The organism is Methylobacterium sp. P5_C11 (assembly GCF_054049775.1).
In genome coordinates this window covers 1-48,046 of record NZ_JBFULS010000045.1, presented here as the reverse complement: position 1 = coordinate 48,046, position 48,046 = coordinate 1, and the positions used below count along the sequence as shown (strand labels likewise).

Genomic DNA, 48,046 nt, shown 5'->3' with positions numbered 1-48,046 from the left:
TGCGGCCCGCCACCAAGGACCAAGATCCTCCGGAATGGCCCGCCATTTCGCCCCGTTCTGATGCCGCCAGAGAATGGCCGAGAGTGTGCGTTGCAGGTCCTGCGGTGGCGTCTTGGCCTTCGGACGGCACGCCTCGACCAGCGGCTCCAGCTCAGACCATTGCGCGTCGCTCAGCATCATCCCTCCTGCCTTGGAGAGACGAAAACGCAAGCCCCGCCAGTCCGTTCAGGCGACGACAGGCCCTAGTCCGAGTACGTCCGCATGGAGTTCACTGCCCTGCGGAGCCAGGCCAAGGAACTCGTCAAGGCGGCCCCGTCTGCCAAGGCGGCCTAATCAGATCTGTCACCTCCACCCTCTGCGCCTCGGACTGAGGCGCAGAGGATTTCTGTGACATGGGCAGTAGCGCAGTGGCGCGTCGGCGTGGTGCCCAGACTTGGGCGCCGATGAAGGAAGCTGCCCCTGGCGCTGCGCAGCCGAGCGAGAACATTGCCGTTCTCATGTCGTCCGGCGCACCTGAGATGCTGCCGATCGACAGAGACGCGCAGGGGCACCCACCCGACGCTCCAGTCTTGGTGGAGGCCTTGGCCTCCATCCACGACAAAGCCTCGGTCGATGTGGCGACTGAACTGATGCGGTGGATGCCCCCCACCGACCGGCATCTCGTATGCCTGACGGTTGTATCGGAACCGATCATAGGGGTCATCGATGACGACGATCAGCATGTTGGCAGTCGATCTGTCGAAGGGCAGCTTTCAGGTCTGCGCCGTAGGTCCGGACGGGACGGTTCTCTATAACCACGCGCTGTCGCGCTCTCGATTTGCCGCACTTCTTGCCGATCAACCGGCCTGCGTCGTGGCGATGGAAGCTTGTGCGACGTCGCATCACTGGGGTCGTGTGGCCCAGAAGAGCGGTCACGAGGTCCGGCTGGTGCCGGCGGTCTACGTGAAGCCGTTCGTCAAACGCCAGAAGAACGATCGTGCAGACGCGGAGGCGATCGCCGAGGCGGCCGCGCGCCCGAGGATGCGCTTCGTGGCGGTGAAGAGCGCCGAGACGCAGGGCCGCGCGGTGGCGTTCCGGACTCATCAGTGTCTGGTCCGTCAGCGCACGCAGCTGATCAACGCGCTACGCGGCCATCTGGCCGAGTTCGGCGTCGTCGCTCCGAAGGGGCCGGCAACCCTCAAGGTGCTGGAAGAGGCTCTAGCCGACAAGGGCGCCGATCTGCCCGTCGCGGTGCGAGCGATGGGGACTATCTATCTCGACCAGATCGCGGGGCTGACGCAGGTGATCGAGCGGCTGGCCGACGAGCTGGAGACGGCCTCGCGGACGGACACTGATCTGCGACGCCTATGCACGATCCCGGGGATTGGCCCGGTAACCGCAGGGGCCGTCGCCGCCTTCGCTCCCTATCTCGACACGTTCGACAGCGGACGCAACTTCGCCGCCTTGCTCGGTCTCGTGCCGCGGCAGCGATCCACGGGCGGCAAGGCCAAGCTCGGTTCCGTCAGCAAGATGGGCCAGACCGATATCCGACGGCTGCTCATCATCGGGGCCATGAGCGTGATCCGCTGGGTGTTTCGCAAGGGCGGGAGCGCGAACCGCTGGCTCGCGACCCTCGTCACGCGCAAACCGAAGATGGTCGCGGCGGTCGCGCTCGCCAACAAGTTGGCGCGGATGATCTGGGCCGTGACGACGAAGCAGGAAGATTACCGGATGGCGTGACCGGAGCCCCGAGCGGGCGAAGGCACGTCGTGGCCGCGAGGCCGGGGCAAGCGATCGACGAGGAGTAGGCGACACGGACTTCGAAGTTCAAGGCCGGGACATTCAGACCCGGGGCTCGAGCGCATGCAGCTATCTGAACCGATGTGAACCCAGCCTTCCGAACAGCATACCGGCCCGTGGAGTCATCGAAGGCCACATCGTGAGGCCTGACACACGTCCGATCGAAGACCCCGCCGAAACCTCAAAGATCATGCTTGCCAAACAGGGGGCATCCACACACGCCTCGGGTTTTCCGGAGGCGATTTGGTTTGGATAATGCAGCCAAGGCTTGCACCTCGATTTGGGCATAGTAGCGCGCTTCGGCTTCAGCGGGAGGCACGTTGCCGATCGGTTCGAGCAGCCGACGGTGATTGAACCAATCCACCCATGCGAGGGTGGCGAACTCGACGGCTTCGAACGACCGCCACGGGTCATGCCGATGGATGACCTCGGTCCCGCGGTGATCGTCGATAAAGGCGATCATCGCTTGAACGTGCGGTCGAGCTCTGCCTGGGCAAAATACACCGATGATTTTCTCAGGATCTCGTTGGCTTGCCGGAGTTCACGGTTCTCCCGCTCTAGCGCCTTGATCCGCTCGCGCTCGTCCGTCGTCGGGCCCGCTCGTTGGCCCTGGTCCCGCTCGGCCTGGCGTACCCAATTCCGCAGCGTCTCGCCCGAGCAGCCGATCTTGGCAGCAATCGAGCGGATCGCCCCCTACTGGGAATCATGCTCGCCCTGGTGTTCCAACACCATCCGCACAGCGCGTTCACGAACCTCAGGGGAAAAGGGTGGGGTTCGCTTCGTCATGGCTCCATCCTCGCAAGAGTCGGGGCCTCCGGAAAACCCGGCACGGTTCAAGTCGGCAATGGTCTTGAAGTCGGGGGCGAGGCGGCCGGTCAGCCACATCAGCTCGACGTTGCGGCCGGCCTCACGCTCCAGACGGCGGCTGGAGGCGCCTTGGTTGAGGTAGCCGTAGAGGTAGAGCTTCAGCAGTGTCGCGGGATGATAGCCGGGCCGACCCGTCGCGGCCGGCATCACACCGGCAAAACCAAGGGCCGCGAGATCGAGTTCGTCCACGAATAGGTCGACGACACGAACCGGATTGTCTTCGGATACGAAGTCGTCCAGGCGATCCGGTAGCAGCGTGACTTGATGAAGATCCGTACCTCTAACGAACCGCGTCATACAAGCCTCCACCGTTACGCAGAGACTACCAGAACCACAGCGTTTTCACACAGCCTCGGTGGCGAACGGAAGTTGGATCAGCGCCTGGAGACAGACCTTCGGCTTAGCGCCCAACCCAGCCATTCAGCTGGCTGTCACGACGTCCCATTAGCGGACGCTGCCAACTGTGATCGGCCATTTGAATATAGGTGGCATACGGAATGTCGCGCAGTGTTGCCGCTGGGGGCAATCGGCGGCGCTGGTCCCCGTTGCAAAGCTCTCGATACAACTTTGCGCGATGGCGTCCGGAACCTTGGCTTTAAGGACCGATTATATCGACGCGGCCACACTTGGTGTTTCAGTCGGAGACGAACGATGCACGTTGACAAGCTGCTGATTGCATCGTGCATGCTCACGACAGCTGGCGCGAACCTGGCCTCCGCCCAGTTCGTCGATCCCTTCAAGGTTTTGGAAGAGGCGAAACGTGATCGCCTGGAGCTGGATAAGCGGCTTGCACGTGAAGCGGCGGAACGGCGGCAAAAGGACCAGGCAGAGCAAGCCGCGAAGCTGAACGCGCAGCGCAAGCTCGATTAATAAAAATCTGCGGCGTTGAGTACTGCTCCTGCATTCGCGTCAATAGAACAGGCTTCGGCTTCCCAGAATCCTGCACTTAGCCCCGAACTGTGCAACCCGCCCGCTGCATCCGGCAATGTTGTAGGTGGAACCTTCGAAGCTAGCCAGACGAGGATCCCGGCGGCTCCCGAGATTGTGGCAGTTGTAGCTGCCCCGCCGGAGCCGGCGGATAGCACTACCCACAGTACACTCATCCCAAATCCGAGCACTCGTCCTCCGAGCACAACTGACGGACCGGAGGTGCCAATCTCGGCAATCCTGGCTCCCGATCCTCTGAACGCCCCCCTGGTGCCTCCGGACCCCGCCCGGAACACCGCCCGCTGGCGAGGTCACGAGGCCCGCTGTTGCAGCTCCGGCACGCGTAATGATCACGGTCGACAAGGCCGCTCAGCGCATGCGGGTGACGGTTGACGGAAAGGTCCGGTACTCCTGGGCGGTCTCAACGGCACGAGCGCCGTACAGGACGCCGGCAGGCACGTTCCGCCCCCTGTGGTTGGCAAAGGTGCACTACTCCAAGGAGTGGGATGACGCCCTGATGCCCTACTCCATCTTCTTCACAGCTGCTGGGCACGCCATCCACAGCAGCCGCGCGATACGACAGCTCGGGCGACCAGCGTCGCACGGATGCGTCCGACTTGCGCCGTCCCATGCTGCCGCGCTGTTCACGCTTGTGCGCGCTGAGGGGGCGGGCACGACCAAGGTCGTGGTCACCAATGGCGAGGTGGCAGGAAGAGCAGCACGGGGCCGCACAGCCGACGTGCGTGCTCATCATAGGCCGCGCTCATCGTCTGATATTTAGCCAGGTTGGACCCGGTGGTGGCCTGACCAAGTAGTAGGGCGGCTCTGTGCATGCCCGCGCGGCCATAGAGCACGTCAACGCGCAACGGAGCTCAATTCCCGTGGGACGCGTTACAGCCGCGTCCTGATCATGCCGAAGCTGCTCCTCACACCAGCGGTCGCGCTCAGCGCCGTCGTTCTCGCGACGCCTACCTGCGCTGGGCCTTCTGAGAGCTCGAGCGAGACCGTGGAGCAGGCGCTCTGCCGCCTCATCGAGGACTCCGCTAAGACCCGCGGCCTGCCGGTGCCGTTTCTAACTCGGCTGATCTGGCGCGAGAGCAGCTTCCGCGTCGGCGTCGTGAGCCCAACTGGGGCGCAGGGGGTGGCGCAGTTCATGCCAGGGACCGCGCTGGAGCGTGGCCTGCTCGACCCGTTCGACCCTGAACAGGCGATCCCGCACGCAGCGCATCTTCTAGTCGACCTCAAGCGCCACTTCGGCAATCTTGGGCTCGCAGCTGCGGCCTACAACGGTGGGGCGCAGCGTGTAACGAACTGGCTATCGGGCAGCGGCGACCTGCCGGCTGAGACCCGCGCCTCCGTGCACTGGATCACCGGCAGCCCGGCCGAGGAGTGGCGCGGCGGCACGGGCAACGAGGCTGGCCCACCGGAGGCCAAGCGTACGGGTGAACAGAACAAGCTCAGCAAGTCCGCCGAAGAGTCGCAAAAGGCCAGTCCGCCTGAGGTAGCTGCCGCCAAATCGAACGATCAAGAGCGCAAGGTCAGCGCCGCGGGGAAACCGAGAGCCGCGCGTCAGGAGCCGCCGCAAACCTGCTTGCAAGTGACCGCAGCTCTTCGGATCCCGTCCCGGGCTGACCGCTTCGCCGAGCGCCCCCCCTCGGGCAACGACCGGTATGCCCGCGGTCACGGTACCAGCCCTGTCGAGAAGCCAGTCCCGCCGCCTTGGGGACCCTGGGGCATTCAGCTGGCGGCCAACTTCTCCAAGGCGCTTGCCTTGCGGACCTTCTCACAAGCGCAGGCGACATACGCCAACGTTATTGGTCAGACGCGCCCGATGGTCATCGGCACGCGACTGCGCAGCCGAGGGACGCAAGCGTTCTGCCGGATCCGCATACCGGCTGAGAGCCGGGAGCAGGCTGACGCGCTATGTTCTAAGATCCACACCGTGGGTGGTGCCTGTATCGTTCTAAAAACATGAGCACTCGATTTCAGTGGTTTGTGGAACGTTGCGGGAGTGCGTCTAATGATTGTGAAGTAGCATGTAGATGCGCCTCAGGGCCTCAACAATCTCAATTGGCGATGCTGCCTCAGCCCCACGCAGCTTTCCTAGCTGGAAGTTAGAAATATGGATCACGGGTTTGCCCATGTCAGCGGCAGGCCTCCTCCAAAGTGGACCAGCGGCTTCCGGCCGGTCGCTGGATCGCCGGTGCGCGCTGGACCGGACGTTCGGCTTTGCGCCCATCCCAGCCATTCAAGGGACCCCGAACACTCCTCGATAGAGGACATTTAGCGTGACGGCTGCGATGTCGAGCCATCCGAATAAGTTTTTGGTTGTGGAGCGTTGTTGGAGCGCGTCTGATGATCGTGAAGCAGCACGTGGATGCGTCTCATAGCTTTAACGACCTCGATGGCCAGCGCTCGCTCAGCCTCGCGTAGAGGTTCCTTCCGGAGGTCAGAGAGACGGATTTCCGCCGAATGCAGGAGATTTGTGCTCTCACTGACGTAGCCGTCGCATTCGCCAAGGCTGATCGGCCGAGTTTTTTGAGTGCCCATGTTATATTCTCCCGAATACAATCTGGCATGTCGCTGCAATCTCTTTCGAAGGGATGCTGTCCTCCGTGAATTCGGCACGCGCTTCGGATCGCGCGTGCACAGAGTTTGGATCTGAACGCTCTGCGCGCGTCGAGCGGCGATCGAGGCAGCAAGGCTCTATGCACGAGATGTTTGGCATCTCCGAGGCGCTGCAGATCGGACTTCAGTCTACAGTGATCCAGATCTTGGAGCTTTAGGACCGCAGTGCCTTCACGTCTTCGGTGGTGAGGCCTTTGCCGCCAATGCCCCAGTTACCGCTGCGGAGTTCCTGTATGCGTACCCAGGTCACTCCACGCATTGCTTCGCCCTCAATTGCGACCATGGCGTCGGTGACCTTCTCGATCATGTCTCTCTTTTGGTCCGCCGAGAAGACGCCTTCGATCAACTGGATATCGACGAGTGGCATGGCTGTGTTCCTTCGTGTCGGCCCCGCTAGAGCCGTGGCTTGCAAGCACAGTCCTAACCTGGCTTCCTAAGCTGAAGCTTGGAGGCGGTCTGGAGAAATCGAGGAGAGTTCGTGGAGATGTGCTAGCTTCTGCCGCTGCACGCGCCCGCCCAGGGAGGGCCTGCGATGCTTTACCTCTTCGACGCGTTCGAACTCGACGCTGACCAGCTCGAATTGCGCCGCAACGGTGTGATCGTACCGGTCGAACGGCAAGTATTCGCTGTGCTTCACGTTCTCCTTGAGAAACGCGAACGTGTGGTCACTAAGGAGGAGCTTGTCGAGAAAGTATGGAGTGGCCGGTTCGTCTCCGATTCCGCCGTTTCAAGCCGCGTTAAGTCAGCTCGTCACGCCCTTGGGGACGATGGGAAGGATCAACGTTTCATTCGCACCCTGCACGGTCAGGGCTTCCGCTTCGTCGCAGACGTCAGGATCGTTGCCCCTCAATGCATGATGCAGCTGACTGAGCCCAGGTTGGAGCAAGCGCCGTTGAGGCCTGCTGGGCAGGCCAAGCCGTCAATCGCCGTCTTTCCGTTCCGGCTCATCGGTGCCGCCGACCTGCACTCGGCCTTTGGCGATGCTGTTGCTCACGATCTGATCACCGAGTTGGCCCGATTGCGGTGGCTCTTCGTCATCGCTCGTGGCTCGTCGTTCCGCTTCGGGCCTGATGACCTCGATGTCTGCGGTGCCGGCCAGATGCTCAACGCGGGCTATACTCTTTCAGGCCTTGTCGAGGCTTTCGCGAGTACAGTGACGATCGTAGTTGAACTGACAGATGTAAGAACCGGCGGCATCCTTTGGGCGGACCGTTTTTCGGACCGGATCGACAACATTCACTCAGCCCGAGCTCGTATCACTGCAAATCTTATCGCGGCGCTCGAGATCCAGATTCCATTGAACGAGGCAGCGGTCGCGAGCCTGACTGCGCCGAACTATCTGGATGCATGGTCCGCCTACCATCTTGGTCTCAGGCACCTGCATCGGTTCAACAGCCAGGATAACGCAGCTGCGGCCGCACTCTTCAGACGCGCCATCGGCCTTGAACCTGGGTTCGCACGGGCCAGTGCAGGCCTGTCCTCAACGCACTTCCAGAGTGCGTTCCTACGTTACTCGGGAGACCCGAACGGGGATGCAAAAGCCGCTAGGCACTTTGCTGAACGCAGTGTGGAATTAGATGCGCTCGACCCGTTCGCCAACTTCACGATGGGTCGGGCGTTCTGGCTCACGGGCGAGGTTGAGCGCAGCTTTCCCTGGCTGGAGCGATCCACAGCGCTCAGCCCCAACTATGCGCAAGGCTTCTATGCCCGAGCTTGGGCCGATGCGATTTCCGAGCGAGCGCTCGACGGGGGCGAGCATGTCGATTTGGCGATGTCCCTCAGTCCCTTGGACCCATTTCTCTACGCAATGTTGGCAACCCGAGCTCTCACCTGCCTGATTCGGGGTGATACCGCGGAGGCGGCCGTCTGGGCTGACAGAGCAGCGCGCTCACCCGGTGCTCACGTGTTGATCTCGCTCATTGCTGTTGTCGTCCACTCGTTGAACAAAGATCCTCAGCGCGCCAGAGCCTGGGTCGAAGATGTGCACAGCCGCCGCCGCGACATCTCTCAGGCTCACTTCTTCGCTGCGTTTCCATTCGGGGATGGCGAACTTCGCCGTCGCATGGCAGAGGTCTTGGCGGAAAACGGCTTTTTCTAATCTCGGCGCCGTCTATGCCGCCGGCAGCCGCCAGTTTTCGCTCGCCGTGCAAGCCATTTTGAGTGACGCCAATCCTGGATCGCCTGTGAAATATCGATAGCCAAATTGTCGGCTTCCTTATTTGTCACCAGAAATTCGCCCCCTGAGCTCCTGACAGATTGAGTTTGCAGCCATCGTACTGGTGACTTTCCGTTCCGCTGGAGCAGACAAGGGTTTCGACCACTGTGGTGTTCAAGCCGCTGTCCGCAGCGTTGGCTACCAGCGGCTTTCGGCCAAGAGGAGGCGTGCGCCGCGTGCCTGGGGCACTGCGAGGCCGTCGCAACGTTTTGAAGCAGGCGCGGCTATGTCATGCTTCTTCGTCCGCAGAACCGGTTTCAAAGCGCAGCCGGGTTACGCAGCCCCGGGCTGGTGCCGTGTCGGAACGAGGCCAGCATGTCCGATGATCGCTACCACAAGAAGGCGCTTGGCAACCGCCCGCTCCATCCCGAAACCCTGATGCTCGGCTATGGCTACGATCCAGCCCTATCCGAGGGCGCAGTGAAGCCGCCGGTCTTCCTCACATCGACCTTCGTCTTCACCTCGGCCGAGCACGGCAAGGCCTTCTTCGACTACGTCTCCGGGCGGCGCGAACCCCCGGTGGGCGCGGCGGCGGGGCTCGTCTACTCGCGCTTCAATCATCCGAACAGCGAGATCGTCGAGGATCGGCTAGCCGTGTTCGAGGAGGCCGAGGCCGCGCTGGTCTTCTCCTCGGGCATGTCGGCGATCGCGACCACGATCCTGGCCTTCGCGCGGCCCGGCGACGCGATCCTGCACTCGCAGCCACTCTACGGAGGCACTGAGACGCTCATCTCCAAGACCTTGGCGGGTTTCGGAATCGCGCCATTCGGCTTCGCCGATGGAACCGACCCGGCGAACGTGCGCGCCGCGGCCAACCAAGCCGCTGAGGCCGGACGCGTCAGCGTCGTCGTGATCGAGACACCTTCGAACCCGCTCAACACCCTCGTCGATCTCAGCCTGATCCGCGAGGTCGCCGACGAGATCGGCGCCCGGCAGGGCGGTGAGGCTCCGGTCGTGGTCTGCGACAACACCCTCCTCGGTCCCCTCTTCCAGCACCCACTGCGCCACGGCGCCGACATCTCGGTGTACTCGCTGACGAAATACGTCGGCGGCCACTCCGACCTGATCGCCGGCGCTGCTCTCGGCTCAGCAGCGCGGATAAGGCCGGTGCGACTGCTGCGCTCAGCCATCGGGACGGGTCTCGACCCGCATTCCTGCTGGATGCTCGGGCGGTCGCTCGAAACCCTGACGCTGCGGATGGGGGCTGCCAACCGCAATGGCGAGATCGTCGGCCGCATGCTGGCTGCGCATCCGAAGGTGGCGGGCCTTCATCACCTCGCGCATCTGGAGCCCGGATCGAAGCAGGCTCAGGTCTATGCCGCCCAATGCGCGGCGCCGGGTTCGACATTCTCGTTCGACATCGTCGGCGGCGAGGCGGAGGCATTCCAAGTCCTCAACGCTCTTCAACTGTTCAAGCTCGCCGTTAGCCTAGGCGGCACGGAGTCGCTCGCCAGCCACCCGGCCTCCACGACCCATTCAGGCGTGCCGAAAGCCGTCCGTGATCGCCTTGGCATAGCGGATGCGACGATCAGGGTGTCGATCGGGATCGAGCATCCCGACGATCTAGTCGCCGATCTCGCCGCGGCCCTCGCTGTCCTCGGCTGAGCGGCGCTCAACCCGCGTGGCATGCGATCCTTCGGCAACGCCGTCCGAGTGGCGCGACCTGAGCCAGAACCGACTTTGAGACTTTCTCAAAGGCGGACCTTCGGCATTGCGCCCATCACGGCCGTTCAGCCAACTCCGGCGCGCTCTCCGAAGCGGACACTCCAGCTGCTCAGCCTTCAAGTCCAAGAAGCACCCATCCGCCTCGAACGACGCCGCTCCCCGCGAGCAACAGTGCTTGTCGCGCCGAACGGTCCCAGCATCATTTAGGACGAGGACGGCCAAGAGGCGGCGTGGCGGGCATGCGGCGCCTGGGAGGAGCGGCTTCGCAAGGTCGCGGAGACAAGCGACCGGGCCAGCGATGCCCTTGAGCCAGGGGGCAACGCGTGCGGGCACACGACACAGAACCGTTGAGCCCAGGCTGGGTTTCAGTCGCGGCCGGTTCGTAGGGATGCGCCCCTTCGTCCCGGACGCGCCCAGGCGGATGCCTGTCCGCGGCGGAGCGGCGCGCAATCGCGGCGGAGCCCACGCTTCCACCGTCACGCCCGGCGGGGGTCACGGTGGCTGAGAGGCAGGGCGCCGGCGGCGCCACGGCCAAGGAGGCCGACGTAAAGGCGAGCCAAGCGGGCGAGTCTCCCACCGCGCCTGCCCGTCGACCCAGGCCGAGCTCGGCAACGGAGTGGGCGGGCCGGACACGCGGGAAAGCGTCCACGGGCGCAACGCTTCGGCGTCTGGCGCGTACCCTCGACGGGCCTCTTCCAGGGCCGGCGAGGAGCGAACCGAGCATGATGCATAAGCCCCTGCGCGAGCAGGTCATCGTGGTCACGGGCGCGTCGAGCGGCATCGGACTCGCCACGGCGCGCATGGCCGCGGAGCGTGGCGCCCGCGTGATGCTCGCCGCCCGCAGCGGGGAGGTCCTGGCTCAAGTCGCCAACGAGCTCGGCCCTAAGGCCGACTTCGTCGTGGCCGACGTGGGTCGTCGCGCCGACGTCCAGGCCATCGCTGACAAGGCCGTGGCGACGTTCGGCGGCTTTGACACCTGGGTCAACGTCGCCGGCCTGACCGTCTACGGGCCCTTGCGCGAAATCGCCTACGAGGACCACGAGCGCCTGATCCAGACCAACCTCTGGGGTACGGTGAACGGCTCGCTCGTCGCCGTTGAACACCTGCGCCAGCGTGGAGGCGCGCTGATCAACGCCGGCAGCATCGCGTCCGACCTCGCCTTCCCGTTCCAGGGGCTCTACGCGACCTCCAAGCACGGGGTGAAGGGCTTCACCGACACCCTGCGCATGGAGCTCATCGCCGATGGCGCACCGGTCTCGGTCACCCTGGTGAAGCCCGCCTCTATCGACACGCCGCTGCCGCAACGCGCCCGCAACTACATGGACCGCGAGCCCACCCTGCCGCCGCCGATCTACCCGCCTGAGGAAGTGGCCAACGCCATCCTGCACGCCGCCGTGCACCCGCAGCGGGATATCTTCGTGGGCGGCGGCGGCAAGGCGTTCGTTATGGGCAAGCAGTTCGCGCCCGGCGCCTACGACGAGCTCGCCCCGGCCATCATCGCCTTGCAGAAGCGGTCCGAGTGCCCACGGGACCCGCGAGGCGCCCTCCATGCGCCCCGGCATGCCGGTGCGGTCCGGGGCGACCCGCCGGTCTACGTCATGCGCACCAGCGCCTACACGCGAGCCACCCTGCACCCGCTCGCGACCGCCGGCGTGCTCGCCGCCGGCCTGGCCGCCACGGCCGCCGTGATCCTCGGCACCCGGCCCTGGCCGCGCCGGCGCTGACGAAGGGGCTAGACCGCGGCCGAACCCGAACGGCGTCCGGCGCTTCTCCCCGATACCGAAACCCTACGAATGGAAGTAACCGACCATGAAAGCACTCACGTGGCAGAGCCGGGGCAAGATCACCTGCGAGACGGTGCCGGACCCGAAGATCGAGCACGGGCGCGACGTCATCATCAAGGTCACCGCCTGCGCGATCTGCGGCTCCGACCTGCACTTGATGGGCGGGTTCATGCCGACCATGGAATGCGGCGACGTCCTCGGCCACGAGACCATGGGCGAGGTCATCGAGGTCGGGCGTGACAACCACAAGCTCAAGGTCGGCGACCGCATCGTGGTGCCCTTCACCATCTGCTGCGGCGAATGCCGCCAGTGCCAGTGGGGCAACTGGAGCTGCTGCGAGCGCACCAACCCGAACGGCAAGCTCCAGGCCGAAACCTACGGCTACCCGCTCGCCGGCCTGTTCGGGTTTTCCCACATCACCGGAGGATTCGCCGGCGGCCAGGCTGAGTACCTGCGGGTGCCCTACGCTGACGTCGGCCCCATCGTGGTGCCTGAGAGCCTTACCGACGAGCAGGTGCTGTTCCTCAGCGACATTTTCCCGACCGCCTATCAGGCCGCCGAGCATTGCGACATCGGACCGGAGGATACGGTGGCGATCTGGGGTTGCGGCCCGGTCGGCGTGCTCGCGGTCAAGTGCTGCCTGATGCTGGGCGCCAAGCGGGTCATATCCATCGACAGCGTGCCCGAGCGCCTGGCGCTCGCCCGGGAAGCCGGCGCCGAGACTATCGACCTGTCCAAGGAGAAAGTGCAGGACACGCTCATGGAGATGACCCACGGCCTCGGCCCGGACTCGGTCATCGAGGCGGTCGGCATGGAGTCGCACGGAGCCGACACCACGCTCCAGAAGGTGTCCTCCGCCATCATGGAGCACACGGTCAGCCTAGAACGACCCTTCGCGCTCAACCAGGCGATCCTGGCCTGCCGTCCGGGCGGTAATGTCTCGATGCCCGGCGTCTTCGCCGGTCCGGTCGGTCCCGTCGCCCTCGGCGTCCTGATGAACAAGGGCCTGACCCTGAAGACCGGCCAGACCCACATGGTCCGCTACATGAAGCCGCTGCTGGAGCGCATCCAGAACGGCGAGATCGACCCGTCCTTCATCATCAGCCACCGCTCAACGAACCTGGAGGATGGCCCGGCGCTGTACGACATGTTCCGGGACAAGAAGGACAGCTGCACCAAGGTCGTGTTCAAGCCGCACGGCTGACGCCGCCCAGGTCAGGGCCGGGAACGGCCCGCAACGCATGAAGGCACGGATGCCGGACGACACACGCGACCTCGCCCTGGTCTTCGCCGGCGGCAACGCTGTCGGCGCCTACCATGCCGGGACGTACGAGGCGCTGCACGGACGGGGGCTCAGGCCGGACTGGGTCGTGGGCGCCTCCATCGGCGCGGTGACGGCCGCCATCGTCGCGGGCAACGCCCCCGAGGACAGGGTCGCCAAGCTCCGGGCGTTCTGGGACGAGGCGACCCTCCTCACCGGGCCAAGCCCGACCGGTCTGCTCAAGCCGCGCCAGATCTACAACGGCCTCCATGCCCTCCTGGCGCTCGCCTGGGGTCGCCCGAGCATCTTCCGCCACCGGCTGCCTGGGCTTTGGTCGGCCCTGCCTTGGGTGCCGAACGACGTGGCCCTGTTCGACAACAAGCCCTTGCTTCGAACGTTGGAGCGCCTCGTCGACTTCGAGCGGCTGAACCGGGGCGACACCCGCCTGACGGTGGGGTGCGTGGACATCGAGACCGGGGAGGAGGTGTTCTTCGACACCGCCCGCCAAGTGGTCCGGCCCGAGCACATCCTCGCAAGCACGGCCATCCTCCCGGCCTTCCCGCCCGTCGAGGTGGATGGGCGCGTGCTGTGCGACGCGGGCTACACGAACAACCTGCCCCTCGACCCCCTCGTCGAGACCGAGCTGGGGCGGGACCTCCTGTGCATCGCCTCGGACCTGTTCTCCCTACGGGCACCGCGCCCCGCCTCGCTCGACGCGGTGTTGGAGCGCGCCAACGACCTCATCTTCGCCAGCGCGCCGCGCCGGGCCATCGCGGGCCTCAAGCGCGAGTACGAATTGCGGGATCGGCTCGATCCCACGGGCCCGACGGTCACGCTGCTCCACCTCGTCTACCAGGCGGGCGCCGACGAGCTGGCGGCCAAGAGCTTCGACTTCTCGCACTCTTCGATCCGCGATCGTTGGGCCGCCGGCGGAAGGGACGCGATGCGCGGCCTGGGGCTTCTGACCCCGGGCCGGAGTTCGACCGGCAGCTTCGACTACCTCAGCCTTCCGGACAGCCTCGTCGCCCCAAAGGATGCGGGGCCTCAGGCGGCTTCCGCGGTGGCGTAACGTCGACAGTGCTGAAGGTACCCGACCTCGTGCCGGCCGGCGAGCTCGACCACGCTCGACCAGAGCCAATTTGGCGCCTGCTCCCCGCCGTCGGTGCCTCGCAGGACCTCCTGCCGCCGGCTTGAGCGGGTCGCCTGGTCCAACTGGCGCCCGTGCGCCTTTCCTACGACGTAGGCGAGGTAGTGCGCTGCCCGCACCGCCTCCTCGCGGCTGAACTGGTCGACGTCGAGTTTGAGGTCCTGCGGGGCGAGCTCGCGCATGACCATCGGCTTGCCGAGCAGGCGCACCGGCAGCATGCGCTCGCCCAGGTTCGGCGAGAGCGCACGCGCCCCGGCCACCACGCGCTCGGCCGGGTCGACGGACATTTCCGCGTTGGGAGCCGGCGGCGCCGCGGCCTCAACGGCTTCCTTCAGGTCGACAAGCGCGAGCCGGCGCTTGCCGTCCTCCTCGACGCGCACGAGCGCGGCGTAGCGAAGGAATCCCAGCGAGGAGCACCCCTTCATCCAGTAAGCCGCGTCGATCAGGCGGAGGTCAGCCTTATCGCCGCGCCCGCTCAGTGACAGCACCAGGCTGCGGACCCGCTCCTCCTCGAACAGGCCGCCCAGGCCAGCCCGCTCGGTCTTGTCGAGCGCCCAGAACTTGCGACCGAGCGGGATTGAGGGCTCGACGTCCTTCAGGCGCTCGCGGGCGAGGTGCTTCCACTGCCTTCCCAGCGCCCGCCGGCGCACGGTGCGCACCACGTCCGGCTCCGGCGGGGGCTCGTCGCCGGCCGGGCCGTCCAACCCCAGCGCGTAGCCTCGGACCATCTCCTCCAGCATCCGCGCAGTGACGACGCCCGGCAGGTCGGAGCCGCGGGCCGTGCTCGCCAGCGATAGGCCGAGCCGGACGAGGTCGTGCACGGGGTTGCCGACGACGGTCTGGTCGAGGTCGCGCACCTGGATGTCGACGCGCCCATCAGCGTCGGCGACCGGCCCCAGGTTGCCGAGGTGGCAATCACCGCAGATCCAGACCGATGGTCCCTCAGGCAGGGTGCCGCGTGCCAGGCCGTCGAGCCATTCGTAGAACTTCTGGGTGTTCCCGCGGACGTAGGCGTGGGCCGATTTCGCCATCTTCAGGGTGCGTTGCCGCTCCAGGGCCGACGCACGTTCCCTAGGTCCATTTGCTTGGTCGCCACGCATCCACGCACCTTCGTCGGTCGCCGTCTGCCCTGGCACATCACGCCCTGGCCGCCCGACAACCCGCGTGGGACGGTAGGGGTCGCGCGGCCGATTGCCTCCGCTGTGGATAGCCGAGGCGCCTGACAAGCGGGGCGGGAGAAAGCGACGCAGGCGCCCTCTCTCCCGACACGTCCGCGACGTGTCGTCCAGGCCACCGTCCACCGAGGTCACTCCCCCTTGCCGCCAGACACGAACCGGCAGGCGCAACGGGCGTTAGCGCACGGCACGGAAGGACGAATGACCCATGCAGCAGCGCTGGCCGAGCCGGTTGTGGATCGTGCGGCACGGCGAGAGCGCCGGCAACGTCGCGGCCGATGCCGCCCACGGCGCGAGCTTGGCGCGGATCGACATCGCCGAACGGGACGTCGACGTGCCGCTCAGCGCGCGCGGCGAGCGGCAGGCGGATGCCGTCGGGCGCTGGTTTGCGGACCTTCCGGCGTCCGAGCGCCCGGACACGGTGCTGACCTCGCCCTACCTTCGGGCTAGGCAGACCGCCGAACGCATCCGCGCGGCCGGTAGCTTGGCGCCGGACGCGCCGGATCCGCTCGTCGACGAGCGACTGCGCGAGAAGGAGCTCGGCATCCTCGACCGCCTGACACAGACCGGCGTCGAGGAGCTGCATCCCGAGCAGGCCCAGATGCGCCGCCGCCTGGGCAAGTTTTACCACCGCCCGGCGTCCGGCGAGAGCTGGTGCGACGTGATCTTGCGTCTGAGGAGCGCCCTGGAGACGGTCTCGCTGCATCATGGCGAGAAGCGGGTCCTCATCGTCGCGCACCAAGTCGTAGTGCTGTGCCTGCGCTACCTGATCGAGGAGATGACCGAGGCCGAGATCCTGGCCGTCGACGGCGCGGGCGACGTCGCCAATTGCTCCGTCACCGAGTACGCCTTCCGGCCCGTAGAAGGCACCACAGGCAAGCTCGCGCTGGAGCGCTACAACTTCGTCGCGCCCGTGGCCGAGGCCGGGGCTCCGGTCACCGCCGAACCCGACGCGGAAGAGGCCGCCAGATGACGCACGAGATCCTCACCGCGGACAGCCTCAAGGCCTTCCCGCTCCCCGTCCCGCACGCGGGCAGCAAGGACGAGCGCGGCAGCGCGCTGGTGTTCGGGGGCTCGGCCTCGGTCGCGGGCGCCGCCCTGTTGGCCGGCGTCGCCGCCCTACGGGCAGGCGCAGGCAAGCTAAAGATCGCGACGGTCGCGGGCGCGGCCGGCGGGATGGGTCTGGCGGTGCCAGAGGCCATGGTCGTTGGCTTGCCCGAGACGCCGGAGGGTGGCGTGGATGCCGAGCGCGCCGCGGAATGCCTGCTCAAGGTGACGAAAGGCTGCGACGCGCTATTGGTCGGACCCGGTATGGTCGAGGACGGCCCGACCACCGCGTTGGCGGTGCGGTTGCTGGAGGCGCTGCCCGACGCGTCCTTCATCCTCGACGCGGCCGCGGTTTGTGGGCTCGCCCGACATGCCGCCGACGTCCGCCGGCACGGGGGCCGGGTGGTGATCACGCCTCATGCCGGCGAGATGGCCCAGCTCCTGGACCGGAGCCGGGAGGCGGTGGAGGCGGACCCGCTCGAAGCGGCGCTCGCGGCTGTCAACCTGCTCGGGGCGGTAGTGGTGATGAAGGGCGCTCAAACCTGGATCGTGGATCCGCGAGGCTCCCGCTGGCTCTACGAGGGAGGCGGTGTCGGCTTGGCGACCTCGGGCTCGGGCGACGTCCTGGCCGGCCTCGTAGTCGGCCTGCTTGCGCGCGGGCTGGCGCCGATGCCCGCGGCCCTGTGGGGCGTGTTCCTCCACGGCGAGGCCGGCAAGCGTCTGGCCGCGTCCGTCGGCCCCGTCGGCTTCCTGGCCCGCGAGCTCTCCGGCGAAGTACCGGGATTATTGCGCGCGTCTTAGACCGCACTGCGAGGCAAAGCCGAAATTCTGACATGTTTGAATGCGGGCCGGCGCAATCCGCCCCGTGGGTCAGGCCATGGTTCGCCACTTCCGGAGCCCGATGTCTGCACCTGCCACTTCTCTGTCCGGCCGCCGCGTCCTTGTCGTCGAGGATGAATACCTGATCGCCAGCCAGGTGGCGCGTTGCTCCGGGCAGCCGGCGTCGAGTTGCTTGGGCCGGTGCCGAGCGTGGGGCAGGCACTCGACCTGATCAAGCGAGGCAGACCGTCGTCAGTGCGGACAAGGCGCATCTGGCGGCCGCCAGGGCAACGAGCCGCAGGTCATGGTTTTCGACGAGGCAACCGACGACGGAGAGCATGAAGCGGCCCTGGAAAGTCTGAGACCGCAGCATGCAACATACCGGTGTATACGGGGCTAATATCGAGCCGCAGCGACGCTGATGAATATGTTCGGCACCTTGTTGGGGTCGGCCGGCGGGAGAACGCCGACTTCGATTTAACCTCTCGACTTTGGACGGCCACGCCGACGGCTTCCGAGGCCTCACGTCCGGCCGGTGCAGCTGCTGGCAAGCCGCTGGCGGCGGCGTCCTCCCTCGAAGGTGAGCCGCGGGAAACGCCGTTCCGCGGCCGCACTTAGATGGACGCGCTCAACAGGGCCGGCACCAGGAATCGGCGCCAGCCATAGGCAAGGGTCAGCGACCCTTCTTGTAGAGCTTGCTCGCGATCTCGAAGATCTCCTCCGGCGCGTAGTCCGGAGCGAAGGCCCCGTAGTTGCCGTCGAGCTCGGGGATCTTGCCGCCCTCGGGCGCGCCGTCGACGACCTCCAGGTTGCCCGGCGGGTCGCCCGGAAGCGCGACCTCGTCGTTCGACCACACGCCGGCCGCTTCGGCGTAATCGTCCGGGCTGAACGTGTAGAGGCGCCGGTGCTTGCCCTCGTCCAGGTACTTCTGGCACTCGGGGATGCGCGACAGGTCGATATTAGGGGTTGGCAGCATCTGCTCGATGGCCACGCCGGTGAGCTTCTTCAGAGCGAGGGCGTAGGCGTGAGCGTGCAACGAGCCGCGCACGAGAAGGTAGCCGCAGACCTCGCGACCGGTCGGTTCGGTCATCGTCTCGTAGACGCGCAGCTTGTGGATGCGCGCGCCGCACTCCAGGTGAAAGTTGTGCAGCAGGTCGATGATTAGGTTCCCGGTCGTCGTGACCATGTCCATGTTCCAGGACGCGGCGTTAGAGTTCATCGGCATGGCACCGCCGCCGTTGCTGAGGAAGCTACCGGCGAGCCGCACGTCCTGCATGTCCTTGAACGGCGCCTTCGAGATGTCGACGTTCTTCTTTGGGTTGCCGGGACCGTTGTTGAGCAGCGCGATGCCTGTCGAGACGAGTTCGACGTGGCCGATCTCCTCGGCGAAGATGCTCGACACCAGGCTGTAGAACGGCCGCAGCTTCTCTTTGTTGCGAAAGTTGAAGCTCTGGAACATGTAGTTCCCGAGCGTCGACATCTCGCCGTACTTGCCGCCGAGCAATTCCTGCAGGGCGGCGGCGGCGTTCGGCTCGGGCTTCTTCGGCTCCGGCAATTCCGTCAGGAGCTTGTCGATCTTCATGAACATGGCACGGGTCTCCGGCCGCGCGAGGGTGCGCCTGGGCTATCCCCCGGGAGGGTTAGCGAGTTCCCGCCGAAGGCTTGCGACCTAAGCCGACCGTGAGCGGTAGGGCCGCGGCGCACAGTCCGGCCATCGCCCAAAATGCGACGGCGCCGAGGGCGGCGAAGAGAAGCCCGCCCGTTGCGGTCAGGACGGCAGAGGCCACGCCTAGGCCCAGGGTGCCGTAGAGCGTCTGTGCGGTGGCCGCGAGGCGCGCGGGCACGGCACTAGCGATCAGGCGCATGGCGGCGAGGTGCAGGAGCGCGAAAGTCAGACCGTGCAGCGGCTGAACGACGGTCAGGACCGGCACTGAGGCGGTGGCGGCCATGGCCGACCAGCGCAGCACGCCCGTCCCCGCGGCCAGCATCGCGGCCCGGGCCGTCCCCAGGCGCGTCAGAAGCCAGGGACCGGCAAGGACGAAGACGAGGACCTCGGACGCGACCGCCTCCGACCAGAGTAGGCTGATCGCGCCCGCGCCTATGCCGGCCTCGCGCCAGCGGATCACCGCGAAGCCGTCGTTCAGGGCATGGCTGCCGATGACGAGTGCCGCAACCACGAGCATCCGCCGGAACGGCCCGAGGGTCAGGAGTTCGCGGAGGCCGCCGAGGCCGAGGCTCGGCAGCGCGTCCCGCGCCGGGGCGGAAGGTACGCGAGCCGTCGCGACCGCCATGACGAGGAACAGGAGGCCGCTCGACACGATGATGCTCGCCAGGCCGGCCCGGGCGACGAGCAGGCCCGAGGCCAGGGTCCCGAGCACGAAGGCCGCCGATCCCGCGCCCCGGACCCAGCCGTACGTGAAGGTGCCCTCGCGCTCCGCGGCGGCGAGCGCGAGCGCGTCGGCGAGCGGCGCCAGGGCGGCAATGGCGCTGGCGTGCAGGACGCTCACCGTCAGCAGCGGCCAGAAACCGTACCCCGCGAGGTAGGCGAAGGAAATCAGCCCGGACGCGGTTGCCGCGATGCTGAGCACGGCCCGCGTGGCGTCGTAGCGGTCGGCGAGGTGCCCGGCCACGGGGCCCGCGGCGAGACGCATCAGCGTGCCCGCCGCGAGCGCGACCCCGATCTCGCCCGGACCCAGGCCGCGCTCGCCGAGGAGGCTTGGCAGGAACGGGGACTCGGTGCCGTAGGCCGCGTAGAGCGAGCCCTGCAGCAGCACGAAGGCCGGGAGGGAGCCCGTCAGGACGCGAGCCCAGGGCCTCGTCGCTCCGGTCCGCGCATCCATGTTGCCAGATCCCAGCCGTCACGCCGGCTCGGCGGACGCCCGGCCAGTCTGACCTGCCGGACCGTGCATGCCCAGCGCGCCGCGACCGACCATCCACACCGCCAGACCGGTGGCGGCGACGGCGGCCAGGACGACGAACGAGGCCGCGAAGCCGAGGTACTGAGCGACGACGCCGGCGAGCAACGGGCTCACCGTCGCGCCCGCGCCGTATGCGGTCATGACGCCGCCGAGGCCGGCATTGGCGTGGCCGGTGCCATCCATGATCTCGGCCACGAGCGCCGGGATGGCGACGCCGCCCAGTCCCATCGCCAGGCCTTCGAGCACCTGGACCGGGACGACCAGCCACCAGGATGTCGCCAACGCGGCGAGCAGACCACGGACCACGACCAGCCCGAGGGCGAGGGAAAGCACGCCGGCGTGCCCGCGTCCCTGCGCAGCCCGCGCGGCCAGCAGCGCCGCGCCGACCATCGTCGCCTGCGAGACTACGGTCATCACGCCGGTGGTCAGGCTCGGGTCGGCCCCCGCGGCCGTGCGCGCCTGCGCCAGGAACGGCAGCATGGCCCCGTTTGCGGTCTGGTAGGCGAACACGGCGGCCGCCAGGAGCAGGAGTGGCTTAGTCCCGAACAGGACGCGCAGCGTCGGGCGCCCGTCCTGTTCGCCGCCGCGCGCCGTGCCGTGGTCGATGGTGCCCCTGTCGATGCCGAGCAGGACGCCGCACGAGGCGACCGCCATGACCACGATGGCGATGGACACGTAGCCGAGCCCGAGCGCGTAGCCGAGCACGCCGGACAGGGCGGCGTTGGCGGCGTTGCCGGCGTGGTTGAACGCCTCGTTGCGGGAGACCTGACGACCGTAGGCTTGTTGCCCGACGATGCCGAGCGTCACGGCCGCGACCAAAGGCGCGATGCTGGTGTCGGCGACGCCGATGACCAGCTGCGACAGGCCGATGAGCCAGAGGCTGTCCGTCGCGACCAGGGCGACCGCCCCCGCGGCGATGCCGAGAACCGCCATGGCCAGGGCGGAACGCTTGTACGTCGTGTGGTCGATCAGCGCGCCGACCGACGTCGTGGCGAGGAGGCCGGCGAGACCAGCGAGCCCCATGGCGAAGCCGGTCGTGGCCGGGTCGAAGCCCTGCTGCTGCAGGTACACGCCGAGGAACGGCCCGAAGCCCTCGCGCGCACCGGCCAGGGCGAAGTTGAGGGCGAGGAGGCTTGTGACTGGTTGCATCGGCTGCCCTGGGTCGCGGTCGTATTGGTCGCACTGAACCCCAGGAAAGCATTCGTTTGTCCCAGGTTAGCTTTTCAGGTCGCCGGCAAGCCTGAAGCGGCCGCCGGAGACCGTCGCGACATGGAGACTGGGAACGCTTGCGGGAGCTCGAACTTGGCGCCAGCGCTCCGATGCGTGGTCGCCATTCCGGTCCGGAACGAGGCAGAGCGGATCGGCGCCTGCCTGGAGGCGCTGGCCGCCCAGCGAGGCATGGGGGCAAGCGGGCTGGGCGTCGTGCTGTTCCTCAACAACTGCACCGACGAGACGGCACACGTGGTCGCAGCCCTGCGACCTTCGCTATGCATCCCCGTCCGGGTGATAGAGCGCACGTTCGTAGGCGCGAACGCCGGTTGGGCTCGGCGCGAGGCAATGGAGGCGGCCGCCGACTGGCTGGACGAGGGTGAGCCCTTCGATGGCCTCATACTGACCACCGACGCGGACAGCCGGGTGCCGGCCGATTGGGTCGCCCGCAACCTTGCGGCAGTCGCGGACGGGGTCGACGCGGTGGCCGGCCGGATCGCCCTCGACGAGGCCGACGCGGCGCGCCTGCCTGCCGCGCTGCACGAGCGGGGGAGCCGCGAAGGCGGCTACGAGGCACGACTGATCGAGCTTGAGGCCCTGATCGACCCGGTCCCACACGATCCCTGGCCGCGTCATTGGACGACCTCCGGGGCGACACTGGCAGTCAGGCTTGGCACCTACCGGCGGGTCGGGGGCATGCCGCCGCTTGCGGTCGGCGAGGACAAGGCTTTCGTGTCCTCGCTGCTATCGAGCGACGCGAGGGTTCGGCACGACCCCGGCATCCTCGTGGTCACGTCGGGTCGGCTCGACGGGCGGGCGCCGGGCGGGGCGGCCGACACGATGAAGCTGCGCTGCGAAGTGCCGGAGAGCCCGTGCGACCCACGTCTGGAGCCGTTGCCCCAGGCCCTGTTCCGGTACGCCTGGCGGCGCCGGCTGCGGCGGCTTCATGCATCCGGGCGGCTAGACCGCGTCCATTCCTGGGCGCCATGGCTCGGCATCCGAGCTGACGAAGCGCGGACCATCGCACGATTGCCGACGCTCTGCGCCATCCTCGCAGCGGTCGAGGCCAAGAGCCCTTGCCTGACCTACTGCCCGCTTCGCCCGCGCGAGATACCGAGGCAAACCCGCTTGGCGAGCACGGTCCTCCTCCTGATGCGCGGCGCGGGACGACTCGCGCGGGCGGTCCGCGCCGTGGAAGGCAGGCCCCTTACGAACGGACGAGCCCCTGGGTGCATTGAGCGCACCGGCGATGCGTGAGGCAGGCACCCTGATATACCGCGTGCAGAAGCATGCCGCCCGCCGGCTGCACTACGACTTTCGGCTGGAACTCGGCGGCGTCCTGAAGAGCTGGGCGGTCACGCGCGGCCCGAGCCTCGTCGCTGGCGAACGCCGGTTGGCCATCGAGGTCGAGGACCATGGCTTGGATTACGCCGACTACGAGGGCGTGATCGCGCCGGGCAACTACGGCGCCGGCGTTGTGCTGCTCTGGGACCGCGGCACCTGGGCGCCGGACGGCGATCCCGAGGCGGCGCTCGGGGCGGGCTCGCTCGCCTTCACGCTGCACGGCGAGAAGCTTTCGGGACGGTGGCGTCTCACGCGGATGAAACCTCGGCCCCGCGAGCGGCATGTCTCCTGGTTGCTGGTCAAGTCGCGCGACGCGGCCGCCCGCGGACCTGACGACCCGGACATTCTGGCGGAACAGCCGCGTTCGGTCGTGACCGGACGCACGGTCGAGGAGATTGCCGCCGCGGCGGCCTGACGGGAGGAAGGCGGATGGACCTGAGTATCCCGATCAGCTCGGCCGACGACGCGGTCGCGGCCGCTAGGCAGGTGGCGACGGCGGCCGCGGCACGCGCGGACGGACAGGACCGCGACGACGGCTTCCCTGCGCAGGACGTCGCCGACCTCGCTCGCCTCGGCCTGCTCGCCGCGCCCATTCCCTCCGTTGAAGGTGGCGTCGGCCTCGGAGAAGACCCGGACGCGTGCGACCTAGGGACGGTTCTGCGGCTCGTGGGGTACGGCAGCCTCGCGCTCGGTCGCATCTACGAGGGGCACGTCAACGCGCTCCAGCTCATCGCCCGATACGGTACGCTCGCGCAGGCGACGGGCCTGTTCTCGGATGCGCGCGCTGGGCACCTGTTCGGGGTCTGGAACACCGATGCGCCCGGCGACTGCCTGCGGCTGGGGGAGGACCGCCGGCTTCGCGGCGTGAAGACGTTCGCGTCGGGCGCCGGCTTCGTCACCCGTGCCCTCGTGACGGTCAAGCGGGAGCCGGGCGCGCCGCCGTTGATGCTAGTCGTGCCGCTTGAGCCGGGCACGCGCGCCGACCTGAACGGATGGCGAGCCCACGGGATGCGTGCATCCGCGACCGGCACCGTCGACTTTGAGGACATCGCGGTCACCGACGAGGAAATCCTGGGCGCTTGGGACGACTACCACCGCCAGCCGACGTTCTCGGGCGGCGCGTGGCGCTTCGCGGCGGTGCAACTCGGGGGCATCGAGGCGGTGTTCGACGCGTGGCGGGGGCACCTGGCCGCGACCGGCCGGGGCGGCGACCCGCACCAGCTCGCCCGCCTCGGTGAGGGTGCCATCGCGGTCGAGAGCGCGCGAGGGTGGGTCGAGCGCGCCGCCCGGGTCGTCACCGAGGACGAACTCGCACCCGACCGCGTCGTCGCCTTCGTCAACCTCGCGCGGCTCGCGGTTGAGAGGGCCGGCCTAGACGTGCTGCAACTCGCGCAGCGGTCAGTCGGCCTGCAGGGCTTCCTGTGCGGGCACCCTCTAGAGCGGCTCTCGCGCGACCTGGCCACCTACCTGCGCCAGCCGGCGCCTGACCGGGCGCTCACGACGGCGGCCGCGGAGATACTGGAAGCCCGCGGCGCCGCGGGCGAACTCTTCGAGGCGGGCGCCGCGTGATGACCCGGTACGCCCGTTCCCTGCCGCCGAGCTACTTCGACGAGCGGTACGCCAAAAACCCGGACCCCTGGGATTTCGAGACCAGCGACTACGAGCGAGCGAAGTACGAGGCCACTCTCGACGCCCTGCCGCGGACCCGGTACGCCTCCGCCCTGGAAGTCGGCTGCTCCATCGGCGTGCTGAGCGAAACGCTGGCCAAGCGGTGCGATGCCCTCGTGAGCCTCGACTTGGCCGAGCGTGCCCTGGCGCGGGCGCGCGGGCGATGCAGGGACTTGCCCCACGTCCGTTTCGAACTCGCGCAGGTGCCAGGTCAATGGCCAGAGGGTTCGTTCGACCTGATCCCGCTGTCGGAGGTCGTCTACTACCTCGATGCGCATGACGTGCGGCGTCTGGCCGAGCGGGTGCAGGGCTGCCTGCGGCCTGGTGGTGACGTCATGCTGGTTCACTGGACGGGCGAAACTCACTATCCGCTGGCCGGCGACGAGGCAGCCGAGCGCTTCATCGAAGACGCGAGTGCGTTCCTGCGCGTCCATCATCAGACCTGCACGGACAAGTATCGGCTCGACGTGCTGACCACTCGCGAAGGCCTACCCTGACAGCGCCCGGCTGGCTCGACGCGCCGCAGCGTTAAGGCCGCGCCAACCGCGGCTCCTAGGCTATTCGGCGTCAATCCTGAGTGTAGCCTTCCCACACTGCAGAGCCGACGAGCTGCACTGGCTATTTTGGGGCTGTCGGTACGGCGGACATGGATCGGTGGTGATTGGTCCGCTTCTGTGACGACCCTACTCAGAAGCAGCCTTTCCGCTTACGGCCATATGCGGCAACGTGGACGACTACCCGAGAAGTGAGCTGAGCACTTTCTTTGTCCGCATCTAGGCCACAGTTCGGGCGCCTTCTGTCGAGGTCGGCGCCCGGTCGATCCGGAGGCAGGCGCGACGATGGCTCAGGAGTTGCCGAACCTCCCACCGGAAGCATTCGCCAAGCACGACCGTGAACCCGATCCCGTTTTCTACGCACAGCCGCGCTTTGTGACCCATATCGATGACGCTGCGATCGCAACCGTGACCGAGCTCTATAGGGAGATCGTCCCGGCAGGCGGCAAGATCCTCGATTTGATGTCGAGCTGGGTCAGCCACCTGCCGGACGAGGTCGCCTATGCCAGCGTCACCGGCCATGGCCTGAACGCAGCAGAACTCGCCGCCACCCCGCGCCTGACCCGGCATTTCGTCCAGGATCTCAACGCCGAGCCGCGCTTGCCCCTCGACACGGCCTGCCTCGACGGCGCGCTTATCTGTGTCTCGGTGCAGTATCTGCAGCGACCCGTGGCCGTCATGTCCGAGATCGCGCGTGTGCTGCGCCCCGGTGCCCCGGCGGTGATCTGCTTCTCGAACCGCCGCTTCCCGACCAAGGCGGTCGCCATCTGGAACGCCTTGGACGGCGCGGGGCATACCCGGCTCATCTCTTTGTACTTACAACGCGCCGGCTTCGCTCGCATCGAAGGACGTGTCCTCAAGCCCGAGGGAGGACCCGGCGATCCCCTGACGGCGGTGATCGGATGGGCCGCCGCGGCGTAAGGCACCGAGCGTCGGTCGGTCCCGATGGAGTGTCCGTGCCGGTTCGCGTGTGCCGATCGCCATCACGGCAATCCGCACGTTATCAGCTGGTCAAGCCGGGGCACGCATCGGGAACCAGTTGCCGTGAAAGCCCGGCGGGATCCGGTGTCCGAGGCGGATCCGGGCGATGGGGGGCGCTGCGAACGCTCGCGCATCGAGCACGGTGAACTCGGTCGTGTCGCTGACCGTGTCGATGACGAGTCCGACGAGCCAGCCCTCGTCCTCACCGGCACCGAAGCGCGCCGGCACGAAGACGAACTCTCCCGGGATGTGCCCGGGACCGAAATCGTGCGCGTCGCGTGCGTCCGTCTTCAGGTCGTGCTTGTAGAGCTGCGTTGCACCAGCCAGTTGCGTGTTGCCGTCGGCGGGGACGCTGACCGTGTAGAGGTAGCGGTGGCGCTGCCCGAGACGCCGCTCATCGATGCGGGGGAATTCCTGCGCCGCGGGGTCGAGCACCAGCCGCTCGACCCGCCCCGTGGCGGGATCGACCGTCCAGCGTTCGAGCCGGCCCGGGCTGTCGAGCCCACCCTCGACCGCGGTAAACACCGTATCGTAGGTGACCAAGTCGAGGATCACCCGCCCGTCCGCGTCGTCGTAGGCGTTGGCGACGTGGAACGCGAAGCAGGGATCCACCGCGCACCAGCGGATGTCGGTGCCATCGCCCTGCCGGGGGAGGAGGCCCACCCGGGCCCTGTGGGCGCGGTTCCAGCGGAACGGGAAGCGGTAGCCGGCGAGGAGCGCCGCGAACGAGAAGGTGACGGGCAAGTCGAGCACGATGACGAAGCGGGCCGTGATGGCGCAGTCGTGGATGCAGGGGCCGTGCTCGACTGAAATCGGCACGTCCCGCACGACCCGCCCCGTCGGTGCGACGACGACGTGGCGAACGCTGTCCCAGACGCGGCCGTCGTAGGCGATCGCGTGGGTCTCGCCGGTCAGCGGGTCGCGGTGCGGATGACCGGTGAACGATCCGGCCAGCGTCCCGTCGAACGGATTGTAGCGCTGCTCCTCCAGGTTCCGCGCGAGTTCGACGGGGAAGCTGCCGGCCTCCACCAAGGCGAAGATCCGGCCGCCGAGCTCGACGACGTTGGTGTTGACGGTGTCGTTGCCGCCCCGTCGCGGACCCGGCGCGGCCGGTCGGCCGAGCGCCGCGGCAGCCGTGCGCGAGCGGATCCAGCGGTTGCGGTACCACAGCGCCTTGCCGGCCTCGATCGCGAGACCGTGCACCATGCCGTCGCCGAGAAACCAGTCGTGGCCGCGTGAAACCCGGCGGACGGGGTTGGCTCCCATCTTGAGGTAGAGGCCGTCGAGCCCGGGCGGGATCGCCCCAATCACGGGCAGGTCCTGCAGCGACAGCTCCTCCCGCATCGGTGCGTGAACGCCGATCACGAAGGGGTTGCGCGTTCCAGGCAGGCGCAGCCGGTTGCAGGCCGCGATCAGACCCACGCCGCCCTCGGCGAGGGTGCGAAAGGCCGACTGGACTGGGTTCGGCATCGGCAGCGATCCCCCGGCGAGGTGGTAAGCGAACATGCATCGGGCCGGGAGGGCCTGGCCATCGGTCGTCGAGGCAGAGCCCGAGGGCCGATGCAGCTCTGCCCTGGCGGGACGTTCCGGCGCTGGCGCGGGCGCCCGAGCCCGCCTTCTTCGCGCTCTCGACGTTAGTCGCGGAACTTCGGGCAAATCAATGTTGGGGGAGCCCTTCGTCCGCGGTGAACGCGTCGTCGCTCATGCGCAGGAACCGGCGAGGACCGTGGCAATTGGCTTACCGAACCGCCGCTCACGCCGCTCCGGAGGATATGCCATGTCGAGCGATACCGAGAAGCATCGCGCCCTGCTCAGCGCCCTCAGAGACGCGCAGGGTAAGGGCGACGGTTCCTTTGAGCAGGCGGTGACAAACGCCTTCGAGCACGTCTTCGAACATCTGGGTCGCCTGAACGATCACGTCTCCCTCGGCGGCCCCGATGGGGGCGACCCCCAGTTGAAGCCTGGCGAGTCGCCAACGTTGCGCTAGGGATGTCCGGACTCGTCGGTGGGGAGCGCTTGATGATCACGCTGTACACATGGTCGACCCCGAACGGTCGCAAGATCCCGATCATGCTGGAGGAGTGCGGCCTGCCCTACACGGTCGTGTCGGTGAACATCGGCAAGGACGAGCAGTTCGCCCCCGACTTCCTGAAGGTCTCGCCGAACAACAAGATCCCGGCCATTGTCGACGACGAGGCGGAGGGCGGCCCCGTATCCGTGTTCGAGAGCGGCGCGATCCTGACCTATCTCGCGGAGAAAACTGGGCGCTTCCTCGCGCCGTCCGGCCCCGCCCGTTACAAGGCCCTGGAGTGGCTGCACTGGCAGATCGGCGGTCTCGGGCCTATGCTGGGCCAGCTCGGCTTCTTCGCGGTGCGCTCCGACCTGAAGGCGCCGCTCGCCATCAAGCGCTTCACCGACGAGGCCGACCGCCTGCTGCACGTCATGGACCGGCGTCTCGGCGAGGGGCCGTACCTCGCGGGCGCGGAGTACTCGATCGCCGACATCGCCTGCTACGCCTGGACCCTGGCGGCCACGACCTTCCTAAAGGCGGCGCTCGTGAACACGCTCGACGCCGTCCCGAACGTGCACACCTGGCTGGAGCGGGTCGGTGAGCGTCCGGCGGTCAAGCGGGGCATGGATGTGCCGAAGACCTGAGCGTCAGGTGACGCTCACCCGCACCCGATGCCAGCCGGCACAGAGATAGCTCTTGTGGTTCCAGGTGTCGTCGGGCAGCGCTGAATGCCTCTGTCCCGCCATGTCCCAGGCCCGGACGACGAACTCGTGCTCACCCAGGGCAGGTGGAGTTCGGCCGCCCAGAAAGTCCAGGCAAAGGGCGCCTCGGGGTCGTGCTTCAGGTCGGCCTGGGTCCAGCTTCGCCCGCCGTCGCCGGAGATGTCGACGCGGACGACGGCCCGATCCCCGCTGATTGCGTAGCCCCGGATCCAGTTCGGCCCAGCCCCGAAGGCGCCGCCGCGCGCGGGCTCGCAGATTGCGGCGTTCAGTGGCATCGCGTCGATGGTGTGCCCCCGTGTCGGGTCGGCGGTCTTGGGCGACACGTCGGGCGCGGGTACCATGCGGTGGCTCCTGCTAGCCCTCAGCCTTGCCAACCTGTGACACGCTGGGGCGCTGTGGCGGGCGCGCTAGCTCGATCTCCAGGCCTCGTCCGCTTCCGGCCAACGTCGGTCACCGCTCAGCGCCCGCGTGTGCGTCTCAGATGGGTGGATCTCTGCCTATCCGCTTTTGGATGGCGGATGCATCGAAGCGGACGTCAGCGAGGGTACTACTCACGACCGATTGCGGGCGATCGAAACGTCCACCTCCAAGCACTTGCTTGCTCTGCCGCGACGTGCTCCCGTTCATCGAAAGCCTATGGCTCTCCCAGTGTGATAAGCAGACGGCATGCCGGATCTCGCGCAGAACAAAGCGAATGTGATCACGTTTTATGAGCTGATGTTCAACGCTTGTCGTCCGCGCGAGGCTATCGAGCGTTATGCCGGCGCCACTTACATTCAGCACAACCCACATGTGGCCACGGGCAAGGACGGCTTCATTGCCTATTTCGAGCGAATGTCGCGCGAGTGGCCGGGCAAGCGAGTGGAGGTCAAGCGGGCAATTGCCGAGGGCGATCTGGTTGTGCTGCACTGCCTTCAGCACTGGCCGGGCGACCACGACTATGCGGCCATAGATATTTTTCGCCTAGATGAGAATGGCCTGATCGTTGAGCACTGGGATGTTTTGCAGATCCTGCCAGATGCTTCGGCCAATCCAAACGGAATGTTTTAAATCTCGGATGCCTCATGCGCGGCGGAAGCCGGCAGTTCGTTTCCCATCCCGAGCCGAAGTTGCCGAAGGGCCGTCGAATGGCTGCTTATGGGAAGCCCGCATGGCGATCTAGGCGGCCGGCTTGGGTCGGTAGCAGGCCGTTTGCTTTTCGTGCGGACCTTCTCAGAAGCGGACCGGCAGCTAACGGCCAGGTCCGGTCGCGTCCACGGGCAGCGACGAACGTCTCAGATGGGTGGAAACTCACCGGTCCGCTCTCGGCGTCGTATCGCTAAAAGCGGACCTTGCGGCCCAAGCTCAAGACCCGGAATACTGCCCTTCGGTGACCTGCTCCATCCATGTCACGGCCTTGCCGTCCAGACGCTCCTGGATCGCTATATGCGTCATCGCCGTCGTCGCAGTGGCCCCGTGCCAATGTTTCTCGTTCGGCTCGAACCAGACCACGTCGCCCGGCGCGATTTCCTCGATCGGACTGCCCTCGCGCTGAACCCATCCGCGTCCGAATGTGACGATCAGCGTTTGGCCGAGCGGATGCGTGTGCCACGCCGTCCGCGCGCCCGGCTCGAACGTCACGCTCGCCATCGCGACGCGGGCAGGATCAGGCGCGCCGTGGAGTGGGTCGATCCGCACCGTGCCGGTGAACCAGTCGGACGGCCCCGCGCCCGAAGGCTGACTTCCGCTGCGCTTGATCTCCATGGGATCCATCCTTCGTCAATTTCAGTAACGCGCGTCAGAGCGACCAGCCGCCGTCGACCGAGATCGAAGCGCCCGTGACGAACGCGCCGAGGTCTGAACACATCCACAGAACGGCTTCGGCAATCTCCTCAGGCTTGCCGAGCCGCCCGACCGGCTCAAGGTCGATCGCCTTCTGGATGTCGCCGCCGGTGAAGCGGTCCATCATCGGCGTTTCGATGTTTCCGGGCAGGACGGCATTCACCCGGATGTTCGCCTTGGCATAATCAAGGGCGGCCGACTTGGTAAGGCCGATGAGGGCGTGCTTGGAAGCGGCGTAGCTCGCGCCGCCTGCCACGCCTCTGATGCCAGCGCCGGACGAGGTGTTGACCACCACGCCGCTGCCCTGGCGCAGCATCTGCGCGATCTCGTGCTTCATGCACACGAACGTGCCGCGCAGGTTGATGTCGAGAATGCGGTCCCACTCGTCGAGGGCGATCTCGTGGACGGGGGCGGCCTTGTTCTCGACGCCGGCATTGTTGAAGGCGCAATCGACGCGGCCGAACCGCTCGACGATTTTAGCGACTGCTGCCTCGACCTCCTCCGGCACCGACACGTCGCACCGGATCGCTAGGACCTCGCCGCCTGCCGCTTCGATCTCGGCGCGAAGCTGATTGAGCGCAGCTTCGGTACGGTCGGTGATTGCGACCTTCGCGCCTTCCCGCGCGAACGCGATGGCAGCGGCGTGTCCGATGCCGCTGGCCGCGCCCGTGATGAAGGCGACTTTCCCATTGAAACGGCGCATGTCTCGATCTCTCGGCTGACCTCAATGAGCCAGACGTAGACATTGCGCCGGTCGCCGATCAGCCGTTCGTCCCTCAACGGAACGATGAGCGATGCTCATCGGTGAACGGCGCGACCGCTACAGACCGAGCGGCTTCACCTCACGGATCAGGTCGATGAGAAGCCGCAATCCCGTCGGCAGTTGGCGACGGCCGGGGTAGTAGACGTGGAAGCCGGTTCCCAATGGAGCCCAATCCGCCAGCACGACGCGAAGCTCGCCGCGGGTGACCGCAGGTTCGACACACGCCTCCGGGATGTAGGCGAGGCCGCCGCCTGCTGCCGCGAGCGAAAGGGCGAACTGCGTGTTGTCGAGCGTCACCGCGCCAGGGACGTCCAGAGCGAGAGCCTCGTCCGCCCTCTCGAACTCCCACCGATAGAGGCTCTCGTCGCCGAGGCGGATGCGTAGGCATTGGTGAGCGGCGAGGTCGCTCGGATGATCAGGCGTGCCGTGCAGATCGAGATAAGCTGGAGCACCGACCACGACCCAGCGCAGGTCGGCGGACAGGCGCTGGGCTATCATGTCTTGAGGGACGGTACCGCCGTAGCGGATCCCTGCATCGGCGCCGGCATCCACGACATCGAGCAGATCGTTGGACACCCTGACGTCGACCTCGATCAACGGGTGGCGGTCGAGGAAGAGAGGTAGGACGGGGGCGAGCAGCAAAGTGCTCGCATGTTCGAGCACGTTGAGGCGGATCCGGCCGGTCGCCTTCGTCGGTTCGCGGTGCAGGTTGAGCACGTCGAGCGCTGAGCCGATCGCCGCGAACGGAGCATCCAGGGAAGCCAGCAGATCTTCCCCCGCTGCGGTTAGTTTGACGCTGCGGCTGGTGCGATTGATAAGGCGGACGCCGAGGCGCGCCTCCATCGCCTTGAGCGCATGGCTGAGAGCGGAGGCGCTGACGCCAAGCTCCAGACCCGCTCGCCGGAAGCTGCGGTGGCGCGCGATGGCGAGAAAGGTCCCGAGATCAGCCAATTCGGCTCGATTGATCCGCATCGGGCTAGTGGAGTGTCTGCTAGCAGGAAAGCAATCCGTATCGCGGCATGACCGCGTCGGGTCGATAGGAGCCCGTCCGTTTTTTCAATGGTACTCCTTCGAAGCGGACAGGCTGCTTTCGGCCACCATCGGTCGTTCAGGTCCACCCGATTAGACTGCCCAGAAGCGTGACGTCCGAGAGGACTTTTCGGTTCAGGATGAGCCGATCCGGAGCGACATGTCGGTCAGCCGAAGGCTCGTGAGTGGGCTGCGCCCGCGAAGGAACCTGAGCGGCCCCGGACGTGGAAAGTTCCAGGTCGCCGCCCCAAACGAGACCCGCGCCCAAGCCCTTGCCTCGGTGACTTGGGGCTTGCAGCCACCGCCATTGTTCAGTGGATGCTGCACGACACTGGTGCGGACGGGCCATCGCCCGGGGATCGTCGCTCGACTCCGAAATTGAAGGTGCGCGAGCGGCAGTCCCTGTGTTGTCAATGCTCTCGCCTCGAAGTCGGATTCCTCGGCGGGGTGATCCCGCCGCACCTCGAAGGCGGCTTCCTGCTTGGGGATGCTCCACAGCGCGCGGGCTCCCGCTACTGAGGCCGGATGATCAACCCAGATCAAGGGCACGCTCACCGACAGGGGGCTGCCGCACACCTGCACCGCCAGCAGCAACTCATCATAGGCCAACATGCCGCTAGGCTCGTAAACAGCGAAGGCGGTGCCAACCAARACGCGTCCGAGCACCGTCCTGGGCCGCACATCTCGTGACAGGCTGGCCTCCGGCAGACGTGAGGCTCTGATTTGCCACAGCGAGAGGTAGGCGGTGCCGTAGAGGTGCCAGGGTGCTGGCGGATAGCTTACCCCGTCTGGATACGTTGGATCGTTTTGCGGCTCTGCACCCATCCGGCTTACTGCACCTGCTCAAGTGTCTGCACCGGTATGCTGCGCTCGACCGAACTCTCAGATGCACGCTTCACGGGAAAACGTAGCCGGCTGTGCCAGTGCGTATAAAGCCACCTCATGCCGCCAGCTTGATCGTCGATGTCGGGAGGTGGCTCGGATGCGTCCGCGTTGATCCCTGGTACGCTTTTGCCGTGGGACTGGACAGACAAGTGATCGGAAGCCGGAAATCGGCCGTCCTCCACCCAGCCCTGTTCACCGATCAGCGGCACGAACCTGACGGCACCGCACTCCTCTTTTTCGTAGTCACGCTCGCCCCTGCGGGTGAGCTTCAGGAGCCGCTGTTCGTGCGCGTCGCCGACGGGGATGACGAGGCGACCGCCTATCGTGAGCTGCTCCCTGAACGCTCGCGGCACTCCTGGGCTGCCCGCGGAGACCAAGATCACATCGAACGGGGCGACCTCCGGCCAGCCTCTCGTGCCGTCGCCGACGCGCAGCTTGATGTTGCCGTAGCCGAGCCGCTTGAAGCGCCGCTGCGCGGCATCACTCAGCGATGGGTGACGTTCGATCGCGTAGACCTTCTCGGCGATACGGCTCGCGACAGCTGCCGCGTAGCCAAAGCCCGCCCCCACTTCCAGCACACGATCGCGTGGCCCGAGTTCAGCGGCTTCAATAATCAGGGCGACGATGTAGGGCTGCGAGATCGTTTGGCCGTCGCCGATGGGCAGCGGCCGATCCTCATACGCGAACTCCTCGAAGCCCAGCTCGACGAATGCCTCGCGCGGGACGCTCTGCATAGCCTGCAGCACGTCCTTATCCCGCAGGCCGTGTCGAACGATCTGCACATGGACCATGCTGATCCGGGCGCGGGAGTAATTCGGCATGACGGCTGGTTCGGACTGGAAATGAGCCTGCATCATCACCAACGCGCATCAAGGGCCGGAGGCTGCGCAAGCTGAGCATTCAATCGGCGGCCTGACGAACTCGCGAGGTGCTAAACCTCGATAAGTTTGGTAGCTAGTCAGAAGCTAGGTCGCATCGCGCGCAAACTGACCCACGTCAGCTGTGCAGAACGGCGCAGCTCTGCTCGCGATTTACTATTCTCCTGAGAGTCAGGAGTTTGCACCCGCGGCTCGTTGGGTCAGCCGCCAGCATGCACGCCGGCACCAATTTCGACCGCTGACCACGCGGAAGCGACGTCGTCGCGCAGTCCGAGACCGAGTTCTTCAAGATCGAGAGGCACGAGTTGCGCTGAGTGGAGCGAGTTCGACGAGTGCCCCGTCAGGCTCGCGCGGCAATCGAAGGGAGCAAGTGCAGGCCTCGAGGCAGGACGTGACGGCGGCCTCGACGGCGGGCTGTGCCGCCCCGCGAGCGACCTTGACCATCCTTGCACGATTGCTGCGCCTTCGCAGATTTCAAAGGAGGGCGGCGACCCAGTCAGAGCGAACCGCCGCAATATCCAGTGTCGCTGGCCAAGCTTGTGGACGACCAGACGGCGTCCCTGTGCTCACAGGACTTTGCCACTTCTCCGCGCCGGGTGAGCGCGATTCAGACGGCGTGAGACTCAACTTCATGCCGCTTCCAGATCCCGCCAGCTGACGGCGAAGCTGAACTCGCGCTGGAAGTAGTGCACACCCGCTTTCCGCGTGGCAGCGTCGGCATCTTCGGGATCGAAGCCCAGCAGCTTCTCGACTGGGACGTTGACAATTCTGGAGAACTCCCAGCTCACGCCATCTAGGAAGCTCGGGATCGGCTGGTCCTGCCGAACCGCGCAAAACTCGTTGGCTCGACCGACTCTGCTGAAGATGTAGAAGACCTTGCGTGCGCACATAGTACGCCCCCTCTGGACGCGATCACGGTTGTGACTCTAGCGTCACAGTCAATAGATCCGATTCGCCGCGTACGGTCAAGCTTCTGCCACATTCCCAGCGAGCCGCTTGGCGCACACCTGGTTAATCATCTTCGTTCAGGCGCAGAACAGGTCGTCGGTTGCCCCATGCCTGCTGATCGAGCCGGCCGCGGACACTCCAGAAAGCACACCGCAGGCTGCGATCTATCACGATCAGTCTTCTACATTCGTCTGCGGCCGATCACTTCCTCGCACGGTCTCGTCGTGCCATTGATACTGCTCATCCTCGTAGCTGATCACCGTATCGTCATCCGGGGCTCGCTGCTCCGCCGCGGCACGTGCAGCGGCCGCATGAGCGTCGCGCCGGGTTGGGAAGGTCTCGGAGAACACATCTCCAACCTTGTAGGCCCAACCCCCATCGTGCTCGACGATCTGGTACGTGACAAGTGCCATAACGACTCCTCGGTTCAGGTTGCCGCACGGGAGCAAACGGCTCTTTGGCTCAAGTAAGATGTGGCCCCGCTCTCGACAGCTTCCCGCATGACACCCTGCCGCGCGGCCGAGGTGCCGAGACCGGGCAAGTCTATGTGGGCCTCACGTATGGGCGCTCCAAGTTCGACCACCTCCTGATTGCCGTGGCGAGGAAGAATTCATGAAAGCCTTAGGCGGGGAAAGCCGCATCCAAGGACTGCAACTCCTCGGAGGTCAACTCCAGAGTCATGGCGGCCGCGTTCTCCCGCACGTGAGAGGGCGAACCCGATTCCGGGATTGCGATGGCTTGTCCCCGGCGCAGCACCCACGCCAAGGCGACGGCCGCTGGCGCCCGCTCATGCGCCGAGGCAACCCGCAGCACGGCCGGGTGCCGCAGGACTTCAGAGCTCTGACCACCAAGCGGAGAATAGGCCATAATTGGCATGCGGTGCTGTGCGCACCAGGGAAGCAGTTCGCGCTCGGCTTTCCGATCAACCAGACTGTAGGCCACCTGATTGGTCGCGCAGCGCTTCCCGGACGCGACACGGAACAGGTCATCCATGTCGGTGACGCTGAAGTTCGAGACGCCCCAGCGGCGGATATGGCCGTCGGCACATAGCCGCTCGAACGTGTCGACGACCTCTGTCAGATCCTTCACCCCATCGCGCCAATGAAGCAGGTAGAGGTCGAGGTGATCCGTGCCGAGGCGCGACAGGCTCGCGGCGCAGGCGCTAAGGATGCCCGCTGCCGTGGCGTGCGCCGGATGAACTTTCGACACTAGGAAGACGCGTTCGCGCTGCCCGGCGATCACGCGTCCGACGAGTTGCTCGGCCCTGCCATCGCCATAGACCTCCGCCGTGTCGATGAGCGTCATCCCGAGCGAAAGGCCGAGGCGCAGCGCTTCCTCTTCTGCAGCCGGCGAGTGTCGACCTTGGCCGAGATGCCACGAGCCCTGCCCGAGCGAGGGGACCGCCGTGCCGTCCGGGAGCGTGATTGTAGGAGATGGCGCGCTTGATGCGGGCAGCGAAGCTGTGGCGAGACTGGCACAGCAGAGGCCGAAGGTGCGGCGCGTGATTGTGTTCATGGCTGGCTCCGATCCGTGAGGAACGCCAGTTCCGACTATAGGTGGGCCGACCCGACCTCCAAAGGGGCAGCAATGGCACGGAAGCAGCGCGTCTGCTTCATCATCCCACCGTTCCCGAAGCGGACGGGCCGTTTTCGGCCAGATCCCGCCGTTCTAGATAGCCTGTATGAACGTCTGTGATGGGTGGTTTCCCGCCGGTCAGCTCTTGGGCTTCAAACTCATAAAGCAGACCTCCGACCTACATCCGCTCCTTGATGCCGGCACTGACGAGCCACCAGTTCACCGGGTAGCTGGTCAGGAAGCCCGCCACCTTTGCGACCCGCATGGCGGCCCAGAACTCGACCGAGTTCACCGGCGCCCGGTCCCCCACGAGGTGCGGGAATAGGACGAACTGAGCAAAGGCCATGAAGCCGTACATGCCAACCTGCCACGATATCAGCGACAGGGTGTCGGCTTTGATCGCGGCGACCAGTCCCTCGCCCGGCGAGAGCCCCCGCATCGGCACGATGGCGTAATACTGGAACACAATGCCGAGCGCGTAGGCGAAGACGAAATCCAGCACCCAGACCGCGTAGATCTTCTCCTCGAACAGCGAGTGCCAGCCGAACCAGACCGCCACCGCCGGCACCAGGAAGGCCAGCCACTCGGCGGCGACGTCGCCCAGCATGCAGCCGCTGCCGCAGTGGAGCGCCCCCGTTCCGACCATCACCGGGAACGGCGTCTGCGTCATGTTGGGGGGCTTCTCGTTTCGCTCCATCGCCTGGTGGTGCGCCTCCATCGTGCCGAGCCGCCCGTAGCGGAAGTAGGCCCAGACCACGGCGAGCGTGCCGAACAGGGCGCACACCGGCCACACGACGTTCATCACCGTCATGTGCTGCGGGTGCCGGATCACCTGCACCGACAACACGAGCGAGCACGCGGCACCCAGCAAGAGGGACGCGACGGAGAGGGCGTGGAGCCAGCCCGGTGCGGCGAAGGCGGCGCTCAATGGTGCACCGCCAGCATCCAGAGGGCCATGGCGACCATCATCACGTTCTCGGTGAGCGAGACGAAGCCGAGCGGCACCTTGCTCGACCCGCCGACGCAGGCGCACGTGATGTCCCGCTTGTCGACGTAGACCGCCTTGAACACCGAGACCGCCCCGACCGAGCCGATGAACAGAGCCACCGGGATCGAGATCCAGTTCAGGGCGCCCGCGACCATCAGCACGCCGGCGATGCCCTCCAGGAACGGGTAGGCGTAAGCGTAGCGGACCCAGCGTTGTCCCAGCAGGTCGTAGCCCAGGAACATCGAGGAGAAGCTCTCCACGTCCTGCAGCTTCAAGAGGGCGAGCACGCACATGCTGAATGCGATGAACCACGCGGCGGCGCGCATCGTGAACGGGGTGCCGTAGACGGCGTGGCTCGCCGCCAGGGCCATCAGCGCCGTCATCGAGAACACCGCGATGACGGGCGTGTAGGTCGGCTTGCTCGGGTCGTTGGCGGCCTTGCCGAAGTGGTGCTGGAGATCGTCGAAGCCGCCGACCCGCTCGCCGTTGATGAAGGTCTGCGGCGTCGACTTGACGTGGTGCTCGTCCTTGAACCGGTCGATCTCCTCGCGCGTGGTCAGCCAATGGTCATCGACCGCGAAGCCCTGGCGTTCGAGGAGGTCCCTGGCCTTCAGGCCGTAGGGGCAGGTGTGCTCGGGCGTGACCATCCGGTAGAGGACGGCCTTGCGGGCCGGTGACGGCATGAGTTGCTCCTTCGATGCAGGTTGGGGCGCCGGCGTCGCTACTCGGCGGCGACCCGGTGATGTGTCGGCTCCTCGACGGCCGTCGCCTGGGATTGGTTGCCCGGCGGCAGCGTCCAGCCCTTCACGAGCGCGTAGACGGCGGGGACCACCACGAGGGTCAGCGCGGTGGAGGAGACCATGCCGCCGATCATCGGCACGGCGATGCGCTGCATGACCTCCGAGCCCGAGCCGGTGCTCCATAGGATCGGGACGAGACCGGCCATGATGGCGACCACCGTCATCATCTTGGGCCGTACCCGCTCGACCGCGCCGACCATGATGGCGCCGCGCAGGTCCGCCCGCGTCGGGGGGCGCTCCTCGCGGCTGCACCCGGCCCGCACCTCGTCCCAGGCGTGGTCGAGGTAGACCAGCATGATCACCCCCGTCTCGGCGGCGACGCCGGCGAGCGCGATGAATCCCACCGCGACGGCTACCGACATGTTGAAGCCCATCCACCACAGCAGCCACACCCCGCCGACCAAGGCGAACGGCAGCGACAGCATCACGATGAGCGTCTCGGTCAGCCGCCGGAAGTTCAGGAAGAGGAGTAGGAAGACGACGAGCAGCGTCAGCGGCACGACGATCCGAAGCCGCGCCTCGGCCCGCTCCAGGTACTCGTATTGCCCGCTCCACTGGAGCGTTGTGCCCTGGGGCAGCGTCACCTCGTCGGCCACGGCCTTGCGCGCCTCGGCCACGTAGCCGCCGAGGTCGCGTCCGGCGATGTCGACGAAAATGTAGACCGCGAGCTGCCCGTTCTCGGTTCGGATCGAGGTCGGCCCCCGCGTCATCTCCACCTTGGCCACCTCGCGCAGGGGCACCGTGCCGCCGGCCGGCAGGGGCACCTGCACCTCATCGGCGATGGCGCGCGGGTCCGAGCGGAAGGCGCGCGGGTATCGCACGTTGACGGTGTAGCGCTCCCGCCCCTCGACCGTGTTCGTCACGGCCTGCCCGCCGAGCGCCGTCGCGATGACGTCCTGCACGTCGCCGACCATCAGCCCGTAACGGCCCAGCGCCTCCCGGTCGGGGGTGATGTCGAGGAAGTAGCCGCCGATCACCCGCTCGGCGTAGGCGCTCGACGTGCCCGGCACCGCCCGGACGACTGCCTCGACTTGCCGGGCGACCCCCTCCATCTGCTTGAGGTCGGTCCCGAGGACCTTGATGCCGACCGGCGTACGGATGCCGGTCGAGAGCATGTCGATGCGGGCGCGGATCGGCTGCGTCCAGGCGTTCGACACGCCGGGGAACTGCAGCGCCTTGTCCATCTCCTCCTTGAGGCTGGCGAGGGTGACGCCGGGGCGCCACTCCGCCTTTGGCTTCAGGGCGATGACCGTCTCGAACATCTCCATGGGCGCCGGGTCGGTGGCCGTGTTGGCGCGGCCCGCCTTCCCGTAGACGGAGGCGACCTCGGGAAAGGACTTGATGATCCGGTCCTGGGTCGCCAGCAGCTCGCCGGCCTTGGTCACCGAGATCCCCGGCAGGGTGGTCGGCATGTAGAGCAGGCTGCCCTCGTCGAGGTCGGGCATGAACTCGGAGCCGAGCTGCCGGGCGGGCCAGACTGTCGCCGCCAGCACGCCCACGGCGAGCAGGATGGTGAGCACCCGCGCCCGCAGCACGCCCGCGATGAGGGGCCGGTACAGCCAGATGAGCAGGCGGTTGAGCGGGTTGCGGTGCTCCGGGACGATCCGCCCGCGCACGAACAGCACCATCAGCGCCGGGACGAGCGTCACCGACAGGAGCGCGGCCGCCGCCATGGCGAAGGTCTTGGTGTAGGCGAGCGGCCCGAACAGCCGCCCCTCCTGGCTCTCCAGGGTGAAGATCGGCAGGAAGCTCACCGTGATGACGAGGAGCGAGAAGAACAGCGACGGCCCGACCTCGCTCGCGGCCTCGACCAGGATCTCGCCCCGGGGCTTGCCCGGCGGCGCCCGCTCCAGGTGCTTGTGGGCGTTCTCGATCATGACGATGGCGGCATCGATCATGGCGCCGACCGCGATGGCGATGCCGCCGAGGCTCATGATATTGGCGCCGATTCCGAGCGCCTTCATGCCCGCGAGCGCCATCAGGATGCCGACCGGCAGCATCAGGATGGCCACGAGCGCGCTGCGGATGTGCAGGAGGAACACCACGCAGACCAGGGAGACGACGATGCTCTCCTCGACCAACGTGTGCCGCAGGGTGTCGATGGCCGCCTCGATGAGTTGCGAGCGGTCGTAGACCGGCAGGATCTCGGTGCCGGCCGGCAGGCTCTTGGCCACCTCGGCGAGCTTCGCCTTGACCCCCTCGATGACGCTGAGGGCGTTCGCGCCGAAGCGCTGTAGGACGATGCCGCCCGCGACCTCGCCCTCGCCGTTCATCTCGGTGATGCCGCGCCGCTCGTCCGGCCCGAGTTCGACGCGGGCGACGTCCCGGACCCGCAGCGGCGTGCCGCCGGCGGTCTTGAGGACGATGTTCTCGATGTCGGCGATGCTCCTCAGGTAGCCGCGGCCGCGCACCATGAACTCGAACTCGGACAGTTCGACCGTGCGGCCGCCGACGTCGGCATTGCTCGTGCGGATCGCGTCCCGAAGCTTGTTGAGGGAGATGCCCTGGGCTCGCAGGCGGTTCGGGTCGACGACGACGTTGTACTGCTTCACGAAGCCGCCGACGCCCGCGACCTCGGCCACGCCTTCGGCCCGCGAAGCGCCGAACCGCACGACCCAGTCCTGGAGCGAGCGCAGCTCCGCGAGGGTCCGCTCCTTCGCCACGGCGACGTATTGGTAGACCCAGCCCACGCCGGTCGCGTCGGGTCCCAGCGTCGGCGTCACGCCGGCAGGCAGGCGGTTCGCCGCCGCGTTCAGGTACTCCAGCACCCGGGACCGGCCCCAGTAAGGGTCGGTGCCGTCCTCGAAGATCACGTAGACGAAGGACACACCGAAGAACGAGAAGCCGCGGACCACCTTCGCCTTCGGCACCGTCAGCATGGCGGTGGTTAGCGGATAGGTGACCTGGTCCTCGACCACCTGGGGCGCCTGGCCCGGATACTCGGTGTAGACGATGGCCTGCACGTCCGAGAGGTCGGGGATGGCGTCAAGCGGCAGCGTCCGCAGCGCGAGCACGCCGCCCGCGACCGCGAACACGGTCCCGACCAGCACGAGGACGAGGTTGCGGGCGGACCAGCCGATGAGTCGCGCGATCACGGCCTGCCTCCCGCGTTCGCGGCCTGCCGGCCGTCCTTCGGGGCGGCCAGGGACTGGAGCGCGGCCTTGAGGTTGCTCTCGGCGTCGATGAGGAAGTTCGCCGCCGTGACCACCCGGTCGCCGGCCGAGACGCCGTCCCGGATCTCGGTGAAGCCCTCGCCGCGGACGCCGACCTTCACCTCCTTGGGCTCGAATCGGCCCTCGCCCCGGTCGAGGAGCACGACCTGGCGTTCGCCGGTGTCGATGACGGCGTCGTCGGGGACCGCCACCACCGGCTTGGCGTCGCCGGTGTCGATCTGGACCTCGGCGTACATGTCGGGCAGCAGCGAGCCGTCCGGGTTCGGCAGCTCGATGCGCACCCGCGTCGCTCGGGTGTCGGCGTTCACCTGAGGGTAAATCACCGCGACCTTGCCGGAAAAGGTCTTCCCCGGGGCCGAGCGAAGGCGGACGGTGACGGGCTGGCCCACGCGCACCGCGGCGAGGTCGCGCTCGGGCACGTCGGCCAACACCCACATCGTCGAGATGTCGCCGATCCGGAACAGGGTGTCGCCGGCGGCGGCCTTCATGCCCTCGACGGCGGTCCGCTGCAGGACGAGGCCGTCGCGCGGAGAGGACCAGGTGATGGCCATCGGCACCTTCCGGGTGCGCTCCATCTCGTCGATGACGGCCTCTGAGACGTTCAGGTTCTGGAGCCTGCGGCGCGCCCCGTCGAACCCCGGGTTGGCGATGAGCTGGGCCGCGGCCGCGTTGATCTCGGGCGAGTAGACGTGGACCAGCGCCTGTCCCTTACGGACGCGGTCGCCGGTGGTGACGTTCTCGACGTGGTCGACGTAGGCGTCGGACCGGGTCGCGATGACGGTCACGCGCCGCTCGTCGAGGGCGACCGTGCCGGGCACGCGCACCGGCTGCGCCACGACCCGCCGGTCCACGACCTCGGTCCGCACGCCGGTGCGTTGGACCTTGCCGGGCGAGACGGTCACGACGTTCCCGCCCTCGTCCTCGCCCGCGTAGACGGGGATGTAGTCCATCCCCATCGAGTCCTTCTTCGGCACCGGCGAGGTGTCTGGCAGCCCCATGGGGTTGCGGTAGTACAGGACGCGCCGATTGCCCGGGCCAGGCCCGGCCGCCCCGGCCGCCATGCCGCCCTTGCCCATACCGTCCTTGCCCATGTCTTGAGCCGCCATGCCGGCGGGCATGGCCGTGGCCTCGGCGTCCTCCACGTCGAAGCGCACGTCCTCGCTGGCGTGGACTGCCCGGAACTCCCGACCGTCCCCCGTGACCATCGGCGCGAGCGAGTAGACCGGCTTCCCGTCCGGGTCCCGGTAGTAGACGACCGGGCCGGACGGGGCGGCGGGACGAGCCGCCGCCGACACCGGCGCCGACGGCACCAGGCGAGCGAGGCCGTCCCGCGCCCTGTCCACGAGCGCGGTCGGCAGGCTCCCCGCCACTCGACCCGCAAGGTCGGACACGGCGGGACCGTCGTGCCCGGTCCAATACCCGGCGGACCCCGCCGCGAGCGCGGCGAGGGCCCCGGCGAGCCATGCGGACCGGTTCATTTCCCGGCCTGGATGATCAGCTTGTCCTCGACCGTGCCGGTCTCGCCCTGGACCTTCGCGGCCAGCGACAGGCGCCAGCGGCCCTGCATTCCGAGATGGGCCTTGAAGCGGTAGATGCCGGGCTCGGTCGAGGGCACCTGCTCGACCTTGGTGGCCATCTCCTCCATGGCGTCGGGGGCCATGTCGAGCCGCTTGGCGAAGACCACGGCGTCGGTCACCGGCTTGCCGCTGCGCTTGTCCACCAGCCGGACGGCGAGGACGGCATCGCCGACTTTGGCCTCCTGCTGGACGAGTTGGAACTGGTAGTCCTTGGTGTCCGCGAATGCGGACGAGGTGAGAGCCGGCACCGACAGCACGGCACCGAGCAGCGCCGCCGAGGGCGGGCGCGCGAGGGTGTTCTTGGTCACGGGTGTCATCTCCTGAACGCGATGGGTGCCGGCGCGCAGGCGCGCGGCATCGTGCCGGCGCTCACGCCGGCGGCATCGGGTTCAGGCTCGGGGAGGCTCGGGTAGCGGCGTCCCGTGCACGCTCGCGAACGGGGGTGCCGCGGGCCAGGCCAAGGCCGCCCGCGTTCCGACGGGCGCCGGGAGGACGACCGCCGTGGGCAGGAGCGAGGCGACGGGGGCGAGGCACAGCGCCATCAGCGGGCAGCCCTTGGCGCAGTCCGGCTTGGCCGCCTTCTCGTGCGGACAACAGGGCATGTCGTTCATGGCCATATCCGCCATGTCGATCCGACCGGAGCCGTCGTCGGCCATGACCATGACAGGCATGGCGTGGCCGTGATGGTCGTGGACGGCGGCCGGCATCGCGGCGTGCATGCCCGCGGTGGCCGCGGGAGCGGTCACCGGCGTCAGGGCGAGACTGAGGACCGCCAGGAGCGGCAACAGTCGCCGGAGGGCGAGCCAGAACGTCACGAATCCAAGATGCCAAATTCCGGGCCGGCGCGAAAGTCCGGCCGACGGTCTCAGGAACGGCGAACGCGCCGGTTGGTTGCGCTTGGCTCAGGCGGGCTCGGCCGGATAGCCGGCCTCTGCGATGGCCCGGGCGATCCGGTCGGCCGATCCCGTGGTTCCCGACACGGTGACCAGCTTCGCCCCGAGGTCGACCTCGACGCCTGCGTTCGGCTCGATGGCCTGCACGGCGCGGGTCACGGACTTGGCGCAGCCGCCGCAGCCCATTTTCTCGACCTTCAAATGGATCATGACGCTCTCCTTCGGACGATGTCCCGACGAGATGGGGCTTCCCACCGTTGGAAGGTCAAGGGCCGGAATGGTGTCCTCAGACCGAGACCTGCGCATCCGGGCGGCCGCTTCCGCCTGATGATCGTTGGAGATGCCCCCCGGCCGAGGCAATCCGTGTAAAGACAGTCCGGCACGATCTGCCCGGGGAGGCACTTTGCCGTCCTGGAATTGACGGAGCAAACGTCCGGTTTCGGGATTTGCTCAGCGGCGCATAAATGGCGGTGTTGGGTCGATAGGGGCCCGTCCGTTTTTTCAATGGTACTCCTTCGAAGCGGACAGGCTGCTTTCGGCCAGCATACGCCAATCCAGACCGCTACTGTGCGCAAAACCGGACGCTCGGCTTTGCGCCCATCTCGGCCGCTCAGCCGCCTCAGGCCGCACTCCGGAGTGGCAACTTTGGACTGATCACGATCAGCGTGGCCGTGACCTAGGATGTGTAGCTCTCGCCATTACCCAAAGGCGCGATTGGTCATGCTTCCCCATTCAGGCTCGATGCAGCAGCAGCTCTGCCGGTCGGCCGGTCAGCTCAGCGCGATGATCGAAGCGAGCCGTGAAGCTGCCGACGCCGCCGGTCAGCGACCGGAGCTCGACAATGAGATCCGATGTTTCCGCCTCTGGTATTAGGGCGTTCAACACGTCCCAGCCGGCCCAATCGGGCCGCGCATCAAAGCCCAGGATCTGGCCCCGGCGGCTCGTGACCAGACCCGTAGCCTTTGCGGTCGCGGATGACGGCGTCACGAGCTCGATCGCCCATACGGGCTCGAGCAGGACGGGTTCCGCCTTCGCTAAAGCGTCGTCGAGGGCCAAGCGCGTGGCAGCCTGAAATGCGGCGTCCGACGAGTCGACCGCGTGGAAGGCGCCATCGGTCAGCGTCACCGCGAGATCCTCGACCGGAAAGCCGAGGGTACCCCGCCGCAGATAGGCGCGTGCCCCGGCCTCGACCGATGGGATAAACTTGCGCGGCACCGCGCCACCGACAACCGCGTCCTCGAACACGAAGTCTTCGCCGCGCGGCAGTGGCCGGACGGCCAGGGTAACGTCCGCGAATTATCCGTGGCCGCCGGTCTGCTTCCTGTGCCGCCCGTGTCCGCTGGCGGGCTTTCTGATCGTCTCGCGGTAATCCACCTTCGGCTGACCGCGCCTCACCCGCACACCGAACCGGTCGGACAGCCGCTCGATCGCGACTCTCAGGTGCATGTCGCCTTGGCCGAGGAGCCTGACCTCCTCCAGATCCGCCCGGTGCTCCACCTTCAAGCCGGGATCTTCCTCGACGAGCTTGGCGAGCGCGGCGTTGAGGCGCACGTCATCCTTCCGATCCCGCAGCTGAATCGCGGTCGCATAGACTTGCTGAGGAATGGGCAGGCTACCCCGGTCGTCCAACGCCTGCGTCGAGAACCGCTGTCCGGTCGCGATACCCTCGAGCCGGGTGAAACCGCATGTCTCGCCCGCGTCKGCCGAGGGGATCTTGCCGCTCTGGGACCTATCGGCAGCGAGGAATCCGCCGATCCGCGTCGTCGTGCCCTGGCCTGCCGAGACGGCATCACCCTCCCGGAAGCTGCCACACAACACCCGGCATACCGAGATCTTGCCGCCGAAGGCGGAATGCCGCGTCAGGATCACCTGCGCGACCGAGGGGCCGTCGTCGGGCAAGCCGATGCGCGCACGCGCGCCGGCGATGCGCGGAGCTTCGTGCCGGAGTGTCTTGAGCAACCGGAGGAGGCCGTTGCCGCGTTGCGCGGACCCGATGAGCACGGAGACCGCCTGACTGGTCCGCAACTCCCGGGCGAGGTCTGCCATGACGCGGTCGCGCGCCGGCTCGGCGTCGGTGATGAGCTGCTCCATCAAGATGTCGTCGTGATCGGCGAGACGCTCTAGGAGCGTGAACCGGTCTTCCTTCTCCCGAGGCAGCTCTCCGTCCGGCAAATCGATCCGGGTACTCGGCGCCTGATCGCGGTAGATGAACGCGCGTTCGAGAGCGAGGTCGATGAAGCCGGCCGCTGTTCCGTCGCGCCATATGGGGATCTGCCGCAGCAGGAGCGGGATGCGCGACACGGACTGCAGCGCGGCCAGGGTCTCGCGCAGGCCTTGCGTCGCCGTGTCGATCTTGTTGACGAACAAGAGGTGCGGGACCCCGCGCTGCTCAAGCCCGTGTAGGACGACCTGCAGGGCGGGGAGCCGACGTTCGTCCGCCTCGCAGACGACGACAGCCATATCGCACACGTCCAGAACAGCTTCGCCGGATTGCGCGAACTCGACCGAACCCGGGCAGTCGACGAGGGTGAAGTCGTCGTCAAGGAACCGTAGAGCGGTCAGCGTCGGCTCGGTGCTGATCGCGTATGCACGGCCAGTCGGCTCCGGCTGTACCGACCGGCTCTCGTTTGCGCTGCTGGATTGGCCGGGCTCGCATCGCCGTATCAGCGCGTCGAGCAGCAGACTCTTGCCGCTCTGCGAGGGGCCGACGAAGGCGATACAGCGCGGTTGCCCAACCATTGGATGTTTCCTTCCGCAGGTTCCGGGGGGAGCCGCAATGAGCCCCGCTTCGCTTGATCGTGATCCCTGTGACCGCAGAGGAAAAGCGCGACGTCGCATCATGTCGGCGACTGCGCATGACAATCGAACGGTGACTTCACCGACCGGCAGGCATTCTCGAGACGCGGCCGACGTCGGTCCCGGCGAAGCGGTCACAGCCGCCGAGAGCGGCGGCGCCAGGAATTGCCAGCAAGGTCGCGAGAAAGCGGCGGTGTGGGGTGAGAATGGCCACCGTCAACGGGAGTCCGTGCCACCACCCAGGCTCTTTTGCCTGGTTCATCCGAGCTGCGCAGAATGTCCGTTTTACCGCCTTGCCCGATTGGAAGCAGACCGGCAACTTTCGGCCGATTTTGTTGAAAAACTCGGAGACAGCGCTTCAAGCGTCATCAAAGGTGGCGCCCGAGAGAAAGTTTGTCTCTTGCGGACAGCACGACCCCATTCCTGCATTGTGTTCTAAACGTTCAAGAGTAGGATCTTCTCCGGCCGGCGCCGTTCACGGCGTTGAATCGACCCGGCCCCGAGTTTTTCAACAAAATCGGCCAATACCGGACTTGGAACGCCACTTTGAAGCCGTCTTGCCCTCAGGCGGGATCGGCACCGACCTGTCGTCGGCATGTAAATGAAAACCGGCCACGCGTGTCTGCGGCTCGAAAAGGGTCGCGGTTCGCCCTGACAGACGTATCGATCCGCCTGTTGCTTCCGGGGGTCGTGCTGCCGTACCTCTCGAAAATCGCCAAGTCCAACAGGTTCGAGACGGTCAAACCCCACGGCAGGACGTCGAACGGGGCAGGGGCCTGCCGTAACGCTCCGCAGGAGCAGCAGGTGAGCTTCTTCGGGTCTTGCTGCACTACTTTCCACGCGAGTGGCATCGGCTGCTACGCGTCGGTGACGTTCTCACCGGTTAAGGCAGGCGGATTGCGTAAGTTTTCATGTCAGCGAGGTGAAATGATCAGGTTTGCCTCGATCCTTAGGTGTTCAGTCCCGAGGTGAGATGGGTTGGGTCGTATCTGAACCGGCCTGGGTCGTCTGCCCAGGCTCGGCAGGTCGCTTCGTATGGCGTGAGGCCGCGTAGGGTCTTGAGCCGCCGGGCGAAGTTGTAGGCATCCAGGAAAGCGGCGAGGTGTTCCCGCAGTTGGTCGTGGCTGTCGTAGTGGTAGCGCTTGACGGTCGCGTCCTTGAGGGTCCGGTTCATGCGCTCGACCTGGCCATTGGTCCAC

At 66.9% G+C, this 48,046-nt stretch carries 45 protein-coding genes, 4 pseudogenes and 1 other annotated feature; of the genes and pseudogenes, 19 read left to right on the top strand and 30 right to left on the bottom strand.

The window, feature by feature from the left end; translation table 11 throughout:
• A partial coding sequence (locus tag ACXJKQ_RS20545) for a transposase (protein WP_457107571.1) occupies positions 1 to 177 on the bottom strand: 177 nt, incomplete at its 3' end.
• Positions 178 to 705: 528 nt separating this feature from the next.
• On the opposite strand from ACXJKQ_RS20545, the gene ACXJKQ_RS20540 reads away from it, so the two are divergent.
• Positions 706 to 1,719: an IS110 family RNA-guided transposase gene (locus ACXJKQ_RS20540; RefSeq protein ID WP_457107569.1), complete on the top strand. Its 1,014-nt coding sequence runs from the start codon at positions 706 to 708 to the stop codon at positions 1,717 to 1,719.
• A 298-nt stretch (positions 1,720 to 2,017) separates the two neighbouring features.
• Here the strand turns inward: ACXJKQ_RS20540 and ACXJKQ_RS20535 are convergent.
• The 3 pseudogenes from ACXJKQ_RS20535 to ACXJKQ_RS20525 all read right to left on the bottom strand — a co-directional run.
• A pseudogene (locus tag ACXJKQ_RS20535) lies at positions 2,018 to 2,209 on the bottom strand (IS3 family transposase); the annotation flags it as partial.
• Positions 2,188 to 2,284 (bottom strand) — a sequence feature (AL1L pseudoknot). Its footprint overlaps the pseudogene before it by 22 nt.
• Positions 2,216 to 2,565: pseudogene (locus ACXJKQ_RS20530) on the bottom strand (transposase); the annotation flags it as partial. (Overlaps the previous feature by 69 nt.)
• Before the next feature lie 42 nt (positions 2,566 to 2,607).
• Positions 2,608 to 2,943: pseudogene (locus ACXJKQ_RS20525) on the bottom strand (transposase); the annotation flags it as partial.
• Positions 2,944 to 3,297: 354 nt separating this feature from the next.
• On the opposite strand from ACXJKQ_RS20525, the gene ACXJKQ_RS20520 reads away from it, so the two are divergent.
• From ACXJKQ_RS20520 to ACXJKQ_RS20510, 3 genes are all read left to right on the top strand, one after another.
• On the top strand, positions 3,298 to 3,516 hold the full coding sequence (locus ACXJKQ_RS20520; protein ID WP_457107568.1) for a hypothetical protein: 219 nt from the start codon (positions 3,298 to 3,300) through the stop codon (positions 3,514 to 3,516).
• A gap of 403 nt (positions 3,517 to 3,919) precedes the next feature.
• A complete protein-coding gene (locus tag ACXJKQ_RS20515; protein WP_457107567.1) occupies positions 3,920 to 4,354 on the top strand; it encodes a L,D-transpeptidase in 435 nt (144 codons plus the stop codon).
• Positions 4,355 to 4,483: 129 nt separating this feature from the next.
• Complete coding sequence (locus ACXJKQ_RS20510) at positions 4,484 to 5,548, top strand: lytic transglycosylase domain-containing protein (protein WP_457107566.1); 1,065 nt, start codon at positions 4,484 to 4,486, stop codon at positions 5,546 to 5,548.
• A gap of 807 nt (positions 5,549 to 6,355) precedes the next feature.
• Here the strand turns inward: ACXJKQ_RS20510 and ACXJKQ_RS20505 are convergent.
• Positions 6,356 to 6,568 (bottom strand): tautomerase family protein, encoded by a 213-nt coding sequence (locus ACXJKQ_RS20505; protein ID WP_457107565.1) that lies wholly within the window; start codon positions 6,566 to 6,568, stop codon positions 6,356 to 6,358.
• A 165-nt stretch (positions 6,569 to 6,733) separates the two neighbouring features.
• Between ACXJKQ_RS20505 and ACXJKQ_RS20500 the strand changes: the two genes are divergently transcribed.
• From ACXJKQ_RS20500 to ACXJKQ_RS20480, 5 genes are all read left to right on the top strand, one after another.
• The gene (locus ACXJKQ_RS20500; RefSeq protein ID WP_457107564.1) at positions 6,734 to 8,299 is read left to right on the top strand and encodes a winged helix-turn-helix domain-containing tetratricopeptide repeat protein; all 1,566 of its coding nucleotides are present in this window, start codon (positions 6,734 to 6,736) and stop codon (positions 8,297 to 8,299) included.
• A gap of 432 nt (positions 8,300 to 8,731) precedes the next feature.
• On the top strand, positions 8,732 to 10,021 hold the full coding sequence (locus tag ACXJKQ_RS20495) for a cystathionine gamma-synthase family protein (RefSeq protein ID WP_457107563.1): 1,290 nt from the start codon (positions 8,732 to 8,734) through the stop codon (positions 10,019 to 10,021).
• Between the two features lie 782 nt (positions 10,022 to 10,803).
• The gene (locus ACXJKQ_RS20490; RefSeq protein ID WP_457107562.1) at positions 10,804 to 11,805 is read left to right on the top strand and encodes an SDR family oxidoreductase; all 1,002 of its coding nucleotides are present in this window, start codon (positions 10,804 to 10,806) and stop codon (positions 11,803 to 11,805) included.
• Positions 11,806 to 11,890: 85 nt separating this feature from the next.
• The gene (locus ACXJKQ_RS20485) at positions 11,891 to 13,069 is read left to right on the top strand and encodes a zinc-dependent alcohol dehydrogenase (RefSeq protein WP_457107561.1); all 1,179 of its coding nucleotides are present in this window, start codon (positions 11,891 to 11,893) and stop codon (positions 13,067 to 13,069) included.
• Between the two features lie 49 nt (positions 13,070 to 13,118).
• Positions 13,119 to 14,195 (top strand): patatin-like phospholipase family protein, encoded by a 1,077-nt coding sequence (locus ACXJKQ_RS20480; RefSeq protein WP_457107560.1) that lies wholly within the window; start codon positions 13,119 to 13,121, stop codon positions 14,193 to 14,195.
• Here the strand turns inward: ACXJKQ_RS20480 and ACXJKQ_RS20475 are convergent.
• Positions 14,171 to 15,373, bottom strand: a complete 1,203-nt coding sequence (locus tag ACXJKQ_RS20475) for a DUF2252 family protein (protein WP_457107559.1) — start codon at positions 15,371 to 15,373, stop codon at positions 14,171 to 14,173. The two genes, ACXJKQ_RS20480 and ACXJKQ_RS20475, sit on opposite strands and share 25 nt — an antisense overlap.
• A gap of 283 nt (positions 15,374 to 15,656) precedes the next feature.
• Between ACXJKQ_RS20475 and ACXJKQ_RS20470 the strand changes: the two genes are divergently transcribed.
• Together ACXJKQ_RS20470 and ACXJKQ_RS20465 are read left to right on the top strand one after the other, a co-directional pair.
• Positions 15,657 to 16,421 (top strand): histidine phosphatase family protein, encoded by a 765-nt coding sequence (locus ACXJKQ_RS20470; RefSeq protein WP_457107558.1) that lies wholly within the window; start codon positions 15,657 to 15,659, stop codon positions 16,419 to 16,421.
• Entirely contained in the window at positions 16,418 to 17,296 is an 879-nt protein-coding gene (locus ACXJKQ_RS20465; protein ID WP_457107557.1) for an NAD(P)H-hydrate dehydratase, read from the top strand. Before ACXJKQ_RS20470 ends, ACXJKQ_RS20465 begins: the two co-directional genes overlap by 4 nt.
• 691 nt (positions 17,297 to 17,987) lie before the next feature.
• Here ACXJKQ_RS20465 and ACXJKQ_RS20460 read toward each other — a convergent pair.
• From ACXJKQ_RS20460 to ACXJKQ_RS20450, 3 genes are read right to left on the bottom strand one after another with little or no spacing between them, the layout of a single operon-like run.
• Positions 17,988 to 18,902 (bottom strand): manganese catalase family protein, encoded by a 915-nt coding sequence (locus tag ACXJKQ_RS20460; RefSeq protein ID WP_457107556.1) that lies wholly within the window; start codon positions 18,900 to 18,902, stop codon positions 17,988 to 17,990.
• Positions 18,903 to 18,954: 52 nt separating this feature from the next.
• On the bottom strand, positions 18,955 to 20,154 hold the full coding sequence (locus ACXJKQ_RS20455; RefSeq protein WP_457107555.1) for an MFS transporter: 1,200 nt from the start codon (positions 20,152 to 20,154) through the stop codon (positions 18,955 to 18,957).
• Between the two features lie 18 nt (positions 20,155 to 20,172).
• Entirely contained in the window at positions 20,173 to 21,381 is a 1,209-nt protein-coding gene (locus ACXJKQ_RS20450; RefSeq protein ID WP_457107554.1) for an MFS transporter, read from the bottom strand.
• Positions 21,382 to 21,534: 153 nt separating this feature from the next.
• Between ACXJKQ_RS20450 and ACXJKQ_RS20445 the strand changes: the two genes are divergently transcribed.
• From ACXJKQ_RS20445 to ACXJKQ_RS20425, 5 genes are all read left to right on the top strand, one after another.
• Entirely contained in the window at positions 21,535 to 22,698 is a 1,164-nt protein-coding gene (locus tag ACXJKQ_RS20445; RefSeq protein WP_457107553.1) for a glycosyltransferase, read from the top strand.
• The gene (locus ACXJKQ_RS20440; RefSeq protein WP_457107552.1) at positions 22,676 to 23,200 is read left to right on the top strand and encodes a DNA polymerase ligase N-terminal domain-containing protein; all 525 of its coding nucleotides are present in this window, start codon (positions 22,676 to 22,678) and stop codon (positions 23,198 to 23,200) included. Before ACXJKQ_RS20445 ends, ACXJKQ_RS20440 begins: the two co-directional genes overlap by 23 nt.
• 14 nt (positions 23,201 to 23,214) lie before the next feature.
• Complete coding sequence (locus ACXJKQ_RS20435) at positions 23,215 to 24,354, top strand: acyl-CoA dehydrogenase family protein (RefSeq protein WP_457107551.1); 1,140 nt, start codon at positions 23,215 to 23,217, stop codon at positions 24,352 to 24,354.
• Positions 24,354 to 24,950, top strand: coding sequence for a class I SAM-dependent DNA methyltransferase (locus ACXJKQ_RS20430; RefSeq protein ID WP_457107550.1), 597 nt, complete (start codon positions 24,354 to 24,356; stop codon positions 24,948 to 24,950). The genes ACXJKQ_RS20435 and ACXJKQ_RS20430 overlap by 1 nt, the downstream gene beginning before the upstream one ends.
• Before the next feature lie 342 nt (positions 24,951 to 25,292).
• The gene (locus ACXJKQ_RS20425; protein WP_457107549.1) at positions 25,293 to 25,928 is read left to right on the top strand and encodes a class I SAM-dependent methyltransferase; all 636 of its coding nucleotides are present in this window, start codon (positions 25,293 to 25,295) and stop codon (positions 25,926 to 25,928) included.
• Between the two features lie 90 nt (positions 25,929 to 26,018).
• On the opposite strand, the gene ACXJKQ_RS20420 is transcribed toward ACXJKQ_RS20425, so the two are convergent.
• The gene (locus ACXJKQ_RS20420; RefSeq protein ID WP_457107548.1) at positions 26,019 to 27,458 is read right to left on the bottom strand and encodes an 8'-apo-carotenoid 13,14-cleaving dioxygenase; all 1,440 of its coding nucleotides are present in this window, start codon (positions 27,456 to 27,458) and stop codon (positions 26,019 to 26,021) included.
• A gap of 307 nt (positions 27,459 to 27,765) precedes the next feature.
• Between ACXJKQ_RS20420 and ACXJKQ_RS20415 the strand changes: the two genes are divergently transcribed.
• Together ACXJKQ_RS20415 and ACXJKQ_RS20410 are read left to right on the top strand one after the other, a co-directional pair.
• Positions 27,766 to 27,975: a hypothetical protein gene (locus tag ACXJKQ_RS20415; protein ID WP_457107547.1), complete on the top strand. Its 210-nt coding sequence runs from the start codon at positions 27,766 to 27,768 to the stop codon at positions 27,973 to 27,975.
• Between the two features lie 32 nt (positions 27,976 to 28,007).
• Positions 28,008 to 28,643: a glutathione S-transferase N-terminal domain-containing protein gene (locus ACXJKQ_RS20410; RefSeq protein WP_457107546.1), complete on the top strand. Its 636-nt coding sequence runs from the start codon at positions 28,008 to 28,010 to the stop codon at positions 28,641 to 28,643.
• Between the two features lie 14 nt (positions 28,644 to 28,657).
• Here ACXJKQ_RS20410 and ACXJKQ_RS20405 read toward each other — a convergent pair whose 3' ends face one another.
• Positions 28,658 to 29,062, bottom strand: a complete 405-nt coding sequence (locus ACXJKQ_RS20405) for a hypothetical protein (protein WP_457107545.1) — start codon at positions 29,060 to 29,062, stop codon at positions 28,658 to 28,660.
• Positions 29,063 to 29,387: 325 nt separating this feature from the next.
• On the opposite strand from ACXJKQ_RS20405, the gene ACXJKQ_RS20400 reads away from it, so the two are divergent.
• Complete coding sequence (locus ACXJKQ_RS20400) at positions 29,388 to 29,771, top strand: nuclear transport factor 2 family protein (protein WP_457107544.1); 384 nt, start codon at positions 29,388 to 29,390, stop codon at positions 29,769 to 29,771.
• Between the two features lie 294 nt (positions 29,772 to 30,065).
• On the opposite strand, the gene ACXJKQ_RS20395 is transcribed toward ACXJKQ_RS20400, so the two are convergent.
• The 19 genes and pseudogenes from ACXJKQ_RS20395 to ACXJKQ_RS20305 form a co-directional block, all read right to left on the bottom strand.
• Positions 30,066 to 30,464: a (R)-mandelonitrile lyase gene (locus ACXJKQ_RS20395; RefSeq protein ID WP_457107543.1), complete on the bottom strand. Its 399-nt coding sequence runs from the start codon at positions 30,462 to 30,464 to the stop codon at positions 30,066 to 30,068.
• 34 nt (positions 30,465 to 30,498) lie between these two features.
• Positions 30,499 to 31,245, bottom strand: a complete 747-nt coding sequence (locus ACXJKQ_RS20390) for an SDR family NAD(P)-dependent oxidoreductase (protein ID WP_457107542.1) — start codon at positions 31,243 to 31,245, stop codon at positions 30,499 to 30,501.
• Between the two features lie 117 nt (positions 31,246 to 31,362).
• Positions 31,363 to 32,277, bottom strand: coding sequence for a LysR substrate-binding domain-containing protein (locus ACXJKQ_RS20385; protein ID WP_457107541.1), 915 nt, complete (start codon positions 32,275 to 32,277; stop codon positions 31,363 to 31,365).
• Positions 32,278 to 32,469: 192 nt separating this feature from the next.
• On the bottom strand, positions 32,470 to 32,946 hold the full coding sequence (locus ACXJKQ_RS20380; RefSeq protein WP_457107540.1) for a hypothetical protein: 477 nt from the start codon (positions 32,944 to 32,946) through the stop codon (positions 32,470 to 32,472).
• Positions 32,947 to 33,164: 218 nt separating this feature from the next.
• Positions 33,165 to 34,076, bottom strand: a complete 912-nt coding sequence (locus ACXJKQ_RS20375) for a protein-L-isoaspartate(D-aspartate) O-methyltransferase (protein WP_457107539.1) — start codon at positions 34,074 to 34,076, stop codon at positions 33,165 to 33,167.
• 650 nt (positions 34,077 to 34,726) lie between these two features.
• Positions 34,727 to 34,987 carry a hypothetical protein gene (locus ACXJKQ_RS20370; protein ID WP_457107538.1) on the bottom strand — a complete coding sequence of 87 codons (261 nt, stop codon included), beginning with the start codon at positions 34,985 to 34,987 and terminating at the stop codon, positions 34,727 to 34,729.
• A 231-nt stretch (positions 34,988 to 35,218) separates the two neighbouring features.
• Positions 35,219 to 35,458 carry a DUF2188 domain-containing protein gene (locus tag ACXJKQ_RS20365; protein ID WP_457107537.1) on the bottom strand — a complete coding sequence of 80 codons (240 nt, stop codon included), beginning with the start codon at positions 35,456 to 35,458 and terminating at the stop codon, positions 35,219 to 35,221.
• Between the two features lie 208 nt (positions 35,459 to 35,666).
• The gene (locus tag ACXJKQ_RS20360) at positions 35,667 to 36,560 is read right to left on the bottom strand and encodes an aldo/keto reductase (RefSeq protein ID WP_457107536.1); all 894 of its coding nucleotides are present in this window, start codon (positions 36,558 to 36,560) and stop codon (positions 35,667 to 35,669) included.
• Between the two features lie 238 nt (positions 36,561 to 36,798).
• Positions 36,799 to 37,548, bottom strand: coding sequence for a DUF4396 domain-containing protein (locus ACXJKQ_RS20355; RefSeq protein ID WP_457107535.1), 750 nt, complete (start codon positions 37,546 to 37,548; stop codon positions 36,799 to 36,801).
• Positions 37,545 to 38,291: a MauE/DoxX family redox-associated membrane protein gene (locus ACXJKQ_RS20350; protein ID WP_457107534.1), complete on the bottom strand. Its 747-nt coding sequence runs from the start codon at positions 38,289 to 38,291 to the stop codon at positions 37,545 to 37,547. Before ACXJKQ_RS20350 ends, ACXJKQ_RS20355 begins: the two co-directional genes overlap by 4 nt.
• A gap of 38 nt (positions 38,292 to 38,329) precedes the next feature.
• Complete coding sequence (locus tag ACXJKQ_RS20345; protein WP_457107533.1) at positions 38,330 to 41,503, bottom strand: efflux RND transporter permease subunit; 3,174 nt, start codon at positions 41,501 to 41,503, stop codon at positions 38,330 to 38,332.
• Complete coding sequence (locus tag ACXJKQ_RS20340; protein WP_457107532.1) at positions 41,500 to 43,059, bottom strand: efflux RND transporter periplasmic adaptor subunit; 1,560 nt, start codon at positions 43,057 to 43,059, stop codon at positions 41,500 to 41,502. Before ACXJKQ_RS20340 ends, ACXJKQ_RS20345 begins: the two co-directional genes overlap by 4 nt.
• Positions 43,056 to 43,466 carry a FixH family protein gene (locus ACXJKQ_RS20335; protein ID WP_457107531.1) on the bottom strand — a complete coding sequence of 137 codons (411 nt, stop codon included), beginning with the start codon at positions 43,464 to 43,466 and terminating at the stop codon, positions 43,056 to 43,058. The genes ACXJKQ_RS20340 and ACXJKQ_RS20335 overlap by 4 nt, the downstream gene beginning before the upstream one ends.
• 81 nt (positions 43,467 to 43,547) lie before the next feature.
• Positions 43,548 to 43,973, bottom strand: a complete 426-nt coding sequence (locus ACXJKQ_RS20330; RefSeq protein ID WP_457107530.1) for a hypothetical protein — start codon at positions 43,971 to 43,973, stop codon at positions 43,548 to 43,550.
• Positions 43,974 to 44,060: 87 nt separating this feature from the next.
• Positions 44,061 to 44,261, bottom strand: coding sequence for a heavy-metal-associated domain-containing protein (locus ACXJKQ_RS20325; protein ID WP_457107529.1), 201 nt, complete (start codon positions 44,259 to 44,261; stop codon positions 44,061 to 44,063).
• Between the two features lie 522 nt (positions 44,262 to 44,783).
• A complete protein-coding gene (locus ACXJKQ_RS20320; RefSeq protein WP_457107570.1) occupies positions 44,784 to 45,107 on the bottom strand; it encodes a hypothetical protein in 324 nt (107 codons plus the stop codon).
• A pseudogene (locus ACXJKQ_RS20315) lies at positions 45,087 to 45,335 on the bottom strand (elongation factor G); the annotation flags it as partial. The pseudogene ACXJKQ_RS20315 and the gene ACXJKQ_RS20320, both read right to left, overlap by 21 nt.
• Before the next feature lie 12 nt (positions 45,336 to 45,347).
• The gene (locus ACXJKQ_RS20310) at positions 45,348 to 46,790 is read right to left on the bottom strand and encodes an elongation factor G (RefSeq protein WP_457107528.1); all 1,443 of its coding nucleotides are present in this window, start codon (positions 46,788 to 46,790) and stop codon (positions 45,348 to 45,350) included.
• 1,006 nt (positions 46,791 to 47,796) lie between these two features.
• Positions 47,797 to 48,046, bottom strand: a 250-nt coding sequence (locus tag ACXJKQ_RS20305) for an integrase core domain-containing protein (protein ID WP_457107527.1), incomplete at its 5' end; no start/stop codon positions are given.

Excerpts from the sequence above, each read along its gene's own strand:
- ACXJKQ_RS20420 (WP_457107548.1), bottom strand. The coding sequence starts at position 27,458 with ATGCCGAACCCAGTCCAGTCGGCCTTTCGCACCCTCGCCGAGGGCGGC.
- ACXJKQ_RS20365 (WP_457107537.1), bottom strand. The coding sequence starts at position 35,458 with ATGGCACTTGTCACGTACCAGATCGTCGAGCACGATGGGGGTTGGGCC.
- ACXJKQ_RS20480 (WP_457107560.1), top strand. The coding sequence starts at position 13,119 with ATGCCGGACGACACACGCGACCTCGCCCTGGTCTTCGCCGGCGGCAAC.
- ACXJKQ_RS20405 (WP_457107545.1), bottom strand. The coding sequence starts at position 29,062 with ATGGTACCCGCGCCCGACGTGTCGCCCAAGACCGCCGACCCGACACGG.
- ACXJKQ_RS20410 (WP_457107546.1), top strand. The coding sequence starts at position 28,008 with ATGATCACGCTGTACACATGGTCGACCCCGAACGGTCGCAAGATCCCG.
- ACXJKQ_RS20540 (WP_457107569.1), top strand. The coding sequence starts at position 706 with ATGACGACGATCAGCATGTTGGCAGTCGATCTGTCGAAGGGCAGCTTT.
- ACXJKQ_RS20450 (WP_457107554.1), bottom strand. The coding sequence starts at position 21,381 with ATGCAACCAGTCACAAGCCTCCTCGCCCTCAACTTCGCCCTGGCCGGT.
- ACXJKQ_RS20505 (WP_457107565.1), bottom strand. The coding sequence starts at position 6,568 with ATGCCACTCGTCGATATCCAGTTGATCGAAGGCGTCTTCTCGGCGGAC.
- ACXJKQ_RS20400 (WP_457107544.1), top strand. The coding sequence starts at position 29,388 with ATGCCGGATCTCGCGCAGAACAAAGCGAATGTGATCACGTTTTATGAG.
- ACXJKQ_RS20390 (WP_457107542.1), bottom strand. The coding sequence starts at position 31,245 with ATGCGCCGTTTCAATGGGAAAGTCGCCTTCATCACGGGCGCGGCCAGC.
- ACXJKQ_RS20515 (WP_457107567.1), top strand. The coding sequence starts at position 3,920 with ATGATCACGGTCGACAAGGCCGCTCAGCGCATGCGGGTGACGGTTGAC.
- ACXJKQ_RS20385 (WP_457107541.1), bottom strand. The coding sequence starts at position 32,277 with ATGCGGATCAATCGAGCCGAATTGGCTGATCTCGGGACCTTTCTCGCC.
- ACXJKQ_RS20495 (WP_457107563.1), top strand. The coding sequence starts at position 8,732 with ATGTCCGATGATCGCTACCACAAGAAGGCGCTTGGCAACCGCCCGCTC.
- ACXJKQ_RS20415 (WP_457107547.1), top strand. The coding sequence starts at position 27,766 with ATGTCGAGCGATACCGAGAAGCATCGCGCCCTGCTCAGCGCCCTCAGA.
- ACXJKQ_RS20455 (WP_457107555.1), bottom strand. The coding sequence starts at position 20,154 with ATGGATGCGCGGACCGGAGCGACGAGGCCCTGGGCTCGCGTCCTGACG.
- ACXJKQ_RS20380 (WP_457107540.1), bottom strand. The coding sequence starts at position 32,946 with ATGTTGGCCTATGATGAGTTGCTGCTGGCGGTGCAGGTGTGCGGCAGC.
- ACXJKQ_RS20485 (WP_457107561.1), top strand. The coding sequence starts at position 11,891 with ATGAAAGCACTCACGTGGCAGAGCCGGGGCAAGATCACCTGCGAGACG.
- ACXJKQ_RS20520 (WP_457107568.1), top strand. The coding sequence starts at position 3,298 with ATGCACGTTGACAAGCTGCTGATTGCATCGTGCATGCTCACGACAGCT.
- ACXJKQ_RS20395 (WP_457107543.1), bottom strand. The coding sequence starts at position 30,464 with ATGGAGATCAAGCGCAGCGGAAGTCAGCCTTCGGGCGCGGGGCCGTCC.
- ACXJKQ_RS20375 (WP_457107539.1), bottom strand. The coding sequence starts at position 34,076 with ATGATGCAGGCTCATTTCCAGTCCGAACCAGCCGTCATGCCGAATTAC.
- ACXJKQ_RS20350 (WP_457107534.1), bottom strand. The coding sequence starts at position 38,291 with ATGCCGTCACCGGCCCGCAAGGCCGTCCTCTACCGGATGGTCACGCCC.
- ACXJKQ_RS20435 (WP_457107551.1), top strand. The coding sequence starts at position 23,215 with ATGGACCTGAGTATCCCGATCAGCTCGGCCGACGACGCGGTCGCGGCC.
- ACXJKQ_RS20470 (WP_457107558.1), top strand. The coding sequence starts at position 15,657 with ATGCAGCAGCGCTGGCCGAGCCGGTTGTGGATCGTGCGGCACGGCGAG.
- ACXJKQ_RS20430 (WP_457107550.1), top strand. The coding sequence starts at position 24,354 with ATGACCCGGTACGCCCGTTCCCTGCCGCCGAGCTACTTCGACGAGCGG.
- ACXJKQ_RS20510 (WP_457107566.1), top strand. The coding sequence starts at position 4,484 with ATGCCGAAGCTGCTCCTCACACCAGCGGTCGCGCTCAGCGCCGTCGTT.
- ACXJKQ_RS20490 (WP_457107562.1), top strand. The coding sequence starts at position 10,804 with ATGATGCATAAGCCCCTGCGCGAGCAGGTCATCGTGGTCACGGGCGCG.
- ACXJKQ_RS20340 (WP_457107532.1), bottom strand. The coding sequence starts at position 43,059 with ATGAACCGGTCCGCATGGCTCGCCGGGGCCCTCGCCGCGCTCGCGGCG.
- ACXJKQ_RS20370 (WP_457107538.1), bottom strand. The coding sequence starts at position 34,987 with ATGTGCGCACGCAAGGTCTTCTACATCTTCAGCAGAGTCGGTCGAGCC.
- ACXJKQ_RS20425 (WP_457107549.1), top strand. The coding sequence starts at position 25,293 with ATGGCTCAGGAGTTGCCGAACCTCCCACCGGAAGCATTCGCCAAGCAC.
- ACXJKQ_RS20360 (WP_457107536.1), bottom strand. The coding sequence starts at position 36,560 with ATGAACACAATCACGCGCCGCACCTTCGGCCTCTGCTGTGCCAGTCTC.
- ACXJKQ_RS20460 (WP_457107556.1), bottom strand. The coding sequence starts at position 18,902 with ATGTTCATGAAGATCGACAAGCTCCTGACGGAATTGCCGGAGCCGAAG.
- ACXJKQ_RS20465 (WP_457107557.1), top strand. The coding sequence starts at position 16,418 with ATGACGCACGAGATCCTCACCGCGGACAGCCTCAAGGCCTTCCCGCTC.
- ACXJKQ_RS20325 (WP_457107529.1), bottom strand. The coding sequence starts at position 44,261 with ATGATCCATTTGAAGGTCGAGAAAATGGGCTGCGGCGGCTGCGCCAAG.
- ACXJKQ_RS20475 (WP_457107559.1), bottom strand. The coding sequence starts at position 15,373 with ATGCGTGGCGACCAAGCAAATGGACCTAGGGAACGTGCGTCGGCCCTG.
- ACXJKQ_RS20500 (WP_457107564.1), top strand. The coding sequence starts at position 6,734 with ATGCTTTACCTCTTCGACGCGTTCGAACTCGACGCTGACCAGCTCGAA.